The 56,533-nt window shown below is 70.6% G+C and carries 51 protein-coding genes (2 of these 51 running past the window's edge); 21 read left to right on the forward strand and 30 right to left on the reverse strand.

The window, feature by feature from the left end; all coding sequences use genetic code 11:
- The 7 genes from KLK06_RS07500 to KLK06_RS07530 all read right to left on the reverse strand — a co-directional run.
- Positions 1–925: the 5' portion of a mandelate racemase/muconate lactonizing enzyme family protein gene (locus KLK06_RS07500; protein ID WP_214634548.1), read on the reverse strand. Its footprint begins 203 nt before the window's first position; 925 of the gene's 1,128 nt are visible here — the first part of the coding sequence; it begins with the start codon at positions 923–925; the stop codon falls past the left edge of the window.
- Positions 926–929: 4 nt separating this feature from the next.
- Positions 930–1,898: a D-2-hydroxyacid dehydrogenase gene (locus tag KLK06_RS07505; RefSeq protein ID WP_214634549.1), complete on the reverse strand. Its 969-nt coding sequence runs from the start codon at positions 1,896–1,898 to the stop codon at positions 930–932.
- Entirely contained in the window at positions 1,895–2,881 is a 987-nt protein-coding gene (locus KLK06_RS07510) for a hydroxyacid dehydrogenase (protein ID WP_214634550.1), read from the reverse strand. Before KLK06_RS07510 ends, KLK06_RS07505 begins: the two co-directional genes overlap by 4 nt.
- Positions 2,875–4,035: a hypothetical protein gene (locus KLK06_RS07515; protein WP_214634551.1), complete on the reverse strand. Its 1,161-nt coding sequence runs from the start codon at positions 4,033–4,035 to the stop codon at positions 2,875–2,877. The genes KLK06_RS07510 and KLK06_RS07515 overlap by 7 nt, the downstream gene beginning before the upstream one ends.
- An 8-nt stretch (positions 4,036–4,043) precedes the next feature.
- Complete coding sequence (locus tag KLK06_RS07520; protein ID WP_214634552.1) at positions 4,044–4,898, reverse strand: carbohydrate ABC transporter permease; 855 nt, start codon at positions 4,896–4,898, stop codon at positions 4,044–4,046.
- Entirely contained in the window at positions 4,898–5,902 is a 1,005-nt protein-coding gene (locus KLK06_RS07525) for a carbohydrate ABC transporter permease (protein WP_214634553.1), read from the reverse strand. The genes KLK06_RS07520 and KLK06_RS07525 overlap by 1 nt, the downstream gene beginning before the upstream one ends.
- A 61-nt stretch (positions 5,903–5,963) precedes the next feature.
- Positions 5,964–7,418, reverse strand: a complete 1,455-nt coding sequence (locus tag KLK06_RS07530; protein ID WP_214634554.1) for an ABC transporter substrate-binding protein — start codon at positions 7,416–7,418, stop codon at positions 5,964–5,966.
- Between the two features lie 303 nt (positions 7,419–7,721).
- On the opposite strand from KLK06_RS07530, the gene KLK06_RS07535 reads away from it, so the two are divergent.
- The 4 genes from KLK06_RS07535 to tuf all read left to right on the forward strand — a co-directional run bounded on the left by KLK06_RS07535 (position 7,722) and on the right by tuf (position 13,011).
- Positions 7,722–8,498, forward strand: a complete 777-nt coding sequence (locus KLK06_RS07535) for a sugar phosphate isomerase/epimerase (protein WP_214634555.1) — start codon at positions 7,722–7,724, stop codon at positions 8,496–8,498.
- 29 nt (positions 8,499–8,527) lie between these two features.
- Positions 8,528–9,556 carry a LacI family DNA-binding transcriptional regulator gene (locus tag KLK06_RS07540; RefSeq protein WP_214634556.1) on the forward strand — a complete coding sequence of 343 codons (1,029 nt, stop codon included), beginning with the start codon at positions 8,528–8,530 and terminating at the stop codon, positions 9,554–9,556.
- Between the two features lie 106 nt (positions 9,557–9,662).
- Complete coding sequence (locus KLK06_RS07545; RefSeq protein ID WP_214634557.1) at positions 9,663–11,501, forward strand: DUF2264 domain-containing protein; 1,839 nt, start codon at positions 9,663–9,665, stop codon at positions 11,499–11,501.
- A 325-nt stretch (positions 11,502–11,826) separates the two neighbouring features.
- Entirely contained in the window at positions 11,827–13,011 is a 1,185-nt protein-coding gene (gene tuf, locus KLK06_RS07550) for an elongation factor Tu (protein ID WP_214634558.1), read from the forward strand.
- Between the two features lie 131 nt (positions 13,012–13,142).
- On the opposite strand, the gene KLK06_RS07555 is transcribed toward tuf, so the two are convergent.
- Positions 13,143–13,526, reverse strand: coding sequence for a hypothetical protein (locus KLK06_RS07555; protein WP_214634559.1), 384 nt, complete (start codon positions 13,524–13,526; stop codon positions 13,143–13,145).
- A gap of 100 nt (positions 13,527–13,626) precedes the next feature.
- Between KLK06_RS07555 and KLK06_RS07560 the strand changes: the two genes are divergently transcribed.
- The 3 genes from KLK06_RS07560 to KLK06_RS62240 all read left to right on the forward strand — a co-directional run bounded on the left by KLK06_RS07560 (position 13,627) and on the right by KLK06_RS62240 (position 16,330).
- On the forward strand, positions 13,627–14,472 hold the full coding sequence (locus tag KLK06_RS07560) for a helix-turn-helix transcriptional regulator (protein WP_214634560.1): 846 nt from the start codon (positions 13,627–13,629) through the stop codon (positions 14,470–14,472).
- Positions 14,463–14,681: a DUF397 domain-containing protein gene (locus KLK06_RS07565; protein WP_308168141.1), complete on the forward strand. Its 219-nt coding sequence runs from the start codon at positions 14,463–14,465 to the stop codon at positions 14,679–14,681. The genes KLK06_RS07560 and KLK06_RS07565 overlap by 10 nt, the downstream gene beginning before the upstream one ends.
- Positions 14,682–14,944: 263 nt before the next feature.
- Positions 14,945–16,330 (forward strand): cytochrome P450, encoded by a 1,386-nt coding sequence (locus KLK06_RS62240; protein WP_214634561.1) that lies wholly within the window; start codon positions 14,945–14,947, stop codon positions 16,328–16,330.
- Between the two features lie 45 nt (positions 16,331–16,375).
- Here the strand turns inward: KLK06_RS62240 and KLK06_RS07575 are convergent, their stop codons facing one another.
- The 4 genes from KLK06_RS07575 to KLK06_RS07590 form a co-directional block, all read right to left on the reverse strand.
- Positions 16,376–17,185: a class I SAM-dependent methyltransferase gene (locus KLK06_RS07575; RefSeq protein WP_214634562.1), complete on the reverse strand. Its 810-nt coding sequence runs from the start codon at positions 17,183–17,185 to the stop codon at positions 16,376–16,378.
- An 87-nt stretch (positions 17,186–17,272) separates the two neighbouring features.
- Entirely contained in the window at positions 17,273–20,059 is a 2,787-nt protein-coding gene (locus KLK06_RS07580; RefSeq protein WP_214634563.1) for a glycoside hydrolase family 2 TIM barrel-domain containing protein, read from the reverse strand.
- A 33-nt stretch (positions 20,060–20,092) separates the two neighbouring features.
- Positions 20,093–21,439, reverse strand: coding sequence for an NAD(P)/FAD-dependent oxidoreductase (locus tag KLK06_RS07585; protein ID WP_214634564.1), 1,347 nt, complete (start codon positions 21,437–21,439; stop codon positions 20,093–20,095).
- The gene (locus KLK06_RS07590; protein ID WP_214634565.1) at positions 21,436–23,130 is read right to left on the reverse strand and encodes an FAD-dependent oxidoreductase; all 1,695 of its coding nucleotides are present in this window, start codon (positions 23,128–23,130) and stop codon (positions 21,436–21,438) included. Before KLK06_RS07590 ends, KLK06_RS07585 begins: the two co-directional genes overlap by 4 nt.
- Positions 23,131–23,240: 110 nt before the next feature.
- On the opposite strand from KLK06_RS07590, the gene KLK06_RS07595 reads away from it, so the two are divergent.
- Positions 23,241–23,831 (forward strand): TetR/AcrR family transcriptional regulator, encoded by a 591-nt coding sequence (locus KLK06_RS07595; protein ID WP_214634747.1) that lies wholly within the window; start codon positions 23,241–23,243, stop codon positions 23,829–23,831.
- On the opposite strand, the gene KLK06_RS07600 is transcribed toward KLK06_RS07595, so the two are convergent.
- From KLK06_RS07600 to KLK06_RS07610, 3 genes are read right to left on the reverse strand one after another with little or no spacing between them, the layout of a single operon-like run.
- Entirely contained in the window at positions 23,797–25,011 is a 1,215-nt protein-coding gene (locus KLK06_RS07600) for a M20 family metallopeptidase (RefSeq protein WP_214634566.1), read from the reverse strand. The two genes, KLK06_RS07595 and KLK06_RS07600, sit on opposite strands and share 35 nt — an antisense overlap.
- Before the next feature lie 55 nt (positions 25,012–25,066).
- Positions 25,067–26,188, reverse strand: coding sequence for an amidohydrolase family protein (locus KLK06_RS07605; protein ID WP_214634567.1), 1,122 nt, complete (start codon positions 26,186–26,188; stop codon positions 25,067–25,069).
- Between the two features lie 49 nt (positions 26,189–26,237).
- A complete protein-coding gene (locus KLK06_RS07610; protein WP_250904971.1) occupies positions 26,238–29,636 on the reverse strand; it encodes a phosphodiester glycosidase family protein in 3,399 nt (1,132 codons plus the stop codon).
- A gap of 239 nt (positions 29,637–29,875) precedes the next feature.
- Between KLK06_RS07610 and KLK06_RS07615 the strand changes: the two genes are divergently transcribed.
- Positions 29,876–30,550, forward strand: a complete 675-nt coding sequence (locus KLK06_RS07615; RefSeq protein ID WP_250904972.1) for a hypothetical protein — start codon at positions 29,876–29,878, stop codon at positions 30,548–30,550.
- A gap of 36 nt (positions 30,551–30,586) precedes the next feature.
- On the opposite strand, the gene KLK06_RS07620 is transcribed toward KLK06_RS07615, so the two are convergent.
- From KLK06_RS07620 to KLK06_RS07635, 4 genes are all read right to left on the reverse strand, one after another.
- On the reverse strand, positions 30,587–31,216 hold the full coding sequence (locus KLK06_RS07620; RefSeq protein ID WP_214634568.1) for a Uma2 family endonuclease: 630 nt from the start codon (positions 31,214–31,216) through the stop codon (positions 30,587–30,589).
- A 110-nt stretch (positions 31,217–31,326) separates the two neighbouring features.
- Positions 31,327–32,478 (reverse strand): FAD-dependent monooxygenase, encoded by a 1,152-nt coding sequence (locus tag KLK06_RS07625; protein WP_214634569.1) that lies wholly within the window; start codon positions 32,476–32,478, stop codon positions 31,327–31,329.
- On the reverse strand, positions 32,475–33,419 hold the full coding sequence (locus KLK06_RS07630; protein ID WP_308168142.1) for an MBL fold metallo-hydrolase: 945 nt from the start codon (positions 33,417–33,419) through the stop codon (positions 32,475–32,477). Before KLK06_RS07630 ends, KLK06_RS07625 begins: the two co-directional genes overlap by 4 nt.
- A gap of 35 nt (positions 33,420–33,454) precedes the next feature.
- Complete coding sequence (locus tag KLK06_RS07635) at positions 33,455–34,492, reverse strand: VOC family protein (RefSeq protein ID WP_214634571.1); 1,038 nt, start codon at positions 34,490–34,492, stop codon at positions 33,455–33,457.
- A gap of 202 nt (positions 34,493–34,694) precedes the next feature.
- Here KLK06_RS07635 and KLK06_RS07640 point away from each other — a divergent pair, with 202 nt between their 5' ends.
- The 5 genes from KLK06_RS07640 (at position 34,695) to KLK06_RS07660 (ending at position 39,682) form a co-directional block, all read left to right on the forward strand.
- The gene (locus KLK06_RS07640; RefSeq protein WP_214634572.1) at positions 34,695–35,147 is read left to right on the forward strand and encodes a MarR family winged helix-turn-helix transcriptional regulator; all 453 of its coding nucleotides are present in this window, start codon (positions 34,695–34,697) and stop codon (positions 35,145–35,147) included.
- A gap of 146 nt (positions 35,148–35,293) precedes the next feature.
- Complete coding sequence (locus KLK06_RS07645; protein ID WP_250904973.1) at positions 35,294–36,319, forward strand: fumarylacetoacetate hydrolase family protein; 1,026 nt, start codon at positions 35,294–35,296, stop codon at positions 36,317–36,319.
- The gene (locus KLK06_RS07650; protein WP_214634574.1) at positions 36,316–37,347 is read left to right on the forward strand and encodes an amidohydrolase family protein; all 1,032 of its coding nucleotides are present in this window, start codon (positions 36,316–36,318) and stop codon (positions 37,345–37,347) included. The genes KLK06_RS07645 and KLK06_RS07650 overlap by 4 nt, the downstream gene beginning before the upstream one ends.
- 10 nt (positions 37,348–37,357) lie before the next feature.
- On the forward strand, positions 37,358–38,317 hold the full coding sequence (locus KLK06_RS07655) for a fumarylacetoacetate hydrolase family protein (RefSeq protein WP_214634575.1): 960 nt from the start codon (positions 37,358–37,360) through the stop codon (positions 38,315–38,317).
- 6 nt (positions 38,318–38,323) lie between these two features.
- Positions 38,324–39,682, forward strand: a complete 1,359-nt coding sequence (locus KLK06_RS07660; RefSeq protein ID WP_214634576.1) for a hypothetical protein — start codon at positions 38,324–38,326, stop codon at positions 39,680–39,682.
- Here KLK06_RS07660 and KLK06_RS07665 read toward each other — a convergent pair.
- A complete protein-coding gene (locus KLK06_RS07665) occupies positions 39,660–41,105 on the reverse strand; it encodes an FAD-binding oxidoreductase (protein WP_214634577.1) in 1,446 nt (481 codons plus the stop codon). The genes KLK06_RS07660 and KLK06_RS07665 overlap by 23 nt on opposite strands.
- 234 nt (positions 41,106–41,339) lie before the next feature.
- On the opposite strand from KLK06_RS07665, the gene KLK06_RS07670 reads away from it, so the two are divergent.
- The gene (locus tag KLK06_RS07670) at positions 41,340–42,143 is read left to right on the forward strand and encodes a GntR family transcriptional regulator (protein WP_214634578.1); all 804 of its coding nucleotides are present in this window, start codon (positions 41,340–41,342) and stop codon (positions 42,141–42,143) included.
- A gap of 60 nt (positions 42,144–42,203) precedes the next feature.
- Here the strand turns inward: KLK06_RS07670 and KLK06_RS07675 are convergent, their stop codons facing one another.
- Genes KLK06_RS07675 through KLK06_RS07685 form a run of 3 tightly spaced genes read right to left on the reverse strand, consistent with a single transcriptional unit; the run spans position 42,204 to position 44,522 of the window.
- Positions 42,204–43,148 carry an amidohydrolase gene (locus KLK06_RS07675; protein WP_214634579.1) on the reverse strand — a complete coding sequence of 315 codons (945 nt, stop codon included), beginning with the start codon at positions 43,146–43,148 and terminating at the stop codon, positions 42,204–42,206.
- Positions 43,141–43,941, reverse strand: coding sequence for an SDR family NAD(P)-dependent oxidoreductase (locus KLK06_RS07680; RefSeq protein WP_214634580.1), 801 nt, complete (start codon positions 43,939–43,941; stop codon positions 43,141–43,143). The genes KLK06_RS07675 and KLK06_RS07680 overlap by 8 nt, the downstream gene beginning before the upstream one ends.
- On the reverse strand, positions 43,938–44,522 hold the full coding sequence (locus KLK06_RS07685) for a carboxymuconolactone decarboxylase family protein (RefSeq protein WP_214634581.1): 585 nt from the start codon (positions 44,520–44,522) through the stop codon (positions 43,938–43,940). Before KLK06_RS07685 ends, KLK06_RS07680 begins: the two co-directional genes overlap by 4 nt.
- Positions 44,523–44,680: 158 nt before the next feature.
- Here KLK06_RS07685 and KLK06_RS07690 point away from each other — a divergent pair, with 158 nt between their 5' ends.
- On the forward strand, positions 44,681–45,451 hold the full coding sequence (locus KLK06_RS07690) for an SDR family NAD(P)-dependent oxidoreductase (protein WP_214634582.1): 771 nt from the start codon (positions 44,681–44,683) through the stop codon (positions 45,449–45,451).
- Between the two features lie 25 nt (positions 45,452–45,476).
- The gene (locus KLK06_RS07695; protein WP_214634583.1) at positions 45,477–46,802 is read left to right on the forward strand and encodes a hypothetical protein; all 1,326 of its coding nucleotides are present in this window, start codon (positions 45,477–45,479) and stop codon (positions 46,800–46,802) included.
- A gap of 16 nt (positions 46,803–46,818) precedes the next feature.
- Here the strand turns inward: KLK06_RS07695 and KLK06_RS07700 are convergent, their stop codons facing one another.
- The 4 genes from KLK06_RS07700 to KLK06_RS07715 are packed head-to-tail and all read right to left on the reverse strand — an operon-like array spanning position 46,819 to position 51,356.
- The gene (locus tag KLK06_RS07700; protein ID WP_214634584.1) at positions 46,819–48,330 is read right to left on the reverse strand and encodes a carboxylesterase/lipase family protein; all 1,512 of its coding nucleotides are present in this window, start codon (positions 48,328–48,330) and stop codon (positions 46,819–46,821) included.
- Complete coding sequence (locus KLK06_RS07705) at positions 48,327–49,616, reverse strand: amidohydrolase family protein (protein WP_214634585.1); 1,290 nt, start codon at positions 49,614–49,616, stop codon at positions 48,327–48,329. Before KLK06_RS07705 ends, KLK06_RS07700 begins: the two co-directional genes overlap by 4 nt.
- Positions 49,613–50,476, reverse strand: a complete 864-nt coding sequence (locus KLK06_RS07710; protein WP_214634586.1) for a fumarylacetoacetate hydrolase family protein — start codon at positions 50,474–50,476, stop codon at positions 49,613–49,615. Before KLK06_RS07710 ends, KLK06_RS07705 begins: the two co-directional genes overlap by 4 nt.
- 7 nt (positions 50,477–50,483) lie before the next feature.
- On the reverse strand, positions 50,484–51,356 hold the full coding sequence (locus tag KLK06_RS07715) for a fumarylacetoacetate hydrolase family protein (RefSeq protein ID WP_214634587.1): 873 nt from the start codon (positions 51,354–51,356) through the stop codon (positions 50,484–50,486).
- 194 nt (positions 51,357–51,550) lie between these two features.
- On the opposite strand from KLK06_RS07715, the gene KLK06_RS07720 reads away from it, so the two are divergent.
- From KLK06_RS07720 to KLK06_RS07730, 3 genes are read left to right on the forward strand one after another with little or no spacing between them, the layout of a single operon-like run.
- The gene (locus KLK06_RS07720) at positions 51,551–52,309 is read left to right on the forward strand and encodes an SDR family NAD(P)-dependent oxidoreductase (RefSeq protein ID WP_214634588.1); all 759 of its coding nucleotides are present in this window, start codon (positions 51,551–51,553) and stop codon (positions 52,307–52,309) included.
- Positions 52,310–52,336: 27 nt separating this feature from the next.
- The gene (locus KLK06_RS07725) at positions 52,337–53,119 is read left to right on the forward strand and encodes an SDR family NAD(P)-dependent oxidoreductase (RefSeq protein WP_214634589.1); all 783 of its coding nucleotides are present in this window, start codon (positions 52,337–52,339) and stop codon (positions 53,117–53,119) included.
- 22 nt (positions 53,120–53,141) lie between these two features.
- Positions 53,142–53,570, forward strand: a complete 429-nt coding sequence (locus KLK06_RS07730) for a nuclear transport factor 2 family protein (RefSeq protein ID WP_214634590.1) — start codon at positions 53,142–53,144, stop codon at positions 53,568–53,570.
- 39 nt (positions 53,571–53,609) lie between these two features.
- On the opposite strand, the gene KLK06_RS07735 is transcribed toward KLK06_RS07730, so the two are convergent.
- Complete coding sequence (locus KLK06_RS07735) at positions 53,610–54,026, reverse strand: VOC family protein (RefSeq protein ID WP_214634591.1); 417 nt, start codon at positions 54,024–54,026, stop codon at positions 53,610–53,612.
- A gap of 39 nt (positions 54,027–54,065) precedes the next feature.
- Between KLK06_RS07735 and KLK06_RS07740 the strand changes: the two genes are divergently transcribed.
- The gene (locus KLK06_RS07740; RefSeq protein WP_214634592.1) at positions 54,066–54,839 is read left to right on the forward strand and encodes an alpha/beta fold hydrolase; all 774 of its coding nucleotides are present in this window, start codon (positions 54,066–54,068) and stop codon (positions 54,837–54,839) included.
- Between the two features lie 122 nt (positions 54,840–54,961).
- Here the strand turns inward: KLK06_RS07740 and KLK06_RS07745 are convergent, their stop codons facing one another.
- Both KLK06_RS07745 and KLK06_RS07750 read right to left on the reverse strand, forming a co-directional pair.
- Positions 54,962–55,810, reverse strand: coding sequence for an ABC transporter ATP-binding protein (locus tag KLK06_RS07745; protein WP_214634593.1), 849 nt, complete (start codon positions 55,808–55,810; stop codon positions 54,962–54,964).
- Positions 55,807–56,533 carry the 3' portion of an ABC transporter permease gene (locus KLK06_RS07750; protein WP_214634594.1) on the reverse strand. 149 nt of this gene lie beyond the right edge of the window, so only the last 727 of its 876 coding nucleotides appear in the window; the start codon falls outside the window, past its right edge — the gene reads right to left on this strand; the stop codon is at positions 55,807–55,809. The genes KLK06_RS07745 and KLK06_RS07750 overlap by 4 nt, the downstream gene beginning before the upstream one ends.

A 56,533-nucleotide genomic window follows, 5' to 3' on the forward strand; every position in this document is an offset into this window, starting at 1 on the left:
CGGACTCGGTGAGGCCGGAGCCCATGATCGCCAGGCCGCAGTCCTCGGCGAGCTGACACTGGCGCAGGGCCAGGGTCAGCCCGCCGCAGCGCTGCACCTTGGCGACGGCGACGTCGATGGCGTCGAGCCGGACGAACGTCGCCAGGTCGCTCGGGTGGCGCAGGCTCTCGTCCACGGCCACCGGGATGGGGCTGGCGTCACGCAGGCGGCGCAGGCCGGCGATGTCGTTGGAGGGCAGCGGCTGCTCGAAGACGGCGACGTCCAGGTCGGCCAGGCGCCTGGCCACCCGGAGCGCGGCGGCGGCCGTGTAACCCTGGTTGGCGTCCACCCAGAGCACGGCATCGGGGGCGGCGGCGCGCACGGCGGCCACGATGGCCACGTCCTCGTCCTCGGTGTGCAGGCCGAGCTTGACCTTGAGGTGGCGGTAGCCGTGCGCGCGGCCCTCGACCACCGAGTCGGCGGCCGTGGCCACGGACTCCGTGGCCACGATCCAGGCCAGTTCGATGGTGTCGCGCCGGCGCCGGCCCCATAGTTCGCCGAGGGACAGGCCCAGGCCGCGGGCGAAGGCGTCGTGGCAGGCCACGTCGACGGCCGCGCGCGCCAGCGGCATGCCGATCGAGAAGCCCTTGCTGATGGTGCGGTCGAAGGTGCGGCAGAGCCCGTCCAGGTCCCACAGCGGGCGGCCGACGGCCGCCGGGGCCAGGTAGCCCTCGATGGTGGAGACGATGGACTCGGTGGTCTCGTACGTCCAGGAGGGGATCGGGGTGGCCTCGCCCCACCCGGTGGCGCCGTCGTCGGCCGTGACCTTCACCAGGACTCTGATGGCAGAGCGGCCGCTCTGGACGACGGACCCGCCCGCGACGGCGAAGTCGCGCAGCGAGGGCAGGGCCACGGTGAAGGTCTCGACGCGTGCTATCCGGTTCACGTGATCAGTACCATTCAGACTTGTCGACCAGATTGATCAGTTCGCGCCCGCGCACGAAGCGCCGGGCGTTCTCCAGCAGTACGGCGAAGCGTCGCTCCTCCGCGTGCGGCCCCACACCGGCCACGTGCGGGGTGATGAGCACGTCGGGACGTCCCCAGAGCGGGTGATCGGCGGGAAGCGGTTCGGTCTCGAAGACGTCCAGGGCCGCGCCGGCCAGGCGCCCCGCGGACAGGGCGGCGGCGAGGTCGTCGAGCCGGACGGTGGGCCCGCGGCCGATGTTGACGACGTACGCGCCGGGCTTGGCCAACGCCAGCCGCCGCGTGTCCAGCAGGCCCTCGGTGGCGGGGGTGTGCGGGACCGTCAGGATGACCAGGTCCGCCTCGGGAAGCTGCCGGTCGAGGGCGTCGGCCGGCAGCACCTCGGCGAAGCCCGGCACCGGGCCGCCGCGCCGGGCGTCCACGCCCACGACCCTGGTGCCGAACGCCGCCAGCAGCCTGCCGACCTCGGCCCCGACCGCGCCCACCCCCACCACCAGGGCGGTCGCCTCGCCCAGGGGGAGCACGGCGCCGGGGTCCCAGTCGGGCGCCCAGCGCGCGCGAGCCTGTTCGCGGACGTACCTGGGCAGGCCCCTGGCCAGCGCGAGCACCAGAGCCAATGCGTGCGCGGCCACGTGGTCGGTGTAGGTGTCACGCATGTTGGTGACCAGCACAGGGTGCGCGATCAAGGCCGGGTGGTAGAACCCCGGCGGCGGCGCGGCTTGCGGGGCCTGCAGCCAGCGCAGCCGTCCGGCGTGCGCCAGCAGGTCCGCGGGCAGGGTGCCGTAGGCGGCGTCGGCCTCCGCCAGCGCGTGCGCCGCCTCCTCGCGGGTCCGCGGCTGGAGCACGACGAGCTCCGGCACCGCCTGCTCCAGCCGGGCCTGCCATCCCGCGGTGGCCGGATCGTGCGGCGGGAGCAGCACCAGGGTGGTGTTCATGCCCTCTTCGCCAGGCCGGACTCGGTGATCTCGTACAGCAGCGGCTCCCCCGCGACGTAGCGGGCGAGCTCCTCGGCCATGGTCTGCCCGTGACGGCGCCGCTCGCGACCCAGGCTGCCCGCCACGTGCGGGGTGACGACGATGTTGGGCATCGTGAACAGCGGCGACCCGGCGACGGGCGGTTCGGGGTCGGTGACGTCGAGGACGGCGAACAGGTCGGTCCGCCGGCTCAGCACGTCCACGAGCGCGGCCTCGTCGACGAGGCCGCCGCGCGCCGAGTTGATCAGGGTGGCGTCGGGCTTCATCGACTCCAGCAGCCCGGTGCCGACGATGCGCTCCGTCTCAGGGGTGAGCGGCGAGTGCAGGCTGACCACGTCGGACGTGGCGAACAGCTCCGCCAGGCCGACGAGACGCACCCCGAGCTCCTCGGCCTGCGCCGGGTCGGCGTACGGGTCGTAGGCCTGTACGTCGAGCTCGTGATGGGCGAGCAGCCGCGCCGTGGCCCGGCCCGTGGCGCCGAGCGAGACCAGGCCGACCGTCGCGCCGTAGGCCCCGAGCTCGGGTCCGCGCGGGGCGGAGGCGGCGGCGGCGCGCGCGGCCAGTACGTAGCGCCAGCCGTGCTTGAGCGCGTACAGGATCTGTGAGAGCGCGAACTCGGCGACAGGCTCGGCGTTGGCGGTGGCCGCCGAGGTGACGCGCACTCCCCTGGCCCACATCTCCGGGGTGACCATCGGGCGGATGGAGCCCGCGCCGTACAGCACCAGCGCGAGTTTGGGCGCGGCGGCGAGCAGTTCGGCGTCCAGCTTGGGCGCCCCCCACCCGGTCACCAGCACCTCCAGGCCGGCCAGCACGTCAGGGGTGATCCGGTCGCGGGTGAGCAGAGGCGAGTCGATGGCCAGGTGCCGCTCGATCGCGGCCCGGGCTTCCGGGCCGTAGACGTCGTCAAAACGGTTCGGGTCCATCACGTACAGGCCGTTCAGCATTGCTTCTCCTTCAAGCGAGCCGCCGCTCGCACGCTGGCCAGGCGGGCGGGCGAGCCGAGCCCGGCGTGGTAGTAACGTAGCTGCCGCGCGCCCGCGGCGACGAGGTCGGCGGCCAGGGCCGGGATGCGGGCGTGGCCGTCTTCCAGCACGGTGAGGTTGGCGACGAGGGGGATGTCGGTACGGCTCGCCGCGGCCTTCATCTGGGCCAGGGCCGCCTGCTCCTGGCCCCAGCACTTGAGCACGTACGCGTCGACCGGCGCGTCGAAGCCGGCCAGGTCGATCCCCACGTCGGGGCCGGTGACCTGCGGGTCGTCGGTGGCCATGAGCAGCAGCTCGCGGCCGCCGGCCAGCGCCGCCACGGCGCGGACCAGGTCGGCGATGATCTGGCCGCGGTGATCGTACAGGGTCTGGGCGCGCTCGCGGCCGAGTGCTTCGTCCAGGCTCGTCCCGGCCGGGACGCCCTGCTGGAGCTCTCCGTCCACGGCGGCGCGCACGTCGCGCGCCAGCTCCTCGACGTCCAGGCCACGCCCGGCCAGCCCGGTCCGGCAGGCCGGGCAGAGGCAGAGGGACAGCAGCGCCCTGCCGCAGGCGGACAGGTAGGCGCCGGAGGTCTTCTCGTGGTGGCCGCCGTGCTCCATGCCCAGCCAGCCGCACGCCTCCAGCATCAGCGCGGGCACGTCGTACTGCTCGCAGACCTCGCGCACGAGGGTGAGCGCGTAGTCGTGAACGGCGGGCTGGGCGGGGCAGAGCGCGTAGGGGAAGGCTTCGCCGTAGGCGTTCATGACGGTCAGGTCGGGCGCTTCGCGGCCCAGCACCGAGGAGTGCGTGAGCACCAGCCAGGCCTCGGCCCGCAGCCCGGCCCCGGCCAGCGCGGCCAGCGCCGTGCCGAACCTGTCCTCGTCGGGCACCCCCCAGCTCGGCGGGTACGGCCGAAGCCGCCCTTGCCAGCGCTCGGGGCGCAGCCGGAAGTAGGCCGCCGCGTGGTCGGCCTGCACGATGCGGTGGCGCGGATGCCACGGGGTGGTGGCCCGGACCGAGTGGTAGGCGGCCTGCAGGGTCACCGTGCTCACGCCGAGGCCGGCGATGCGCTCGGCCGCCGCGGGGTCGCCCACCAGGTCCCAGGTGTAAGCGAACGCGCCGTGCCTCATTTCCAAGCGGACTGTCACCCTTTCGTGGCGCCGGCCAGGCCGCGCGTGAAGTAGCTCTGGAAGAAAAGGAAGATCATCAGCATCGGCAGGAACGAGATCGTCATCCCGGCGGCGAACCCGGTCCAGTCGGTGGCGTGCTCGCCCTGGAAGGACAGCATCCCGACGGCGAGGTTCTGCAGGTCGGGCTGGCCGAGCGTGAACACCAGCGGGATGTTGAACTCGTTCCAGCTACTGATGAACTGGAAGATGACCACCACCGCGATGACCGGTTTGGCCAGCGGGAGGATGAGGCGGAACGTCTTGAGGAAGCCGGCCCCGTCGAGCTTGGCCGCCTCGAACAGATCGGTCGGGACGCTGGAGAAGAACCCGACGAACAGCAGCACGTAGAGGGCGCCGGCGCCGCCGGACATGGCCAGGATGACCCCGGCCCGGGTGTTCAGCAGGCCGAGCTGCTCGATGAGCACGAACTGCGGGACGATGATCGAGGCGACCGGGATGAACAGCGTCCCCACGATCATCCGGTAGAGCAGGGTGCGGCCGGGGAACTCATACCTGGCCAGCACATAACCGCACAGGGCGGCCTTGACCAGCTCGACGAGGGTCGAGGCGACCGAGTAGAGGACCGTGTTGACGAAGTATCCGGAGAACCCGGCGTTGACCCAGGCCCGGACGAAGTTGTCGAAGTTCAGCTGGTCGGGCACGAGGCTCGCGCCGCTGGTGAACATCCCGGCCTGGGTCTTGAACGCGGCCGAGATCGTCCACAGGAAGGGATAGATCCACACGAGCCCGACGACCAGCAGGATCGGCAGGGCGATGAGGTTGGCCCGTACGGCCTGGCTGCGCCCGGTGGGCTTGGTGATTGTCGCCATCAGACGCCGTACTCCTTCCTGAGCCGCTGGGCCCGGCGGACCGCGACACCCTGGGCGGAGACCAGGACGAAGGCGATGACGGAGAACAGCAGCGCTGCCGCCGAGGCGTAGCCGTAGGCGAACGGCACCGAGCCGAAGGCGTTCTGGTAGATGAAGTAGGACACCACGTAGGTGCTGGTGCCGGGCCCGCCCGCGGTGAGCGTGACGACCAGCCCGAAGACGTGCATGGCGTTCACGATGCCGAGCAGGGTGATGATCACGGCGACCGGCCTGATCATCGGCAGTGTGATGCGGGTGAGCTTCTTCCACTCGCCCGCGCCGTCGATGGCGGCCGCCTCGTAGACCTCTTCCGGCACGTTCTGCAGGGCCGCGATCCAGTAGATCATGTACTGGCCGAAGATCTGCCAGATGGAGACGAGCACGAGCACGAGCAGCGCGCTCCACCGGTTGGCGAACACGTCGAACCCCCGGTCGACCAGGCCGAGGTCACGCAGGATCGCGTTCAGCGCGCCGTTGGACGGGTTGAGCAGATACGTGAAGACCAGACCCGCCATGGCGACGGGGATGATGAGCGGCGCGAAGAACATGGTCCGTAAGAACCGCTTGCCGCGCAGCCACTTACGGGTGAGCAGGATCGCCGCCAGCAGCGAGATCGGGAGCTTGATGGCGGTCGTCAGCAGGGCGAAGATCAGTGTGTTGACCACCGAGACCCAGAACAGCGGGTCGACCAGGATCGAGCCGTAGTTGCCTGCCCCGACGAAGTGGTCGATCGGGCCGATGCCCGACCAGTCGAAGAAGGAGTAGTAGATCGTGGCGACCAGCGGCCAGATGGTGAAGCCGAGGTAGAGCAGGAGGAAGGGGGCCAGGAAGACGAGCAGCCAGACCCTGTCGAGGCCGCGGACGCGCTCGCGGGAGTGATCGACGCGTTCGGGCTCGCGTTTGGCGGGCGACCGGTCCCGGCCCGTCACCTTCTCCCTGCCCGGGGCGGGAGCGGTGGTTGTCATGGATGTCCTCACGAGGGAGAAGGGGACGCCGCCGACGCGCCTGGCCGGCGGCGCCGTCCGGTCAGCGGGGGTACATGTCCGAGGTGTAGTTCTTGGTGTAGTCCCAGTCGGGGAAGGTGTAGCAGTCCATCGACACCTTCAGGCCGCCGGCCGCCTCCTGTTTGAGCCCTTCCTCAAGGGCGGCCTGCCGCTGCTTGACGATGGCGGCGCCCGTGGACTCCAGAGGCTGGCCGCTGACCAGCGCCTCGCTCATGGCCGCCCACTCCCCGTCGGGGTTCTTCGCCAGCGCGTTGACGTACGCCTTGGACTTGGCGATGTCGGGGCACTTGAGCAGGGGCACGGGAAGCTGGACCCGGTAGCCCGGCTGCGCGCCGATCTGCATGATCTGCTTGAGCGCCGGGTCGGTGACCATCTTCTCGTTGTCGACGTAGGCCAGCGTGCCGAAGGCGCTCTTGTAGTACTGCTTGACGAAGTAGCCGTTGGGGTCGGTCATCCACTGGATGAACGTCCACATGGCGTCGGGATGCTTGGTCTGCGAGCTGACCCAGTACTTGTTGCCGTCGTACTTGCGGCCGGCCGCGCCGGTCTGCCCGCTGTCCGGGGTGACGCGTGGCGCCACCACGTACTTGTCGCTGCTGAAGCCCTGACTGGCCCACACGCTCGGCACCCAGGTGCCGTCGAAGAAGATGCCGGCCTGCCCGGCGGCGAACTGCTGGCGGGAGAAGTTCTTGTCGTTGGTGCCCGGCGCCAGGTACCCGGCCTTGTTGAGCTCCTGGATGAAGGCGAAGGTCTTGACCTGCCCGGGCTCGGTCAGATCGAACTTGCCCGTCTTGTAGTCGAAGAACTCGTCCGTCGAGACGCTGCTGATCAGCGCGTACCAGGGCCGCTGCATGTCCACGCCCTTGGTGGGGGCGGCGATGCACTCCGCCTTGGTCTTGGCCTTGATCTGCGCGCAGGTGTTCTTGAGGTCGGTCCAGGTCTTGGGCGGGTTGTTGATGTCCAGCCCGGCCTGCTGGAAGACCTGCTTGTTGAGGAACATGTAGCCGGAGCCCCAGTACAGGTTCTCCGAGAACGGGAAGCCGTACGTCTTCCCGTCCTGCACGTTGATGCCTTCCAGGAAGGACCCGTCCGGCCAGCGCTTGGTGAAGTCGGCGGGGACGGTCCCGCTCGGGCTGAGGGGGCGGATCCACTTCTGGTCCAGCAGTTGGGACAGCCCGGTGGCGTTCCAGTAGAACATGTCCGGCGCCTGGTTGCTCTGGAAGGCCAGAGGCAGGGTCTGCATGTAGTCGGCCTGGGTGATCGAGCGCCACTCGATCGTGATGTCGGGATGTTCCTTGGTGAACTGCTTGGCGATGTCCTTGTGGAAGTTCACCTGTTCGGCGGAGAAGTCCCAGATCTGCAGCTTGGTCTGTGAGCCACCTCCGCTCCCGGTGCTCGAGGTACCGCACGCCGCCACGAGCAGTGACGCCATGGCGGCGGTGATCATCGCGGCGGTCCAACGTCGATGGGGATTCATGGGCCCTCCAAAAGAGGCGGAGGTCAGGGGTGCTCGGGCGGTTGGTAAGCGCTTGCCCGAGGGTGGGTCTGAGGGTAACCCCGCCTCATTACCGGATTCAAGGCTTGTGAGAAAGCGGTTTCAGGTCGATGCTCGACTGTGAAGGTCTGCCGATCGAGAGCCTCCATGATCCATCGACGCCCGACGCATGCGGGTTATCCAGGCATTTCTCAGCCGCATCGCATCGGGAAGGCCGTGGAAGGGTTGCCGCGATCGGCGCCTTGGAAGAAGTTCAACAAGCGCTTTCTCACTTCGGGAGTACGTGTGCGTCTGCTCGCCTTCACCAAGCCCTTCGGCTCCATCGACGCGGCCCCGCTGGCCGACGCCCTGGTCTCAGTGGGCGCCGAGGGGGCGGACCTCCTCGTGCGCGAGGGGCAGACGGTCAGCCCCACCGACCCCGGCGGCATCGCCGTCGTCGCCAAGGAGCTCATGCGCCGCGGGCTCACCCTCGACATCGTCACCACCGACTTGCTCGACGCCGACGCGGACGCCGAACGGATCATCGCGGCCTGCGGCGAGAGCGGCGTCCCCCTCATGCGGACGGGTTTCTACCGCTACGACCCCGCCGTCGGATACCGCCGCGGGCTGGAGGAGTCCAAGGCCGCGCTGGCCCGCCTGGCCGACCTCGCCGCCCGGCACGGCGTGCGGCTGGCCCTCCAACTGCATCAGGGTACGATCCATCCGTCCGGCTCGCTCGCCCTCGCCCTGGCAGGCGACCTGAACGACGTGCGCTTCTACGCCGACCCCGGCAACCAGGCCAAGGAGGGCAGCGAGGCATGGGCGCTCAACGTCGATCTGCTGGGCGATCGGATGGCCTGCATGGGAGTGAAGAACGCCGTCTGGCGATCCGCCGCGGACGGCTGGGTGTGCGAGTGGCAACCGTTCGCGGACGGGGGCGTGGTCCGCTGGCCGGAGATCATCTCCGGGTTGCGCGCACGCGACTACACCGGAGCGCTGTCGCTGCACGTCCACTACCCGACGGCCGACCCGGCGGCGGCCGTACGGAGAGATCTGGATCATCTGCGCGGGCTGCTCGGCTGACGGGCGCTGCACGGGGCTAGGAGGAGCAGGTGCGCAATCCGCGGCAGGGCCGCCCGAATCGGGTAACGATCAGCGACGTCGGGGCGGCCGCGGGGGTGTCGGCCTCGACGGTCTCCCGCGTGCTCAACGGCACGACCAAGGTCGACCCCTCGCTGGCGGCGCGCGTCCACGACGCGGTCAGGCAGCTCGGCTACCGGCCGAACGCCGCGGCGCAGGGGCTGGCCCGCGGGGAGTGGGGCACCATCGGCGTACTGGTCCCCGACCTGGCCAACCCCTACTTTCCCGAGGTGCTCAAGGCCGTCTCGGCCGTCGCCCGCTCCCACGGGCGCCGCGTCATGGTCATGGAGTCGGACGAGGACCCCTCGATCGAGCACGACCTGGTCGAGGACCTGATGCGCAGTTGCGACGGGGTGCTGCTCTGCTCCCCCCGCATGGGGCGCGCCGACCTGGTCGTCCTGACCGCCCGGGACCACCCGCTCGTCCTGCTCGACCGGATAGTCCCCGGCCTGGCCGCGCCCGCGATCTCCGCCGACTTCTTCGGCGGGATGATGCTGATCTGCGGCCACCTCGCGCAACTGGGCCACCGCCAGGTCGCCTACCTGAGCGGGCCCGAGGTGTCCTGGGCCAACGCCGAGCGGATCAGGGCGCTGGAGGCGGCCAAGGCGTTCGGCCTCTCCGTCACGATCCTGCCGTGCGGGTCCACCAGCAGTTGCGGGTACGCGGCCGCCGCCGAGGTGGCCGGCACCGGCGCCACCGCGCTCACCACCTACAACGACCTGGTGGCTCTGGGGGCGGTGACCCGGATGCGCGAGCTCGGGGTGCGGGTTCCGGAGGAGCTGTCGGTGGTCGGGTTCGACGACATCGCGCTGGATCACGTGGCGCACACGGGCCTGACCACGGTGTCGACACCCCGGGGACAGCTCGGCAGACAGGCGGCCGAGATGCTGGAAACCCTCATGACCGAGCGGCACGACGGGGAGCCGGTGTACCTGCCGATGGAACTGCACGTCCGCGACAGCACCGCGCCGCCCCGCGTGACACGGGAACCGGCCGAGTGACCGTACGGTCGCATCTTTCTGCGTCCGGGCGGCCGGCTGTTGACAATTGAGGGCGGCGGCGGGAACCCTGTCTGTGAAAGCGCTTTCCCACCGGAGGAGTGAGCCTGTGGACACCGACGACCGCGCAGGGCGGCCTGGCAGCGACCGAGACGACCTACGGCTTCAGGTCCTTGACCTGGTCGCGCCGCTGATCTCCCGGTTCAGCCCGGGCAGGGGGCGGCTGCGGCTGGGGTTCAACACGGCGCACTACGACCAGGCGGCCGCCGAGCTGGAAGCGTTTGCCCGCCCGCTGTGGGGGCTGGCGCCGCTGGCGGCCGGCGGCGGGACCTTCGATCACTGGGAGCTCTGGCGCGCCGGCCTCGCCACCGGGACCGACCCTGAGCACCCCGACTACTGGGGCGCGGTCTTCGACCGGAACCAGCGGCTGGTCGAGACCGCCGCCATCGGCCTGGCGCTCGCCCTGGCCCCCGAGCAGATGTGGGACCCGCTGACCGGCCGGCAGCGCGACACGGTGGCCGCCTGGCTGCGGCACGCGGTCACCGTGGAGCCGAACAACAACAACTGGCTGTTCTTCCCGGTCATGGTGGGGCTCGGGCTCGACCGCGTCGGGGTCTCCCACGACCACGACGCCAACAGGGCCAGGCTCGACCGGCTGGAGGAGTTCGACCTCGGACGCGGGTGGTACTCCGACGGGCCCACCTGGCAGCGCGACTACTACATCCCGTTCGCCATGCACTACTACGGCCTCATCTACGCGGCGCTCGGCGACGACCCGGCCAGAGCCGAGCGCTTCCGCGAGCGGGCCGCGACGTTCGCCCAGGACTTCCAGCACTGGTTCACCAGCGAGGGGGTCGCCGTCCCGTTCGGCAGGAGCCTGACCTACCGCTTCGCGCAGTCGGCGTTCTGGGGGGCGCTGGCCTTCGCCGGGGTCGAGGCGCTGCCCTGGGAGGTGACCAAGGGACACCTGCTGCGGAACCTGCGCTGGTGGACCCACCAGCCCATCCGCGACACCGCCGGGCTGCTCACCATCGGCTACGGCTACCCCCAGCCGCACATGGCCGAGCAGTACAACGCGCCCGGCTCGCCGTACTGGGCCATGAAGGCCTTCCTGCCGCTCGCCCTGCCCGCGGAGCATCCGTTCTGGGCCGCCAAGGAGGCCGACGCTCCCCCGCTGCCCGAGGTCAGCACCCAGCCGGAGGCGGGCGTGGCGCTGATGCGCTGCGAGGAGGGACGGCACGTGGTGCTGCTCAGCGCGGGACAGCGCAACCCGTGGGCACGGCACGGCGCGGCCAAGTACGCCAAGTTCGCCTACTCCACGCGTTTCGGCTTCAGCGTGCCCGCCGGGACGCTGAAGCTGGAGCAGGGCGCCTTCGACAGCACGCTGGCGCTCAGCGAGGACGGCGAACACTGGAGGCCGTGCGAGCTGCCGGACGACGCCTCCGCCTCCGACGGTGTGCTGCACGCGCGCTGGACTCCCTGGGACGACGTGGAGATCGAGACCTGGCTGGTCGCCCTGCCCCCGTGGCACGTGCGGGTGCACCGGATCAGAACCGGGCGGGCGCTGCTTACGGCCGAGGGCGCCTTCGCGGTCGACCGGGACCGGCCGCCCACCCGGGTCGACACCGGTCCCGGCCGGGCCAGGCTCGACTCGCCGCACGGCCTGTGCGTGATCGAGGACCTGCACGGCCGGCGGGAGGGTGAGCTGGTCGTGGCCCTGCCCGGCACCAACGTGTTCGCCGCGCGTACCACGATCCCCACGCTGAAGGGCGACCTGCCGCCCGGCGAGCACCTGCTGGCCTGCGCAGTCATCGGCCTGGAGGGCACGGACTCGGCTTCGACTTCGACTTCGGCGTCGGGACCGGACACCTCGGGCGAAGACGGGTGGCCGGAGCCTCCCGCGTGGGATTCCATCGAGCCTCTGCTCAGCCCGCCGCCCACGCCATGAGGCCGGATTCCGGCCGCACGCCGCGCCTCCGCAGCGACCATCCGGTGCGCGCGGCCGCCACGACCGCCTGCTCCGGGAACACGGAATCCTGGGTCAACCGACCGGTGGGAATATTGCGTTGCGTGGCGGCGCTGAGCGTCCCACTATGGTCCTCATGTTCAGGCACGATCACCTCGCGACGCCCGCCAGCGCGGGCGCGTTCGAGCGTGCCTGCGACGGCCTGGAGCGCTGACCTCTTCCCGTAAGTCCTGTGGTGACCCGGCGGGGGGAGGTAGTCGGCCCGTGCGGGTCACAGCACATCCAGGACTCCAAGAGGAAGAACATCATGGCCAAGCAGGCCTATGTCCGTAACAAGCCGCATCTCAACATCGGCACGATGGGCCACGTCGACCACGGCAAGACGACGCTGACCGCCGCGATCACCAAGGTGCTCGCGCAGCGGGGTCAGGCGACGTACACGCCGTTCGAGCGGATCGACCGCACGCCCGAGGAGGCCGTGCGCGGCATCACGATCAACATCTCGCACGTCGAGTACGAGACCGACACCAGGCACTACGCCCACGTGGACATGCCGGGCCACGCCGACTACGTGAAGAACATGATCACGGGGGCGGCGCAGCTCGACGGCGCGATCCTCGTCGTGTCCGCCCAGGACGGCATCATGCCGCAGACCAGGGAGCATGTGCTGCTCGCCCGGCGCGTCGGCGTCAAGCACCTGGTCGTCGCGGTCAACAAGGCCGACGGCGCCGACCCGGAGCTCACCGACCTGGTGGAACTGGAGCTGCACGACCTGCTCGCCGAGCACGGCTACCGGGACGTCCCGATGGTCCGGGTCTCCGGGCTGCGGGCGCTGGAAGGCGACCCCGAGTGGACGGCGTCGATCGGCACGCTGCTTCAGGCGGTCGACGACCACATCCCGGTGCCGGTGCGGTACGTGGACGCGCCGTTCCTGATGCCGGTGGAGAACGTGCTCACGGTCACCGGCCGGGGCACGGTCGTCACGGGCGCCATCGAGCGCGGCACGGTCCGCGTGGGCGACTCGGTGGGCGTCGTCGGGTTCGACGACGGCCTCGGGTCCGACGGTGGTTTCACCGCCGTAGTGACCGGGGTGGAGACGTTCGGCAAGACGATGGAGCGGGGTGAGGCGGGCGACAACGCCGCCGTACTGCTGCGCGGTGTCCGCCGCGACCAGGTGCGGCGGGGCATGGTGCTGGCCGCGCCCGGCAGCCAGCGGGCTCGCCGGTCGTTCACCGCCCGCATCTACCTCCTCACGCCCGAGGAGGGCGGCCGGCGCCGGCCGGTCGCGTCCGGCTACCGGCCGCAGTTCTACCTGCGCACGACCGACGTACCCGGCGAGCTCGTCCTGGACGACCCCGCCCAGCCGGGCGACACGGTCGAGGTGCAGGTAGAGCTGGGCAAGGCGGTCGCTCTGGAGCCGGGCCTCGGCTTCGCGATCCGCGAGGGCGGCCTGACGGTCGGCGCGGGCACAGTACTCGACGTACCTGCTTGACGACGGTCGCGAAGTAGCCACCCTTTGTGGCCTGCCCACAGTCGGCCCCTCGCTGCGCTGTGGGCAGGCCATCTTGGCTTGGTCGTTCGTCGCAAGTCGAGCAGGACTTGGTACAGCCGAAAATAGATATCTCAGCCTGTCAGCGAAGCGTCATCTTCGATACGTTCAAAAATATCCGCGTCGGTCTCACGCTGCCACTCGGGAAGATCCTCCCAATCGGCCACATAAGACGGCTTTGGAGTTTCAATGTGCTTATGGATTTGAGCGATCCAGCACAGGGCCACGAAGCGGCCTCTCTGTTCGCGGGTCAGCTTTGCGGTGCTGCCGGCGCTGATCTCGACGAAGGTCCGCACTTGGTGGTAGACGGCGGCAGCAGCTTCGCGTTCCCATTCGGGGGTCTCCTCCCAGGGGGTGACGTAGGAAGGCTTGGGTTCGCCCGGGTAGTGCTTGTTCACCCCGGCGATCCAGGCTTCGCGGAAAGTGCGGCCCGGCTCGTCTGTCCCAGACTGCATCATGGTCCTCTCGGTGGTGGGTGGGAGCCGACAGGCGGGTGAACTGCGGGAAAAGTCCCAGAGCGGTCCCAGACTTTCGCTGGTACTAAGCCAGAAAGCTGGAATGGACCTGGCGCAGGGAGCAGTGATGCCACCACTTAAAGAGCTGGACCCAACTGCCAGCCCAACAGCGCGTTTCGGTGCGGAGCTACGCAAATACCGACTCGCTGCAAATTTGACTCAGAGCCAGCTCGCCGATCGCATCGGCTACAGCAAAAGCCGCATCGGCAATGTGGAGCGCGGCGATGAGAATCCCACACGCGAATTGATCGAGCTCTGCGAAAAGGCGCTCGGCCTGGAGGGAGCGTTGCTCACCTACTGGCCGGCCATCAGCGGCAAAGGCATGCCTGACTGGTATCGGCAGTGGCCGCCGATCGAGCGGAAGGCAGATCAGATCATCAGCGTCGCACCGCTGATCGTGCCAGGGCTGGCGCAGACCGAGGAGTACGCTCGCGCGATCTTCTCCGGGGAGCCGGACTCGACGCCTCAACAAGTGGAGGAGGCAGTACAGGCCCGCCTGGAACGGCAGGCCATCTTCGTCCGGCCCGAGCCGCCCAAGTACCTCGCCGTCGTGGATGAAGGCATCCTGTATCGTCCGATTGGAGACGGTTCTGTGACCCGTCGCCAGCTGGAACATCTGATCGTCATGGCCGAGAACAACTGGTTCAGCGTCCAGCTCGTCCCATACGAGGCCTTGTGTACGGCAGTGCTGGTGGGCCCGGTTGTCTTGGCGCAGGAGAACGGAGTGCCGACCGCCGCGTACGTCGAATCAGCCCTTCACGGTCGCGTCATCGACAAACCCGAAGAGATCAAGCGGCTCGTGGGCAGGCTCGAATGCGTGCGCAAGGCGGCACTCCCCGAGTACCTCTCAATGCAGCGCATCAAGGGGAGAGTTGCAGCGTGGAGCTGAGCGAAAGAATCACCAGGGAGATCGCAGACCCGGCGGGGTGGATCACCGCGTCAAGTGGCCAGGGCGGCGAGTGCCTGGAGGCCAAGCACCTGTCCGACGGCCGCGTCGCCCTGCGCGACACAGAGCAGCCCGACATCCAGCCGTGGGTTCTCCGCCGGGCCGTCTGGGACAAGTTCATAACCGGCGCGAAGAACGGCCTGTTCGACTGACCACGCGGCCCCTGGCGATCTGCCCGGGGCCGTCGCGTGTCTTGCCGCGTTCGATCCCTCGGGTTGGGCACCCCGCTGAAGGTGGCCAAGAGCACCTGACATTCGCGATTCACAGTCTGAGTACTTGCCGTCACCGCCGGTATACGTGATGCTTACTGACCTCTTGAGCTAATCGGCGCAAAGCTCCCAGAACGCGTCACTCGTGCGGTCGAATCACACCGACGTGGCGAAGGGAGCGGCAACCAGAGAGGTAGTACGTCCCCGTGAGTCATGGCACGTGGCCCCAGCAGCCCACCGAAACACTAGCGTCGACCTCCATAGAACCGCTGCTGACCAGGGACTACGACGCCGATCCCGCACTCGTGCACGAACGCCTGCGCGGCAAGTACGGACCGGTCGCCCCGGTCGATCTCCTCGGGGTGCCGGTCTGGTTCGTCCTCGGCTATGAGGACGTGCTGCGCGTCCTGCAGAACGCGGGCGGCATCTGGAGCAAGCACGTGGACCGGTGGCACGCCTACGTGGAGGGCCGGGTGCCGGCGGACTGGCCCCTGCTCCCCGTCTTCCAGGTCAACAGCTCGGCATTCCAGGAGGGCACCGCACAGCGCGAGTTGCGGGCCGCGTGGACCAGTGCGCTCGTACCGTTCCAGGACCAGTCCCAAGCGCAGGCGAAGAAGTTGGAACACGCCATCGTGCGCTACGCCGACGACCTCCTCGACGTGCTGACGGAAGGCGGCTCCACGGGATGGGCGGACCTGGCCGCGCAGTACGCGCGGCCGCTCCCGCTGATGGTCGCCAACCGCCTGCTCGGCTTCACCGCGGCGCGCGGCGAGGACGTGGTGATGGACATCTGGCGGATGATCGACGCCGGGCCCGACGCGCCCGCGGCGTTCGAGCGTCTGTACGCCGCCATGAGGGAGCTCGCGGCCACCAAGCGGGACCATCCCGGAGACGACCTGCCCTCCTACATGATCCAGGCCAAGCCGGACTTCACGCTGGACGAGCTGGCCCGCGAGCTCCTCATGCTGCCCGGCCTGCTGGACTTCACCGCCAGCCTCGTCTGCAACGTGGTCGTCGAGGTCATCTCGAACCCGGACGTGCGGGAGAGCCTGTCGGTGGGTTCGATCGACGAGACGGTGAATCGGGTCGCCCTGCTCAATCCGCCGATGGCCAACCTGACCTTCCGGTTCCCGATGACGGACGTGAAGCTGGGCAACTACACGATCGCCGCCGGCGATCCGGTGATGCTCTCCGTCGCGGCCGCCCACGCCGACCCGCGGTTCGCCGGGGCGATCGATCGGCAGGCCATCCGCAGCACCCGCGCGCACATGGCTTGGGGAGCGGGACCGCACGCCTGCCTGGGTCAGCGGCTGGCGACCCAGATCACCATCATCGCCGTGCGCCGGCTCTTCGACCGGTTCTCCAAGATCAAGCTCGCGCTTCCGGCCGATCAGCTGCCCTGGCGCCCGTCCCCCTTCATGCGAGCGCTGCGGTCCCTGCCCGTCCAGTACCAACTCGCCGGCGACCACGTCCACGCGCGTACCGCCGGTCCTGCCGAGGCGCAGCCGTCCCGATCGGATGAGGCCGCCGGACGACCGGCACCTCGTTCCCCACTGTGGAATTTCCTGCGCGGGCTGCGTCGCCCACGATAAGGAACCGTCATTGGTACCGGCCCCGGCTCTCGCGGCCGGGTCCCGTCAGGCGCGGGTCCCGGTGGCGAATCGGACCGTGCGGGGTAGCACGAACGTCTCGTACGCCAGGGCGTCTTCCAGGGCCGCCCGGGCCTCCGGGTGCAGGTATTCGGGGATGGTCTCCAGGGAGGCACGGCGGGCGGCCGACCACAGCCAGTCCCATACCTGGCCGGCCTCGACGATCACCTCGAACACCACGTCCTCACAGCGGACCCCGTCCAGGCCGCCCTCCTCGAGCAGTTCGGTCAGTTCTTCGGCCGTGCTGAGGGTGCGGTGGAAGGGGGCGGTGCCTGCGGCTGTGGTGTACGGGGCCAGGGCTCGCGCCACCCGGCCGAGCAGCTCGATCTCGGCCGGGCTCGCCTGGGCCAGCAGGCTGGCGGCCAGCCGTCCGCCGGGCCGGAGCAGGCCGGTCATGGAGCATACGGCGGTCAGCGGGTCGGGCAGGAAGTACAGCATCATCCCGGCCAGGACGACGTCGAACCGCTCTCCGGGCAGGAGCTCCTCGGCCCGTTCGGCGTCACCCTGGAGGACGGTGGCGTGTGTCAGGCCGTGTCGCTCGATCTCGGCCGCTGTGGCCGCGACCATCCCCGGGGCAAGGTCCAGCCCGACCACGCGGCCCGTCGGCCCGACCGCCCCGGCCGCCGGGATGAGTGAGGCGCCGGTGCCGCATCCGGCGTCCAGGACCCGGTCGCCCGGCTCTGGGGCGGCCTGGCGTACCAGCTCGGCGGCCACCGGGCCGAAGAACGGCACACCGACCTGTTCGTAGGTGCCGGACGCGCGGTCGAACACACCGGCCATGTACTGCTTGGCATCCATGACGTCTCCTTGCGACAGAGGGGGGTTACGGGGGGCAGGCCATCAGGCCCCGGACCATCGGGTCCGAGGCCGTCAGACTCGACGCCGTCAGACGCCAGGCGATCCCGTCGGGGTGAAACGGAGGCGGAAGGTAGCGGGTCGGGCATGGAGCTCGTACTGCGGCAGTGCGGCCGGGCCGCATGCTGCGGTGCCGACGCCGTGCTGGGCGAGGTCCAGGTTGACGTGCACCCGGTCGCCCGGCTTCAGGTCGGGACGGTGGCGGGCCGCCTCCAGTTCCGCGGTGGTCCAGCGGCGGGCGGTGAGGCCGAAGAGCGGGTCGCCTGTCACCCTGAGGCCCCCGGACGGGCTGGTCAGCTCCGCCCAGCGGACATCCGCCCGGTGTCCGTTCTCCTGCGGGTAGACGTACGGTGTCTGCAGGTCCTCCACGGTGGCGGACCAGCGGCCGACTTGGGCGGCCATGCCCGTGTCGGGGTACGCCTCGCCGGGGCCCCTACCGAACCAGGTGACCTCGCCGAACGCCGCGGGCAGCGCCATGACGACGCCGAGCCTCGGGAGGGGTTCGGTCCAGTCTCCGTCCGGCTCGACGTCCACCGTCAGCTCCAGCCCGCCGCCTGTCGCGACCCATCGGTAGACGACGTGCAGGCCCAGGTCGGTGGCCGCCGGTGCGACCCTGGCGCGTACGGTCAGCCCGTCGCCGGTCTCTATGGCGTCCACCCGGTGGGTGAGCCGGTGCAGGCCGAGGCGTCGCCACCGGTCCGCCAGCCCGCCGTAGGTGTCGTTGTCGATCGGCGCCCGCCAGAGATCCAGCCGCGGCCCCTCGACCTCGATCCCGAACAGGCGGGTGAGCCGCCCGGTAGCGGGGTCGAAGTCCAGATCCGCCGCAGAGTGAGCCTGAGCCTGGACGCCGGATGGCAGGCTCTCCCTGGATTCAGGTGACAGACGGGTCTGGCCCCAAGCCACCTCGTGGCCCGCGTCGGCCCACGGCTGGTCGGTGGCGAGCACGGCCCGTACCGTCAGCCAGCGCTCCCCCTCCCCGGCAGGCAGATCGGGCAGCTTGACCTCGCCCCCCGCCGCGGGCACGTCGAGCGGGAACTCGGCGACCGGCACGCCCTCCTCCTCGACCACCGCGACGAACCCCAGGTGCGACAGGTCGCGGTATCCGTGGTGGTTCGCCACCCGCACGACGCGGTCCGCGAACTCGAACCGGACCGGCTCGAACACCTTCTTCAGGTCCAGCAGTCCCGGCGAGGGCGTCCGGTCGGGGAACACCAGCCCGTCGATCACGAAGTTCCCGTCGTGGACCGGCTCGCCGTAGTCGCCGCCGTACGCGTACTCGAACGACGGATGCGCCAGCCCGTGATCGATCCACTCCCAGATGAACCCGCCGGCCAGCCGCGGATACCGCTCGAACAGCTCCTGGTAGTCGGCCAGGCCGCCGGGCCCGTTGCCCATCGCGTGGGCGTACTCGCACTGCAGGAACGGCATGGCCCGCCGTCGCGCGTCCAGTTCGGGGTCGGACAGCGGCTCTTCCACCCCCTGCCCGATGGCCTCCACCTCCGCGTGCGAGGCGTACATCCGCGAGTACACGTCGGTGTCGGCGCACGACCAGTCGCCCTCGTAGTGGATCGGCCGCGACGGGTCGCGCTGCCGGGTCCAGTCGGCCATGACGGCCAGGTTCCGGCCGACTCCGGCCTCGTTGCCGAGGGACCACATGATCACGCTCGGGTGGTTCTTGTCGCGTTCGACCGTGCGGCACATCCGGTCCAGCAACGCCTCGGACCAGCGCGGGTCGTCCGTGGGGTTGCCGCGCCAGCCGACCTCGCCGAAGCCGTGCGTCTCCAGGTCGCACTCGTCGATCACCCAAAGACCCAGCTCGTCGCAGAGGTCGAGGAAGTCGGGGTGCGGCGGGTAGTGGCTGGTCCTGACCGCGTTGACGTTGTGGCGCTTCATCAGCAGGACGTCGGCGCGCATGGTCTCGTACGGTACGGCGCGGCCGTGCTCGGGGTGGAACTCGTGCCGGTTCACGCCCTTGAACAGCAGGGGACGGCCGTTGGCCAGCAGCACCCCGTCCTCGATGGAGATCGTGCGGAAGCCGACGCGCACCCGTACGGACTCCCCGGGCAGTGTGACCACGGCCTCGTACAGGCGGGGCGTCTCAGCCGTCCACGGGTCGGCGTCGACGGTGATCTCGGTGCCGGGCGCCAGGTCGGCGACGCCGAGCTCCGCGATGGCGAGCCGTCCGGGGCCGTCGAAGCTCAGCGTGCCGCGACCGTCGGCGTAGGAGGCGTGGACGAAGACGTCGGCAGCCGAGCGGGTCAGCGACACGTCCCGGAAGATGCCGGGCAGCCACCACATGTCCTGGTCTTCCAGGTAGGAGGCGGCCGACCACTGGTGAACGCGGACGGCGAGCACGTTGCGGCCCGGCACCAGCCACGGTCCGGCGTCGAACTCGACCGGCAGGCGGCTGCCGGTCGAGAAGCCCAGCTCGTGGCCGTTCAGCCAGACCCTGGCGAAGGACTCCACGCCCTCGAACCGCAGCCGCCCGCCGGTCCAGCCCTCGGGCAGGTCGAAGGCGCGGCGGTGGTCGCCGGTCGGGTTCTCGTTCGGCACGTGCGGCGGGTCGACGGGGAAGGGGTAGACGACGTTGGTGTACGCGGGCGAACCGTGCCCGTGCAGTTGCCAGTGCGACGGCACCGGCAGGGAGTCCCAGGCCGAGTCGTCGTAGTCGGGGTCGGCGAAGTCGTCGGGCAGGTTCGCGCCCGGCGAGAGGCGGAAGCGCCAGTCGCCGTTCAGGTCGAGGGAAGGGGCGTCGGAACGGAGTGCGGCCCTGGGGTCGAGGCGACCCGAACCAGGGGCGAAGTTTTCGAGATCCATCGTCGCTGAGCCTAAAGGTTCTGGGCGGTTTCGTCAGCGATGAGTTTCGTGTCCGTACCGGAGCAGTCGTCGGTTCACCTGCTTGCGCTCCTGCTGGAGCTCGCGGACCGTCCTGGCCACGAACCGCAGCAGGGCCGGGCGATCGGTGCCAGAGCGCAGCAGCGCTCGGGCCGTCCAACCGGCCAGGCGCGGCGTGGTGAGCGCCTCGGCCGGGCGGATGATCCGGGAGTAGATGTCAAGGAATCGGGTCATCAGGGCGGGGTCGGCGCGCAGGGCGCGGTGCATCTCGACGTCGAGCGGGCCGACCGGGTCGGCGCGGCCGGTGCGGTCGGTCCAGTAGAACGCCTCCAGGCACTCCCGGTCCCGCCGCCGCTCCCACTGCGCGAGCACCGCGTCCACCCCGCCCGCGGAAAGATCGGGAAGGCCGGCGAGCGACTCCCCCAAGAGGCGGCCGAAGCGGAGGGCGTCGCGGATGCCCTGCGCGGTGACCGGGTCCTTGAAGTGCCCGGCGTCTCCCACCAGCGCCCATCCCGGCCCCGCCGACACCCGGAAGTACGACTCCAGCCCCGCCGCGCCGAACACGCGAGACCGCCGCGCACACCCCCGCAACCGCTCCCCCAAACCCGGCAACAACTCATCGATCGTCCTGTCGTACTCTTTCTCGGGATATTTCCGGAAATCGGTGGTGCGTGCGTCCGGCGGCATCAGCAGCACCAACGTCAGCCCGCCGTCACACGGAAAGGCGGTCCCCAGCTCCGCCCCCTGCCGCCACTGCGACGCGACCGCCCGCAGCGGCTCGTGCGGATCAGCGAAGTAGGCGTAGTAGCAGGCCCGCCCGTCCCTCCGGCTCAGGTACGGGTCAGCCGCCCCGACGAGACGGGCCACCGTGGACCGCCGTCCGTCGGCCCCGACGACGACCGGCGCGCGCAGCGCGTAGGAGCGCCCGCCTCGCTCGTTCACCTCGACCCCGGCGACCCGTCCCTCGGCGGAGAGCAGCCCGGTCACCCGGGTCCCCTCACGCACCTCCGCCCCCGCGGCCCGGGCGGTCTCCACGAGCGCCAGGTCCAGCCCGGCCCGCCGGACGCACAGCGCGTACGAGATCCCGTCGACCGCGCTGTACCCGCCGACGGCCCGCACGCCCGGGATCTCGACGGAGGCCAGCGGCAGCCGGGGCGCGCCCAGCGCCGCCACCCGGTCCAGCGCGCCGAGCCGGGCGAGCTCGGCCAGGCCGCCCGGCCACATGAGGTGAGTGGAGATCGTCGGCGAGGGGAAGCGCGCGGAGTCGACCGCGATGACCTTGCGGCCCGCCCGGGCCAGGGCGATGGCGGCGGCCGACCCCGCGCACCGGGCGCCGACGATCACCACGTCGGCGTCCGTCATGGCCATCGCGTGTCGCGGATGTCCCACTTGTTGGGCAGGCCGAGCCGGTAGCGCAGCTTGTCCTCGGCCTTGTCCAGCTCGAACAGCGGCGAGCGGTAAAGCTGGTGCACCGAACACCGCGCCGCGCTGGACCCGGCGGCGTCCAGCAGGGCGTTGACCGCCTGGCGAGCCCCCTGGTTCGCGCCTTCCATGGTGGTGACGTTGATCGGCGTGCGGACCCAGTCCCCGGCCAGGAACAGGTTCGGGATGGCGGTCTTGGAGTCGGGCCGGTCGCTCCAGGAGCCGGGGTGCTGGATGAACAGCGGCTCGTCGTTCGTGCCGCTCTGGATCGCCGGGTCGAGGAACCAGGAGTAGAGCAGGTCGTCGGTGACCTCGGGGATGTGGGCCTTGATCTCGCTCCAGGTCTCGGTGGCGATCTCCTGCGGCGTGCAGTCCTTGGCCTGCTTGCCGTTGAACGTGCCCGGCGTGAACCAGTCGGAGATGATCGTCGACAGGCAGTCCTTGACGGTGCCGTCGCCGTACGTCGAGAAGTCGCGGTTCCAGAACTGGGCCTGGCTGATCGAGGTGACGGCCCAGGCGGAGTCGACGTAGTTGACGTGGCCAGGGGTCAGCGGCAGCTCCTTCTTGAGGTAGAACATCAGGCCGTTCATCCAGTCCTGCCGCAACCGGGCGATCCCGGCCAGCCGGGGGTCGGCGGCGACCAGCGCGGGCGTGATGAGCCGGGTGGCACGCTCCGACGGCATGGCGACGATGAACCAGTCGGCGCTGATCGTCCCCGAGGCCCCGGCCGTCGCCCCGGTGATCCGCCCGCCGGACAGGGTGAGGCCGTCCACGGTCCAGCCGACGTTGAACTGGACGCCCTTCGAGCGGAGGTAGGCCACCCACGGGTCGATCCACATCTCGCTGGTGGCGCCGTCGAGCACCCGGTCGATCGAGCCGCCGGGCTCGTTGCCGAGGCCGAGGGCGCTCCACAGCGTGGCCTCGCCGACCAGGCCGATCGAGTGCGTGCTGGCGTCCTTGGACTTGGTGGCCGCGAGGTTGCGTACGGTGCCGTCGGCGACGATCTTGTTGTACTCGTCGGAGAACCAGTCGGCCCGGATGAAGTCGGCCCAGGTGATGCGGTCCCACTGGCCGAGGCGCCGCTCGTCGCTGCTGGTGGCGTACACGGCGATCTTCTGCGCGAAGAACGACGCCTCGGTCAGCGAGATCTTGTAGATGGTCTGCAGACCGGAGATCAGCGTCGCGATGAGGCTGTCGAGCGAGTAGATGCTGGGGTTGGTCGGCAGGGGGAACGGGAAGGGCGCGGTCAGGTCGGGGCGGTCCTGGCGGGCCAGCAGGTAGGAGGTGGCGCGGGTCAGGTTGCCCCAGCAGCCCTGCGCGTTGCCGGGGAACGGCGTGCGCCGCATCGTGTCGGTGAGGTCGAAGTAGAAGCCGGGGAAGAAGCGGAAGCCGTGCTCGCCGGGTAACCCGCCGGGCGCCTGGATGCTGCGGGCCTTGCCGCCCAGGGCCTTGCGCTCGTACACGGTGACCTCGAAGCCGCGTTCGATCAGCTCGTGGGCGGCCGACAGCCCGGCCACACCGCCGCCCAGGACGGCCACCCGCTTTCCCGGCGCCTGCGCGGCGCCCAGGACGCCGACGGTCGCTGCCGCTGCGGTGATCTTGAAGAAGTCTCTGCGCGTCCCCTCACTCATGTCGCCTCCAAGGCGTGAGGTGGCTTTGCAGAGATTCGTAACACGTTGTTGGCGCTCCGCCAATAGGGATTGGCGGCGCGCCAACCGGGAAAAAATCCGGCGTGGAACGGATGGACCCCGACGACCGCCGGCAACAGATCCTGGACCGTGCGCGGACGATGTTCCGCGAGCGTCCCTACGGGGAGGTGTCCAACACCGAGATCGCGGCCGCGGCCGGGGTCAGCCGGGGGCTGCTCAACCACTACTTCGGCACCAAGCGCGAGCTCTATCTGGCGGCGGTGGCCGAGCTGCTGAGCGTGCCGCCGGTGCCGGTGCCCGAGTACGTCGAGGGCGCGAGCGTGCGCGACCGGGTCTGCGAGAGCGTCCACGGCTGGCTGGAGCTGCTCGAACGCAACCAGGAGACCTGGCTGGCCGCCCTGGGCACGGGCGGCGACCCCGAGCTGGAACGGATCGTCGACGCGGCCAGGGAGCGGGTGGTGGACCACATCATCGAGGTGGTCGGCCTCGGGCCGGTGGCCCGGTCACGACCGGAGGTGCGCGGGATGCTGCGCGGGTTCAGCGGCATGGCGGAGGCCACCTCGTCGGAGTGGCTCAGGCGCGGGCGGCTGACCCGGCATCAGGTGCACGTGTTTCTGGAGGAGGCGCTGGTCGGGCTGCTCGTCGACATCATCCCGCGCGTGCTGGACGACCCCCAGCCGTGAGATATCCGGCCAGCAGCGCCTCGGCCGTGGCCGCCACGGCGTCCTCGCGCGGCAGGAAGTCCGGGCTGTGCAGCCCGGCACCGGTGTCGACGCCGACGAACATCATCAGCGACGGCATCACCGACGCGTAGGCCGCGAAGTCGTCCGCGCCGCATGAGCGCAGCTCCTCGGTGACCGTCCATCCCTGGTGCCGCAGCAGTTCCCCGCTCTGTACGGCCAGCGCCTCGTCATTGGCGAGCACCGGCTCGCCCAGCAGCACGCGTACCTCGCCGTGGCAGCCGTGCGCCCTGGCCACGTCCTCGACCACCTGGGTGAACCGGTCGTGCAGGCCGCGGCGCCACGGCTCGGACATGGTCCGCAGCGTCCCCCTGGCCACGGCCTCGCCGGGGATGGCGTTCGGCGCCGTACCGGCGTTGACCATGCCGAACGTGACCACGGTGGGCACCATCGGGTCGGCGGCCCGGCTGACCAGTTGCTGGGCGGCCACGATGATCTGGGACAGGGCGACGACCGGGTCGCGGGCCAGGTGGGGATAGGCGGCGTGGCCCTCGGAACCCCTGACGGTCAGCTCGAACTCGTCGGCCGAGGCGTTGACCGCGCCCGGCGTGCAGGACATCACGCCGGAGGCGAGCACGGGCTGGACGTGCGCGCCGATCATGGCCCGTACCTGATGGCGGTCGAGCACGCCGGACTCGACCACGTCGAAGGCGCCGGAGGGGTAGCTCTCCTCGCGCGGCTGCAGCACCACGACCAGCGGCGCGACCGCGTCCCAGCTCCAGTAGGGCGTCCTCTCGGGGGAATCCACGCCCTCGTCCACGGTGGCGCGGACCTTCGACACCGCGCGGGCCAGAGCGACGACGGCGGCCAGGTGCACGTCGTGGCCGCAGGCGTGCATGGCGCCGTTCGTGGCGGCCCAGCGGACGCTGGTGCGCTCGGCGATCGGCAGCGCGTCCAGCTCCCCGCGCACGCCGACCGCGGGGCCGGGGCCGCCGATCCTGATCACGGCGCCGGTGCCGGCCACATACTCCACGAGGCCGCCCGGCAGCGCGTCGAGCACCCGTTTGAGCGTCGGCCCCTCCTTCCCCGACACGCACGGCCGCGCGTGCAGCTCCCGCCTGAGCTCCGCGGCCGCGGGCAGTTCGGCTCGCAGCGCCTCGCGCAACAGTTCCCCCGGACTCACTCACGTACTCCCCTCGTCACTTCTGTCTCCCCCGCTGCCCATTCCTCCGCGTTCCTCACGTTCCCGGGCCCAGGTCGTACACGCGGCGGGCGTTCTCGGCCCCCACCATGGTCGCCACCCGCACCGCCTGAGCGGCCGACCACTCGCCGTCGGCCACGAGGCCGCCGAGCACCCGGCCCATCGCCCGCCGCCACAGCTCGGCCCCGAGATGGTGCAGCTCGGCGGGCCCCCAGGCGTCGGAGGAGAAGAGAATCTTGGCGAACGGCGCCAGCTCCAGGCTCTCCGCCACCACTTCCGCGCTGCGCGCGCCGGTGTAGGTGACGCCCAGGCCCACGTCGAAGTACACGTTCGGATAGGCCTGGGCGAGGAACCCGGCATGCCGCTGGTACGGGTAGCAGTGCAGCAACAGCAGCGGCACCCCCGTCGGCTCGGCCAACTCGATCAACCCGCGCAGCAGCAGCGGGTCGGACCGGCGCAGGTCCACGTCGGGATCGCCGAAGCCGGTGTGGAACTGCAGGGGCAGCCCGAGCTCGAGACCGGCCCAGATGATGTGGCGCAGCAGCACCGGATCCCGGAGCCGGCCGCCCTCCGCCAGCCACCGGCCCGCCGCCTCGGCCACCTCGTCCGGGCCCGGCGGCGCGGGGTCGAAGTCGAGGCCGTGGCGGTAGGCGGCGATGGTCTTGAGCCCGCGGGCCGTGCGGGTGCGTTCGTGGAGCGCCTCGGCGAACCGTCCGGCGAACCCGGCCGCGTCACCGCCGGCGACCTGCTCGGCCACCGACTCCAGGCGGACGATCTCGTCGGCGGGCTTGCCGCTGACCTCCGCCATGCCCGCCGGGCTGAGGATCTCCTCGCCCCGGTAGCCGGTCTCCACGAGGAAGTGGCCCACCCCGCCGGCCGCCAGCAGCCGCCTGTTGACCTCGGCCGCGCCCAGCCTGACCCGCCTGGCCAGGTATTCCTCGGGCGTGGCGTACGGGTCGAGGCCGAGCACGGGCGCGCAGTGGCGCAGGATCGCGTGGCCGACCTGGGAGTCGAACTGGGTCATCCAGTGCGGCACCGGCCGGTCCGACTCGGTGATCAGCTCCTCGAACGCGGTGCGCGTCAGGTCGCGGACGGTGGCTCCATGCACGTGGTGGTCGACCAGGGCGAGCCGTTCGATGGTCTCCACGAGGTCGGTCATAGCCTCATTGTGGGGGTCACCCACACGTGGTGACCCCCACCGCCTGAGGTCAGCCGGCCGCGTTGGCGGTCAGCGCGACCGTCGCCTGGCGGGTGACGCCGCTGACCGTCAGCGCGACCGTCACCTGCCCCTTGCGCAGCGCCGTGAGCGTCCCCGTCGCGGGGTCGAGCACGGCGATGTCCCAGGGCTTGGCGCTCTGCCGCGACCCGATGTGCAGGTTCGGCGAGCCCGACCACGCCACGGACACCGGGTAGGCGGCGGGCACCACCCGGGTGCCCTGCGTGAGCGTGGCCGTCACGGCCGCCGCCTTGCCGACCTGCACGCTCGCGGGGGCCGTGAGCGCGAGGTCGTCCACGTGCGGCCGGACCTGTGCGCCGAGCCAGTCGGGCGCGTCGGCGAACCAGTTGCGCTTGACGTGCTCGGCCTCCTTGGCCGTCACCGGGTCGACGCCCCACAGCGACCAGCCGGTGAAGCCGCCGTCGTCGGCCGCGGTGGCCGGGTTCTTGCCGGAGTTGCCGTTGATGAAGTACGGCACCGCGTCGACGTGCGCGGCGTTGAACGTGCCGACGTGAGCCCCGATGTAGGCGGCGCCCTTGCCGGTACTCCGCTGGAAGTCGGCCAGCCAGCCCTCGACCAGCGCGGCCTCCTTGCGGTCTCCGAGCTGACTGCCCTTGCCGGGCGTGGGGTCGCGCGGCGGCACGTGGAACAGCACCGCCACCGAGCCGACGGACGCGTCACGGGCCGCCGCGTCGAGCTGGGCGCGGAGCATGGCGACCTGGTCGAAGCCGCCGCCCCGGAGGTTCAGCCGCGAGGTGTCGAGCGTGACGAAGCGCGTGCCCTTGTGGTCGAACGTCTGGTACGTGTCGCCGAAGACGGCCTTGAAGTTGTCGATCTTGCCGCCCATCACCTCGTGGTTGCCCGGGATGTAGTGGTACGGCAGCGTCCCGCCGAGCTCCTCGTCGAGGATCTTCTTGGCCAGCGCGAAGTCCTCGGGTGACGCCTCGTCCACCAGGTCACCGTTGATCAGCAGGAAGTCCGGCTGGGCGGCCTTGATCTCCCGCAGCGTACGGCGGGCGTTCTTGACGATGTCGCTGTCCGGGTCGCGGGCGACGAACTGGGCGTCCGACATGACGGCGAACCGCCACGGCATCGTGGCCACGTCGGGCTTGACGACCGGGTCGGCGACCTTCTGGGCGGGCGGCGCCGTCACCGACGGCGGCACCTTGGCCACCAGGCCGTCGATGAGGATCTCGTTGGTGTACTTCTGGTCGGCCTTGGTCTCGGCCACGTAGAAGCGCCGCAGCTTGAGCGGGTAGTTGATGCCGGGCGGCACGGCGAACTCGACGTACTTCCAGCCGGTCCAGGTCATGTACGGGCCGCGCAGGATCTGCGACTGCCCCTGGCCGTCGTAGAACTCCAGGCTGGGCCACTCGCCCTTGCCGGTGGAGTTGATCCACAGGCCGAACGCCTGCGGCTGCCCCGCCACCTCGATCTGCTGCGGCGGGCTGGCGTAGGCGGCGCGGGTCGCGGTGGACTGGGTGAAGTCGTACGACAGCTTGAGCCCGCCCCCGCTCTGGCCGGGCGCGGCCGACAGCGAGCCGGTGGCCCGGGCGGCGGCGAAGTTCCACTGGGCCGCGTTCTCGAAGTCGGCGACCGGCTTGTCCTCGAAGCCCACGGTGACGGGCACGGCGGTGCTGATCTTGCCGACCTTGGCGGTGATCAGCCCGGCCGTGGTCGCCTTCTTGGACTTGACGGTGAAGTAGCCCTGGTCGGCGGGCGTCACCTCGAAGGCGTCGTGGTCGTAGTCGAGGGTGAGGTCGGCCGGTTCGATGGGCGCGGTGTTGCCGTTGTGGTCGTAGCCGACGACGCCGAACGTGGCCGTGCCGTCCGTGCCGGCCAGGCCGACCCGGTCCACGGTGGTGCCGAGCCGCTGCAGTGGCTGCAGCACGGTGAGCCCCAGGGTGCCCTTGGCGCCGCCGCGCGAGGCGGTGACCGTCGTCTGGCCGGGGAGCAGGGCATGGAATCTGCCGTCGCGGATGACTCCGTGGACCGCCGGCTCGGCGCGCCAGGACGGGGTCCCGGCCGCCGGGCCGTACGTCTCGTCGTAGCCGGCGGCGGTCAGCCGCCGCGTGAGGCCGGGGAAGACGCGGTCGGGGCGGCCACCGGCGATGGGGGCGGCGCCGGGCGCCTTGTCGGGGTCGCCGGCCGTCTCCAGCCAGAAGCCCTTGAGCTTGCCGCTGCCCTCGGGGGCGAACAGGGCCAGGCCGTTCGGCACGTGGCGCTCGCCGCCGTCGGACGGGCTGTTCTCGACCTGGACGTCGGCGGAGCCGGGCTCGCGGGCGAGCATGGTGGAGGAGCCGCCGCCGTCGAGGTTGAGCGCGTTCGCGGCGCCAAGCTCGACCATCATGGCGGCCAGCTCGTTGAGCGTGACGCCGCGGCTGTCGGCCTGACGGCCGTCCACGGTCAGCAGGTACATCTTCCTGCCGTCGGCGGAGAAGCCGACCGCGGTGCGCGGGTGCGCGGCCGGATCGGTGGAGTTCTGTACGGCGCCGTCCTTGACCAGGACGTAGTTGCCGCCGACCGCGGCCTTGACCGCCTTGCCGTCCGACGACTTCGGCTGGTACTTCACGTCGACCTTGTCGCCGGACTTCAACCCGGCCAGGGCCGCGGCGCCGGCGTCGCGGCCGAGCAGGATCGTGGTGCCCGCCGGGATCGGGCCGGTGCCGGGCGCCTGCCGTACCGCCGAGACGACCCCGTCGACCAGCTCGACCTCGGTCACGGCGGTGGCGCCCTCGACGGCGCGGGCCCGGTTGTAGGAGCCCCACAGCGGCGTGAACAGGCCGACGCCGCCCGCCTGGATGATCTGGTTGAACTGGGTGAGCGTGATCGGCGCGCCGCCCGCGGGGGTGGCGGTGCCCTCGAAGTACATGTTCAGCACCCGCCCGAGGCCGTCGCCGGTGATCGCGACGGCCTTGTCATGGCCGGAGGCGGGCGACTGGACGAGCGTGCCGTTCTGGATGCCGATGCCCAGGGCGGCGCCGGAGCTGTTGATGTCGAAGAAGTCGCCGTTGACGGCGGCGACGGCGTGAGCCCGTTTGGCCGGCCCGGACAGCGGCTCGGTCTTGGACACCTCGCCGGAGTAGACGTAGTCGGCCTTCGCGGCGCCCAGGTCGGCGGTGACGGCGTCGGCCCGCAGCCAGCCGAGCTCGTCGTAGCGGTCGAACGAGGTCAGCGAGATGCCGGGGGCCACCGGCCGGGTCTTCTTGGCCGTCTCCAACTGCTTGCCGGTGACGGCCTGGGTCAGCAGCGTGGAGGGGGGCGGGTAGGACGACGCCTTGAGCGCGTCCTCGACGGGGGGTTGGGGATCTGCCTGCGCGGGCGCGGCGATCCCTAAGACGAGCGCGGCCGCGGCGGCCGCGTAGCGGAGGGTGTGCACGACCGAACTCAATCGTTCGTGGTTATAACTTTCAAGACTTGACGGTGAACTAAAGAAAAATTTCAGCCCGTACGCGTTGTGGGATCTCTGGTACCCGAGGTGCGTCTGCGACGGAAGGGCAGTTACATAGCAATCCAAAATCACCCATCACTGGCGTTGTTTCCCTCATCGGCGCAGACTGGAAAGACGGCGATCCCGTAGAGCAGCATCCGTGGAGCAGTGGAGCACCCGTGGACAATCAGCTAGATCACATGCCGGTTCTGTCACGCGGCAGGCATCGCAACCCGAAGCGCGGCGCCTGTTTCATGGAGCTGGCGTCCTACCTAGCCGGAGAGCGGTGGAGTGACCACCCGGCCTGCACGCACCCGCTGCTGGCCGCACTCGCCCGCTTGGTCAACGACAACACCAGCGACGCGAACCGGGGCCGGCTCGTGCGTCTCGTCCCTTCGATCATCGACCTGGCCTCCGACGACCTCCGGGTGGACGCCCGGATCGCGCTGCGATGCGCGACGACCGCGCTGCCGGTCTCCGCGGCCGAACGTCAGCTCGCGCTCGCGGTGTCGGTCCTGGCGGCCGAGGAGATGCTGGCCCGGCTCGACGGCAGCGCGTCGGATCAGCCGAACTCGGGCCGGTTCAGCCCGATTCCGTTGAGCGAGGAGAGCCAGCTCGCGATGGCGCAGGTCCCGCACGCGGCGGAGCAGGCCAGGCGCTTCAGCCGCGCCGCCCGGATCACGGAGAAGGGCTTCCGCCGGTACGCCGCGCCGAACGCGGTGCAGCTCTCGGTGGTGGGCATCGTCCAGGCGTGCATCACCGACCCGGACACCCTGCTGCGCAACCTGCTGACCGGGGTCATCGAGGACTGCACGGCCCTGATCCGCGACACGACCACCGAAACCCCGCGACTCCCCACCCCCACCCGCGTCTGACCGCCTTTTGGGGAGGCGCCACGCCTCCCCACCGGCTCAGGCATTGAGCAGGTCCGCCGGATCGAAGTCCGCGGCGAACGGGTCCGAGATCGTCAACCTCTCCCCCGCCCCGGCCCGAGCGCTCACCTCGTAACCGTCCGCCCTCAGCTCCAGCACCTCGACGCGCGGAATGCCCGCGCCTTCGAGCTCGACCCGCATGAAGACGGGAATGCCCGCCGCCGCGTACTTGAGCGGCTTGACCTCGTAGTCGCGCCGGTGATTGCCCGGTCCGGGACTCACGATCTCGGCCACGGCGGCGACCTCCGAGGCGGGAAAAATCACCATCCGGGACATGACCAGGTCTCGGGGCAGCACCACGATGTCGGGAATGAGCCCGTCTTCCCCGACGGCCACGTTGGCCGCCTCGACCACCACGAGATCCGCTCCGGCCGCCTTCGCCGCCGAGGCGAGCACGGTCCGCAGACCGCCCGCGCACAATGCGTGCAGCCCCATGGCCGCAGGACTCACGACGAAGCTCCCGTCGATCAACTCGATGCGCTCCCCGGAGTCGGGCAGCTTGAGCCAGTCATCGACGGTGTAACCGGCAGCGTGGGCCAGCGGGAAGAGTCTCGTGCGCCGGGGCGGGCGATGTGCGGACAGCCAGCCTTCATCGGGCAGAGCGCTCATCTCATCGCCGCCTTCCATATGACCGAGTCTCGCACGCCGACCCGGCCTCATCCATGCGATTCGCCTCTCCGGATCCGTACGGCGGGAAGCCCTGGTCCCCACGCCCGTGGTCAGGCCGGGGCGGCGAGCACGCGGGTGATCTCCGCCTGGCGGGCGCCCAGGCCGGCCGCGAAGGCGGCCTTCCTGGCCGAGTCGCTTTCCATCTCGTTGAGCAGGATCGCATGGGCGTGGTCCTGCACGAATCGCACCCGTGGCAGGCGCCGGGCCATGAACGCCGCGAGCGCGTCGGGGACCGACCGCGTGGCGTCGAGCTCGGCGGCCAGCACCAACGCGTCCTCCATGGCCATGCCCGCCCCCTGGGCCAGGTGCGGGGTGACGGCGTGGGCCGCGTCGCCGATCAGCACGACTCTCCCCCGGTACCACGGCGCGGGCAGGACCACCTCCTGCAACGGCGCCCAATGGATGTGGCCGTGGAGGCCGTCGCCGGAGGAGTCGATGGAATCGCGAATGCGGCCGATGATCCCGCCGAACCCGGCCAGCCGTCCGCGCAACCGGTCGGCCATGTGACCGCGGTCGAGCCTGAAGCCGGGCTCGGTCTGCTCCACGACGAGCAGATACATCAGGTCCCGGTTGAGATGAATCACGGTCGCCTTCGCCGCCGCCCCGTTCCAGTACTCGCTGTAGGTCAGCTCGGGTGGCCGGGGCACCGCCATCCGCCAGCAGGCGTATCCGGTTTCGATGGGATCGTAGCGTCCGCCGAACAGGTGCGCGCGCATGGCCGAACGGATGCCGTCGGCCGCCACGACCAGGTCGTAGGTGCCGACTGCGCCATCGGTGAAGACGACCCGTACCCCGTCGGCCAGCTCGGTGAACGAGCGCCAGCTGCCACCGAGCCGGATCCGGACGCCGGCCTTCTCCGCCGCCGCCGTCATGATGTCGTGCAGGTCGGCCCGGGTCATGGAGATCTGGAAGGGCACGTCCGGCGGGTTCTCGGGTTCGAAGACGGCGATCAGCGAGCCGGATTGGTCGTAGCGCCGGATGCCCCGATATTGGTAGCCCTTCGCCACCACCTCCTCCAGCACGCCGAGCGCCCGCAGAGCTCGCAGAGCGTTGGCCGGATGGTTCAAGCCGACCCCGACCGTGGTGTTGATCTGCTTGATCTCGACCAGGTCTACCGACCAGCCTCGGCCGCCCAGGGCGGTGGCCGCGGCGAGACCGCCGATCCCGGCGCCGACGACCAGCGCCCGGCGTTCGCGGCTCACGCGTGGCACCGCAGGGGACGACCGCCGTTGAGGGCGATCATGTCGCGTCGCGTCGCGACCAGGTCGATTTCCGCGCCACGGGGGGCGCCGTCGATCTCGGCGTAGGCGCGATGGAGGTTGGCGACCAGCCGTTCCCCGTCGAGCAGGTGTCCGAAGGGATGCGGGCCGGCGTCGCGGGCGGCTCGCAGCGGCGTCCTGCCCCCGCGGTGCCCGCTGACGGCGAGATCCTGTACGAACGTCAGGTAGTCGATCATGAGGTCGAAGATCTCCGGGCCGCATACGTCGCCGTGGCCGGGAACGACGGTGCGCGGACGCAGTTCCCGCAGGTCCCGGAGCACGTCAAGCGATCCGGCCACTGAACCGGCCGAGACCAGTGGCGCGCCGCCGTTGAAGGCGAGATCCCCGGTGTAGAGCACCGAGTGCTCCGGGATCCAGACGATCGAGTCGTCGGTCGTGTGCGCGGGGGTGCCCACCCACCGCACCTCGCACCGGACGTCGTCCGCCCAGACGGTGACGCCCTGGTCGTAGGTGAGGAAGGGAGGAGCGGGCTCCAGCGCACCCCAGTTCACGTCCGGGAACGGGCCGGCGGGGTCGGGCGTCGTGGGGGCGTACCGCAGCATCATCTCCCGGGTGCGTTCGTGCGCGACGATGGTGGCGCCGCGAAACTGGTAGTTGCCGTTGGTGTGGTCGGTGTGCCAGTGCGTGTTGATCAGTGTCGAGACGGGGCGATCCGACACCTCGGAGATGGCGGCGCGCAGCCCGCGCGTGCGCGCCTCCGTCGCGGCCGAGTCGATGACGATCACCGTGTCACGGGTGACCAGGAAACCGCTGTTGTTGACGAACCAGCCGCCGTCCGGCTGGATGAAGGCGTGGACACCGGGAGCTATCTCCTCGGTCCGCGGCGGTCCGGCTGATGTGATCGTGTTGATGCTGGTGGCCACTGTTTCCTGCCCTCGATGAGTCGGTGCCCGGCCGCTCATAGCGGTGGCGGCGTCCAGAGGCCGCCGTCGGCGTCGGTCGCCGAATCGAGGGCGTACAGGTCCTCCAGTCCGCCGGCCGTCCCCCACTGGTCGTAGTAGTCCGGGCTGCCCGGCCAGACCCGGGGCGTCCAGGCGTCCTCGTCGAGGATCTGCTCCAGTTCCGTGGTGTACTCCACCACGTTGCCGTGCGGATCGGCGAAGTAGGAGAAGGTGTTGTCGCCGGCACTGTGCCTGCCCGGTCCCCACAGCGGCCGGTGCCCTTGCCTGACCAACCGGCCCGTGCCGCGCAGGTATTCGTCCAGGCCGCGCATCTCGAACGAGATGTGGTTGAGCGACACCTTGGTGCGCTGTGCGATCGCGAGGCTGTGGTGGTCGGTGGAGCAGCGCAGGAACGCCATTCTGCCGGTGAGCCAGTCGGAGAGGCGAAAGCCGAGGTGGGTCTCGTAGAACGCCTTCGTCGCGTTGACGTCGGTGCTGTTCACCACCACATGACTGAGCCTGCGCGGCACCGCCTCGCCCGGTTCGAGCTCTCGGAACGGCTTCGGCGCGACGTCACTGGAGACCTCGATGACCCGGCCGTCCAGATCGAAGAACCGCAGGCCGTATCCGCCGCCCGGGGTGTCCAGGGTGCCGGGCTCCCGCACGATCCGCACCCCGGCGACGCCCAGCCGTTCACCGAGCGCGTCGACCGCGGCGGCGTCTCGCGCGCCGAAGGAGATGACGTCGACCCGCTTCGCACCGGCCTGCCGCAACCGGATGACGTACGGCTCGGGCGCGCCCACCGACCCGAGGAAAACGACGCCGTCACCGTCGGCGATCGGGTAAAGGCCCCACATGCCCGCGTAGAAGGCCACCGCCTCACGCAGGTCGGGCACGGCCACGCCGACGTACCTCAGGTGGGTGACCGGTGATCGCGCCGCGGCCAGCGACGGCGCCTCCAACGCTCGCGGCGCGAGGGGCGGAAGGGGGCGCTGCGCGAACGTCGGCGGTTGCGCGATCACGGGGCCGGATACGGCGGTGGAGCTGTCGGACATTGTCGCCTCTCAGCAGATTCCTGGGTGGGGCACGTTGGGTACGATCGTCTTCACATGTACAACTGTCAAGTAGTTGACGTAAACTACTTTCGCTAAATGTCGACACTACTTAAAGGTCCACAGGGCCCACCAGAAGGGACGCGCCTTGTCCGGGACATCGCCGACCGGCCCGATCGCCGTACGTGAGACCACGGAAAGGATCATGTATCTGATCCACCGCACCAGAGTCGCGACCGCGGAGGCGGTCAACGCGGAGCTGGCCGACCTCGGACTCAACGGCACGCTGTCGCTGATCTTGGAGACCATCTTCGAACTCGGCGAGACCAATGCCGCCGAGCTGGCGCGCCGCTGCCTGGTCACCCGGCAGGCGCTCACCGGACCGCTCAATGACCTGCAGTCACGCGGGCTCGTACAGCGGCCGGAACCGTCCACCCGCGTGCGGGTGCGCCCGATCACGCTGACCGCCGAGGGGCGCGAGGCCGCCGGGATCGCGCGGCTGCGGGTGGGCGAGGCGGAACGCCGGTCGATCGCATCGTTCGAACAGGGCGAACTCGATCAGTTGCGCCGCCTGCTGACCCGGCACGCCGCCGCATGGGAGGAGCTCGCGCGGGACGGCGCCGCGCCCCGGGGGCGAGCGCCACGGTCCGCCTGGTGACGGCACGCACTAGCCATGAGAGCAAAGTGATATTAGTGTCGACACTCGCCCGTTGCGTCAGGGCGCGGACGGAGGGCACGACCCGGCGTTCCACGGCCTGGTCCACGCTCGTTCTGCCTTCGATCTCATCCGGGGGGATTACCCGATTGTGCGCTTTCAGCTTTGAGAACACCCCTGCCGACGGCTTCGCGCTGGCCAGGTTCGCGGTCGCGGGCCGCCCAGTCGTCGGTGTTGTCGTGGATGGCACGGCCTATCCGCTGGGAGCCGCACCGGCTCCCGAGTACGCCTCGGTCACCTCGATCGAGGAACTGCTGCCGGAATGGGACACACACGTGGACCGCCTTCACGCGTGGGCCGGGAGGCTTCGGGCGGGGTCCGTCGCCACCCTGCCCATCACCACCGGCACCGCCGACGTGCTGGCGCCCACGCGGCCGGCCGGCATCTTCCAGGCGGCGGCCAACTATCGCAAGCACGTCGTCGATCTGATGGTCGCCTCACCACGCCCCGAACACCGCGATCTGACCGAACCGGAGCGGCGGGCCTTCGCGACGCGCATGATGGACGAACGCGCCGCCTCCGGCACCCCCACCGTCTTCTGCGGCCTTCCGTCGAGCCTGTCCGGCCCGTACGACGACGTGGTGATCCCCCACATCACCGAGCAGTGCGACTGGGAGTTGGAGCTGGCGGCGGTGATCGGCCGTCCCGCCCGATACGTCTCGCGCGACTCGGCACTGGAGTTCGTCGCCGGATACACGATCGTCAACGACATCACGATGCGCGATCGGCTTTATCCGAGCGGGGACAGCGCGCGGGGCCCGGACTGGCTGGCGTGCAAGGGCGCGCCCACCTTCCTCCCGGTCGGCCCACTGGTCGTCCCCGCGAGGTACGTCCCCGATCCGATGGCCCTGACCATCACGCTGAGGCTCAACGACGTGGTGATGCAGCACGAGGCGACCGCGGACATGATCTTCGATCTGCCCAGGCTGATCGAGCACGCCTCACGGTACGCACGGCTACTCCCCGGAGACCTGCTGCTCACCGGATCCCCGGCCGGCAACGGCGTGCACCACGGCCGTTTCCTCCAGGACGGCGACGTGATGGAGGGACGGATCACCGGGCTCGGCGTCCAGCGGACCCCGGCGGTCGCCGAGCGCCGGGCATCCGCGACATGATCGACGTCCACGCGCATCTGGGCGTGCCGGAGGCCGAGCGGCTGGCCGCCGCCGACGCCGGTTTCACCGCACACCAGTCGGCCGTCCGCGCGCGTTACCGGGATCCGAGCACCGCCGCCCACATGCGCTCGGTCGCGCCGGAGTGGGAGCGGCTGCTCACCGACCTCGGCGAGCGCGTCACGTGGATGGACCGGGCCGGGGTGGACGTCCAGCTGGTGTCGGTCAACCCCGGGCAGTACCACTATTGGGCCGCACCCGCGACGGCGGCCGCGCTGGTGCGAGTGATCAACGGGCGGCTGGCGGCGGCCGCCGACGCCCACCCCGACCGGCTGCTGGCGCTCGGCACGGTCGCCCTGCAACACCCCGAACTCGCCGCCGCCCAGCTTCACCATGCGGTCCACGAACTCGGCATGGTCGGTGTGCAGATCTCCACCAACGCCGCCGGCCGTGACCTGTCGGCACCCGACCTGGAGCCACTCTGGCACGCCGCCGAGGAGTGCGACGCGGTGATCTTCCTTCATCCGCTGGGCTGCCCGCAGCTCACCGACCGGCTCGCCCCGGCCTATCTGAACAACATCGTCGGCCAGCCGATGGAGACCACGATCGCCATCTCCCACCTGATCTTCACCGGAGTACTGGATCGCCATCCGGGGCTTCGCCTGTGCGCCGCGCACGGCGGCGGCTACCTGCCGCACTACCTGGGGCGCGCTGAGCACGCCTATGCCGTCCGGCCCGACAGCCGCACGATGGCGCACCCGCCGGGGCACTACCTGCGACGGATGTGGTTCGACTCGGTGGTGCACTCGCCGGCGGTGGCCCGTTCCCTCATCGACGTCGTGGGGGCCGACAGGCTCGTCGTCGGCACCGACTACCCCTTCGACATGGGCGACGCAGACCCAGGCGTGCTGATCGAGGCGATCCCGGGACTCGACGGCGCCGAACGCGCGGCGATCCGTACCGGCAACGTGCGGGCACTCCTCGGCCGCCACGCCGACCGGTTGCCCGCCCCCTCTGCCCGACCGATCTAAGGAGACGCCCATGCGCTGGTCCACCTACCGGTCCCCGCTCGACGGACGCGAGCACATCGCCGTGCTGCGCGACGGCCTGCTGCACGGTTGCCGCTCGCACACCCGGCTCCTGGATCTGCTGCGCGACGACAGCGTCACCCTGTGCGAGGCGGGGCAGAACACCCTCGCCGACCCGCTGGAACGGCTCAGCGTCGCCGACGCCGATCTGCTCGCCCCCATCCCGGTGCCGCCCTCGATCCGGGACTTCATGGCCTTCGAGGACCACCTGAAGCCGATTCTGCGCGCCCGCGGCGCCGCCATCGATCCGGCCTGGTACGAGATCCCCGCCTTCTACTTCACCAACCCCGCCGCCACCCTGGGGCCCACCGACGACGTTCCCGTCGCCCCGGGAGCCGTGGAGCTGGACTACGAACTGGAGGTGGCCGCCGTGATCGGGCGGCCTGGCCGCGACCTCACACCAAGGTCCGCCGAGGCGCACATCGCCGGATATGTGCTGATGTGCGATTGGAGCGCGCGAGACCTGCAGCGCCGCGAACGCGGCGTCGGCCTCGGCCCGGTGAAAGGTAAGGACTGGGCCACCAGCTTCGGCCCGTACCTCGTGACCGCCGACGAACTGCCGACCCGCCACGCCGAACCGGGCCCGGAGCTGACGATGCGCGCCGAGGTCAACGGCCGCGCCTACTCCCAAGGCAGGCTCGGCGACCTGTACTGGTCGTTCGGCGAAATGATCAGCTACGCCTCGCGCGGAACCGAGGTCCGGCCAGGCGACATCATCGGCAGCGGAACGGTCGGCACCGGCTGCATCGCCGACCTGGCCGCACGCCACAGCCCCGAGGAGTACCCCTGGCTGTCGGCGGGCGACCGCGTACGGCTGGCGGCCGACGAGCTGGGCGCGATCGACTGCGTCCTGGTGCCCGGCCCACCGGTGATCCCGCTACGCCTGGCCGGGGACCTGCGGAAAGGGGAGTGAGGAAAGGTGGACGACCGGCTGAGCAAACCCGAGATCTTCACCGCCGACGAGATCCGCCGGTACAGGGCCGACATCGCCGGCGTGCGCGAGCCGGGGGCGTACGAGCCGGGCCGGTGGTCGGTGAGCCCGCTGAACCGCGCCCCCGAGATCGTCGGCCCGATGCCCTCCCGGGTCAGGCTCCGGGACGTCACCTTGCGAGCGATCGACGCGCTCCCCGGCGTTGGGGTGGATCCACAGGCCAAGCGCGCGTTCCTGAGGCGGCTCGTACACGCGGGAGTGCCCGAGGTCGTCACCGCCGGGGCACGGGGCAGGTCCGCCGAGGACTTGCGCGCCGACATCGAGACGATCAAAAGCGAGGACCCCCGCTGCCGTACGACCTGCCCGATGGTCCTGGACCGGGACGATCTGGCGGCGCCCGCGGCGGCCGGCTACGACGCGGTGCAGATCTGGGTGCCGCCATGGGGCGAGGCGTCGCGGATCTACGAGGGATCGGTGCACACCTCCGCGTGGAACGGCGCGGACTGGCGGAAGCCGGGACTGCCCCGCGATCGCGACGGTTTCGTCCGCCGCGCCGCCGAACTGATCGAACGGGCCCGGGAGTGTGGCCTGGAGGTCACCGCGCCGCTGCTGATGGTCTCCTACCTGACCGCCGAACGGCTCGGCGAGACCTGCGCGACACTCGCCGACGCGGGAGCCGACGAGATCGCGCTGTTCGACGGTCCAGGCGGGATGGGACCGGAGGCGATCGCCCAGCTGGTCGGCCTGGTCAAACTCGCGGCCCCGCAGGTTCGCGTCGGCGTCCACCCGCACAACTCCTTCGGCCTGGCCGTCGCGAACGCGATCGCCGCCGCGCGGGCGGGAGCGGAGGTGATCGAGGTGTCGGTCAACGGATACTGCGGCGGACCGGGCAATGCCGACCTCGCGTCCACGGTCGCGGCCTGCGAAGCGCTGTACGGCGTGCGCACCGGCGTACGCGCCGGCCAGCTCAAGGCGCTCTCCCGCGCGGGCGTCGACCTGACCGGCTACGACATCGCCCACAACCATCCGATCACCGGTGACAAGGTCTACAACTGGGGTGGCCTGGATTTCATGACGCAGGAGACCATCGTCGACGAATTGCTGCACAACGCCATCGCCCCGTCCTGGTCGGGCGGCCACCTAAGGGTCTCCCTGACACAGGCGAGCGGGCCGTTCACGATGTGGGACAAGCTCGCCGAGCTTGGCCTACGGCTACCCGTCGCCCAGGTCGCCGCCGTGCTGGAGCGATGCAAGGCGGAGATGGCACGTCTGGGCCGGCTGCTGAACGACGACGAGATCATCGCCGTCGCCCGGCGCGCCACCCTCACCGAGGTGGATCCGCGCTGAGCTCAGCTCCTTGTGCCGTCGTGGCGCCGTCTCCCGGAGCGGGGTGGAGCGACGGGGCGGCGCGGGCGTAGGCGGTGGTCGACTCGGCCGGGGTCATGTAGGAACGGAACAGGCCGTCGGGGTCGTAGACGGCGCGGATCTTCTCCAGACGGACGGCGTTCTCCGGGCTGAGACCGTGGTCGAAGCGGTCGGCCACGTTGTTGTCAGAGAACTGCAGGCCCTGGGACAGGTGCTGGATCTCGCTGAGTGTGCCGTGGACCCACCGCTCGCGGTCGAGGTCGTCGGCCGGGTCGCTCCAGCCGGAGTTCGGGGAGAGATACACCTTGGCCTGGGAGGACCAGCACGCGCGAGGGGTGGTGGGGTGGTGTCCCCAGAGCATCCACAGGACGAAGTCGTTGTCTCCGGGGATCGTGTCGAGCATCTGGCGGGCGGCGCCGACGATCTCGCTCGCCGGTCCGCCGGCCCAGATGCCGTCGAGCGCCCAGCGCAGCCCGGCGGGGGTGAGGCGGTCGGCGATGTCGTACAGCTCCACGATCGAGGTCTCCCGGTTGACCGTCGCGCGGAGGGCCCGGTCGCGGAAGGGGATCTGTTCGAGAGACTCAAGGAGGTCCTCGCCCGTCTCCTCGGTGCAGAACGCCGTCGCGGTCAGGGACGCGGCGTGCACGCCGAGACCCGGTGTGAAGCCGACCTTCGCCGAGATCTCCACGGCCGGTGACAGCGTCTCCAGATGGTCGTACGACCACCGCAGCAGCTCGTCCCGCAGCTCCAGCGGATAGGTGTGCACGGTCCGGAGGATCTTGCTGGCGCGTGGGTGGACGTCGAGGTGGAACCGGGTGACGACGCCGAAGAAACCGGGGCCGCTGCCGCGCGCCGCCCAGAGCAGGTCGGGGTGGTTCTCGTCGTCGGCGTGCACGAGTTCGCCGTCGGCGAGGACCACGTCGATCGCGCGGATGCTCAGGCAGGCGGGGCCCCAATAGCGGGAGTTCCAGCCGTAGCCGCCGCCGAGGATGAAGCCGCCGATGCCCACGGTCGGCGCGTGCCCGGTGGGGAAGAACAGGCCGTGCTCGTACAGGAGGTCGTTGAGTGCCGGCCCCTTGACCGCTGGACCCACCGCGGCGACTCGACCGGGGACGTCCAGCTCGATGTCCTGGAGGCGCGACAGGTCGATCAGCAGCCCGCCATCACGCACGCCGTTGCCGACCCAGCTGTGGCCGCCCGACCGGATGCTGACCCGCAGCCCTTCGGCCAGGGCCAGCCGGACCGCCCGGACCACGTCGTCCTCGGTTTCGGCCAGGACGATGACGGCAGGGTAACGGTCGGGCTTGCGGGCGTTCCACACCGCGTCGAGCCGCGCCTGCTCGTAACCGCTCTCGCCCCGCCGCAGTACGCTGCCCGGAGCATGGTCGGTCATCGGATCGGACAAGGCGCCTCCTTGGTTGAAGACGGACATAGCGCATGATGAGTACCGGAAACTGGACTGTACTGTCGACACTAAGCTGCGTCAATGTGGATAAGACCGCCTTTCTTCGTGTTTGACCGTAAGATGCTGTCGACAGTAGGTTCAGCTCGTATCGATGGAGAGTCGTAAGCTCACGTACGCGCGCGAGCATGCGTAAGCTCCGATGTGACGGCGCGAGCGCGATGGCGGGAGACGGCGATGGGGCAGGGGCTGGGCCAGATCGACGACGTGCGGCAGCCGGACGCGGAGCAATCGGGACAGCCGGTCTCCGGGCAGCCGGCGGAGCCTGTCCCCAATCGGGCCACCGAGTTGGTCCGCCTGCTGAAACTGACCGAGCGGCGCGAGCCCGCGGTGATCGAGGTGGCCACCTGGGTGGGGCTGGGCATCATCGAGGGCCGCCTGCGGCCCGGCGAGGATCTCAACAGCGTCGAGTTGTCGCATCGCTTCAACAGCAGCCGGACGCCGGTCCGCGAGGCGCTCATGCTGCTGGAGCAGGAGGGCCTTGTCGAGATACGGGCCCGCCGCAGGCCGCGCGTCGCCGCCTTCACGCCGCAGCGGGTGCGGGAGATCTATTATGTGCGCGGGCATCTGCTGGGGCTGGTCGGCCAGTTGGTGGCCGAGCATGCCTCCGACGACGACCTTGCCGACCTGCGCGAGCGCCTCGGCGAGATGCAGGAGCGTGCGGATGCCGGCGACATCGACGGCTACTTCTGGCGACATGTCGCGCTACAAGAGCGGATGACGGATATCGGCGGCAACGAGACCTTGAAGGGCATTCTCGACTCGCTGGCCCTACGCACCCTCATCCTGCGCCACGCCAGCCTCGCCCAGCCGGGCCGCCTGCGGGCCAGCGTCGCCGACCAGGTGCGCATCATCGAGGCGATCGAGCAGCGCGACGGCGAACTGGCCGCCATGCTGCTCCTGCGGGCGACGCACGCGGCGCTCGCCGCCATCGAGGCCGGCGGCTGGTCGGAGCGGAGCGCGAGCGACGAGAACGGCTGACCCGCCAAGCGATCGGCGAACGCCGGGCAATCGTGATCCGCAGTGGTACGGGGACCGCGGTCAGAAGCCGAAGAACTCGGCAGGGTTGTCCACGAGCAGCCGGGTGAGCAGGTCACGCCCGGGAGCGATCTCGGCGAGCAGGTCGACGAGCAGTCCGTCGTCGGGGGCGTCGCCGGCGATGTTGGGATGGGGGAAGTCCGTGCCCCACAGCACGCGTTCGGGGCAGTGCCGCACCAGCAGGGCGGCGAGGGCGACCGCGTCGGCGTACGGGGGGCCCTGCATGGAGACCCGGTCGATACCGCTGACCTTGACCCATACGTTGCCCGAGTCGAGGAGCGCGCGCAGCGTGCGGACCGCATGGCCGTCGAGGCCCTCAGAGATGTCGACACGACCCATGTGGTCGATGACGACCGGGGCGGAGAACGACTCGATCAGCGCGCGATGCTCGACGACGCCGCTGCCTTGGACGTGGATCTCGGCGTGCCAGCCGAAGTCCGCGACCCTGCCCGTCACCCGGGCGATCTCGTCCGCGGTGGGCGGCCGGCGCAGGTGGGGCAGGAAGTTCAGCCGGAAGCCGCGGACCCCGGCCTGATGCAGCCGCTCGATCTCCGCGGGGGCCGTCGCCTCTCCGATCAGGGCGACTCCCCGCAACCGGCCGCCGCCCGCGGCGAGCGTGTCGAGCAACACGGTATGGTCCGAGCCGTTGCACGCCGACTGCACGACCACCGCCCGGGTCAGGCCGAGATGCTCGTGGAGCGCCGCGACCTTCTCCTTGGGGACGTCCACGGGGGTGAACGCGCGATCAGGGGCGTAGGGGAAGACGTCGCCGGGGCCGAAGACATGGCAGTGCGCGTCGCAACTGTCCGGTGGGAGCACGATGGACGGCTTCCGCGGCGCGGGATGTGGCGGCGGGTTGCCGGGCGAAGGCGTGAAGAGCGGCGCGGACAGCTCGGTAGGCACCAAAGCCCGCTGCGTGGCCGCGGTCGCGAGCGGGCGCTCAGTCACAGCGGGCCGTCATTCCGCCGTCGACCACGATCTCCGTGCCCGTGACGAAGCGGGCCTCGTCGGAGGCCAGGAAGAGCGCGGCGTACGCGGTGTCGCGGCCGTCGCCCATGAAGCCGAGCGGGATGCGTGCCTGCCGTTGCGCCAGCAGTTTCCCGACGTCGCCCCCGGCCCGCTGGCCCGCCAGCCGTGCTTCGACCATGGGCGTGTGCAACTGGCCGGGCACCACCGTGTTGACCCGGACGCCGGCCGGGGCGTACTGCACGGCCGTCACTCGCGAGAACTGGATGATCCCCGCCTTCGCCGCCGCGTACCCCACCTGCGCCGCGCCGGTCCACCGCAGGCCGGAGGCCGAGGCCGTGTTGACGATCGCCCCGCCTCCGCCTGCCGCCATGACCGGGATGACATGACGGCACGCCAGGAAGACGCTGGTCAGGTTGATGTCGAGCTGCGACTGCCAGTCTTCCGTGCTCAGCTCGGCCGCACCGCCCGGTCTCGACCCGCCGATGTTGTTGACCAGGATGTCGACCCGGCCCGCCTGCTCGACGACGGCGGCGACCAGCGCGGCGATGTCGGCCTCGGCGGTGAGGTCGGCCAGGCGGGTCACGGCGGTGCCGCCCTCGTCACGGATCTGCTGCGCGGTGACGTCGAGCGACTCCTCGTCGCGGTCGGCGAGGAAGACGGTCGCCCCCTCCCGCGCGAAGATCACGGCGGTGGCCCTGCCGTTGCCCCAGCCGGGCCCGGCGCTGCCCGCGCCACCGATGATCGCGATCTTGCCCGCCAGCCGGCCGCTCATCGCGCCATCCGCGTGGCCGCCGGAGATCCGACCTGCAGGGCGACCAGGAACCTGGACACCATGTTGTACGCCGCGACCGTGGCTGTCAGCTCGACCAACTCCTTCTCGGTGAAGTGGGGACGGAGCGCGTCGAAAACCTCATCGGAGACGTGAACGTCTATCGTCACGGCGTCGGCGTAGGCGATCGCCAAGCGCTGGACCTCGCTGAAGACCGAATCGGAGACCGAATCGGAGACCGAATCGCGGAGCGGACCGGATGCCGAGCCGGAGATGGGGACGGCCATGCGCTTGACGGCATCGAGTTGCGCGTCGTTCAGACCGGCACGGCGCGCGTCGGGCTCGTGCGCCGCCCACTCGTAGTCCGCCCGGTTGAGCACCGCGATCCGCAGGATCACCAGCTCGCGGATCATGTCCGGCAGACTCATACGCCGCCGGACGGCCCCGAGAAAGCTGTTCCAGCCGTCGGCGAGCTGCGGGCTGTGCAGGAGCATCTCGTCCAGTGGGTGAAGGGTGCCGCCGCGTCGCGCCCGTATCCGCGCGGCGATCTCGTCGGTCCCTTCCATGCCGGGAAGGCGTGCCACTCGGATTCCTCTCGTTGGATTCTCGGCTTGCGCCGATAGTTCTAGCCTAGTGTCGACAGAATGTAAATCTCTCTGGCCAATCTGGGGAAGTATTCCCCTCCTGCGCGGCTACAGTTGCTGATAGTGTCGACATACCAACGTGGAGGGCAGAGGCAGCCATGCCAGATCGACTGACCGGCAAGATCGCGCTCGTGACGGGTATCGGGGCCGGGATCGGGCGTGGGATAGCGCTCCGGTTCGCGGCGGAGGGCGCCACCGTCATCGGCTGCGACATCAACCCCGAATCGGCCGAGGCGACAGTCGAGAAGGCGCGCGCGGACGGCTTGGAGCTCACCTCGATCCACCCGATCGACCTGACCAGGCCCGCCGACGCCACCCGGTTCGCCGACGCCGCCGCCGCGTACGGCCGGGCCGACGTCCTCGTCAACGCCGGGGCGATCGCCCCCCACATGGCGCCGATCGACGAGATGGACTTCGAGACCCAGTGGCGGCCGACCATCGCCGGTGAGGTCGATCTGGTCTTCCTCGCCTGCCAGGCCGCGTGGCCACACCTCGTCGCCGGCGGACGGGCGTCGATCATCAACTTCGCCTCGGTCAACTCCTTCCGTGGCAGCCGCCAGATGGCGATGGTCGCGCACTGCGCGGGCAAGGGCGCCGTGCTGGCCATGACCCGGCAACTCGCCGTCGAAGGCGGGCCGTACGGGATCAGGGCCAACACGATCGCGCCCGGCCTGGTGCAAACCTCCGCCACCGCGGCGGCCGGGGCCACCACGGGCGGACTGTCGGAGACGATCGTCTCCCGGACCCTGCTCGGCCGGCTCGGCACGCCCGACGACATCGCCTGGCTCGCCGTGTACCTGGCATCCGACGAGTCGAGCTGGGTGACCGGGTCCAACTTCACCGTCGACGGCGGCGTCACCGCCGCCTGACACGCCCCGTCTTTGGAGGACGTCTGTGGATAAACCACCCGTTTTCACCGCCGACGAGATCGCCCGCTTCCGGGCCGAGCTTGCCGAGAAGCGCGTGCCCGGGGCGTACGAACCAGGCCGCTGGTCGGTGAGCCCGCTCAATCGCGACCCATCCGTCGCCGGGCCGCTCCCTGGCGAGATCCGGCTGCGGGACGCGACGCTGCGCTCGGTCGAGACCCTGCCCGGGGTGGTGGCCACCGAGGAGGCCAAGGCGGACTACCTGCGCCGACTCGTCCGGGCCGGCGTGGGCGAGGTGGTCACCGCCGGGGTCGCCGGGCGGGACGACGACGCGCTGAAGGCCGAGGTCGGCGTGCTGAAGGAGGAGAACCCGGACTGCCGGGCGGTCTGCCCGCTGCTGTTCACCCCGGCCGACATCGACCGCGCCTGGCGGGCCGGATACGACGCCGCGCAGATCTGGGTGCAGGGATTCGGCGAGACGTCGCTCATCTACCAGCGCGTCTACGGCCAGGCGTGGAACGGCGAGGAATGGCGCACCGAGAAGACCCCGCGCGACCGGGCCGCCGTGCTGCGCCGCGCCGTCCCGCTGATCGAGCACGCGCGGTCACGAGGTCTGGAGGTCGCCACGCCCATGCTGATGGTGTCCTACCTGACCGACGAGATGCTTCAGGAGTCCGCCGCGGTCCTCACCGGCGCGGGCGCGACCGAGCTGACGCTCTTCGACGGGCCGGGCGCGATGAGCCCTGAGGCGTTCGGACATCTCGTCCGCCGCACGAAGGAGCTCGCCCCCGGAACGCGGGTGGGCCTGCACCCGCACAACACCTTCGGCCTCGCCGTCGCCTGCGCCGTGTCGGCGGCCCGCGCCGGTGCCGACGTCATCGAGCTGTCGGTGAACGGCTACTGCGGCGGCCCCGGCAACGCCGACCTCGCCGCCACCGCCGTCGCCTTCGAGGTCCTGTACGGCGTGCGTACCGGGATCCGTACCGAGCACCTCACCGCCCTGGCCCGGGCGGGCGAGGCCCTGACCGGCTACCAGGTCGCCTGGAACCATCCCGTGACCGGCACCGACGCGTTCAGCTGGGGCGGCATGGACCTCATCACGCAGGAGACGACCGTCGACCCGCTGCTGCACAACTGCCTGGAGCCGGCCCTGGTCGGCAACGAGCGCAAGGTCCCCTTCACCTTGGACAGCGGCGGCTACACCCTCGCCGACAAGCTCGAACGCCTCGGCGTCGAGATCACCCACGAGCAGGCCGACCGGGTCCTGGCGGCCGCCCGGCACACCATGATCGCGGAGGGCCGCCTCCTGACCGACGCCGAGCTCGCCGCCATCGCCAAGACGATCATCTCCTGACCGGCCCCGTATCGAGTCAGATGGGGCGGGGCAGGCCGTCGAGAAGGCGCATCGCGTCGAGACGGTCGGTCGTGCCACGGGAGATCCCGGTGTCGCCGAAGACGAGCACCGGCGAGGTGTCGCCTCCGGTGAAGGTGTCCCAGACGGGCAGCGTGCCGCCGTTCGGGTCGGCGTGCGTCACGAAGCGCGCCCAGGCGTCGCCCATCGCCGCGGCAAGCTCACGGTCGGCGTCCTCCCAGGGCCATGCCAGCCGGTGCAGGTTGTCCCCGGTGTACGGCAGCTCGGCCGTGTGGAAGACGCCGTAGCCCGGCCTGCCGTCGGGGGGCGGGGCCAGGTCCAGACCGGCGGGCAGCGGAGGCGTATGGGCGAAGCGGTACATCCAGGTAGGCGCGCCCGTGGTCGCGGTGTGCGTCGTGGCCCAGCGCCAGACGGGGTACACGAACCGGGTCTCCCCCGTGAACAGCCGCGCCGACCGGGCGGCCTCGACCGGGTCGCCGGTGGGGTAGACCCCGGCGAAGTCCGCGGCGTGGCGGGCGGCCACGTCGGCGGCGGCGCCGGGACGGGTGTAGACGCTGCCCTCGTCGGTGTTGGAGCCGACCAGCAGGGGCACCGGGTGCTGGCCGCCCGCCTCGAACACGTGCTGGGTGTCGCGGACCAGCACCCGCCCGTCGACGACCGGGCCGAAGTGGCCCTTGAGGATCAGCTCCACACCGGAAACCCGGCGCAGCCCGGCCAGGTCGCGTCCGCCGAGCTCGGCGGCGTACCGCATCCCTTGCTCCTGCGCCGCAGCCTGGTCCGGCATCGGGCCTTCGGCCCGGTAGATCCCGGCGGCGCTCTGCCCGATCGCGGCGCGGAACAGCGAGCGGGTCCCCGGCGCGGCCATCAGGTGGCAGACGTGGGCCGCTCCGGCGGAGTTGCCGGCGACCGTGACTTTCGCCGGGTCGCCGCCGAAGGCCGCGATGTTGTCGCGCACCCAGGTCAGGGCGGCGACGATGTCGAGCAGGCCGTAGTTTCCCGAGGCGCCGTGCTCGTCCTCCGCGGCGAGTTCCGGATGGGCCAGGAAGCCCAGGGCGCCCAGCCGATAGTTGAGCGTCACGACGACGACGCCGCGACCGGCGATCGCCCGTCCGTCGTGGATGTCCTGCGACCCGTGGCCGTACCGGTTGCCGCCGCCGTGGAGCCATACCATCACCGGCAGCGCGGCGGATCGGGACGGCTCCGGTGTCCACACGTTGGCGTACAGGCAGTCCTCGCTGATCATCAGGGGCCGGCGGTCGTTGAAGTTGACCTGGTAGATGATCGAGTCGCGGGGCGGCTGGGACTGGAGGGGGGCCGGGCCGAACTCCAGCGCCGGACGCTCCCCGTCCCAGGAGTCCGGACGCCGCGGTGGCCGCCATCGCCAGGGCCCGACCGGGGGCGCGCCGAACGGGACGCCGCGGAACACCGCGACCCCGTCCTCCCATCGTCCGAGCAGCCGCCCGGTCTCGATCGAGACACCGGGCCCCGTCCTGGCACCGCCGCCGGTCATGCGCCCTCGAAGGCGTGGGTGGTGCGCCCGGTCGGGGCCTTGTGGAAGCGGCCGTCCTTCATGATGGCGAGGAGGCGGTCGCGGTCCTGGAGGATGCCGATGTCGTCGAGGGGGTCGCCATCGACGAGCACGAGGTCGGCCAGGTAGCCCTCACGGATCAGGCCCAGTTCGTCGGCCATGCCCATGATCTGCCCGCCGTACAGAGTGGCCGCCCGCAACGCCTCGGCGGGGGTGAATCCGAACCACTCGACGAACAGCCGCAGGTCACGGGTGTTGCGTCCGACCGGGTTCCAAGGGAAGCCGTAGTCACCGCCGGGCAGCACCCGGACGCCCCTGCGGACCAGTTCGGGGACGACCTCCTTGATCGCGCTCGCGGTCGGCTCGACTTCCATGCCCTCCTCGGGCTCGGCACCGCTCTCGTACAGGTTGGCGTAGACGATCCCCGGAGTTGGAGCGACGAAGACCCGGTCGCGGGCTGCCTCCAGGAGGTCGAGCGCCTCCTCGTCGGCGAACGTGCAGTGGTAGACCGCCCGGATTCCGTGCCGGACCGCCATCTTGATCGACTCGGCGGCGTGGGCATGGGCGGTGAGCCAGATCCCGCGGTCGCGGGCGACCTCGGCGGCGACGGCCACCTCCTCCTCGGTGAACTGCACGATCCGGGAGGTGCCCGCGACCACCGCGCTCTCGCCCGAGAGCGACAGCTTGACGATGTCGACCCCGAGGTCGGCCATCTGGCCGACGAACCGGCGGATCGACTCAGGGTCGGACGCGCGGTGTTCGACGCCGGGGAAGTCGTACACCCCGGGAGCGACCATGCCGGCGCTGCCCTCCCACGAGGCCGCCCTGAGGCGCGGTCCGGGCATCCAGCCTTCGCCGAAGGCCTTGCGCGCGGCGATCTCGGTGCGCGGCAGCCGGTTGCCGCCGGAGTAGGCACTGGTGATCCCCGAGTCCAGCAGCACCCGCCCGGCGTGCGCCACCAGCAGTGCCTTCTCCTCGTCGGGCTCGTCGCGCCTGGGCGAACGGTGCTCGATCGTCGACCCGAACCCGAGGTGCGCGTGGGCGTCGACGAGCCCGGGGATCAGTGTGGCACCGGCCCCGTCGACCACCCGGGCACCGGCCCGCCGACCGGCCGGTACGTGGCCGGCGACCACGCTGACGCGGTTGCCGGTGACGAGCACCTCACCGGGGAAGGGATCCCGCCCCGTGCCGTCGAAGATCTGCACGTCGGTGAAGAGGGTGTCATCGGGCACCGGCATCGCTGTCTGCTCCTGGTCTATGTGCGTCATCGATGTGCGGAGGCTCCGGACGCGGCCCGGAAGGTGTGCCGCATCTCCCCGAGGCCCTCGATCCTGCTGACCAGTACGTCGCCGGGCGCGAGGAAGCGCTGCGGGGTGCGCCGGTTGCCGACGCCGGCGGGGGTGCCGGTGAAGATCAGGTCACCGGGGAACAGCGGGCAGATCGCGCTGAGGAAGGCCACCAGCCTGGGCACCGGGAAGATCATGTTCGAGGTGCGGTCGTGCTGGACGACCATGTCCGACAGCTCGCAGGTGAGCTCCAGGTCGTCGCGGTCGGCCACCTCGTCGAGGCTGACGAGGGCCGGGCCGACCGGGCCGAACCCGGGAAAGGACTTGCCGAGGGAGAACTGCGGGGGCCGGCCGGCGAGCTGGACGATCCGCTCGGACAGGTCCTGCCCGACGCTCAGCGCCACGACGGGATCCCATCCGTTCTCCACGGGCACGCGGTAGGCGGGCCGGCCGACGACGGCGACCATCTCCAGCTCCCAGTCGACGTTGCCCGCCGGCAACCCGATCGTGGTGGCCGGCCCGGTGAGGCAGCTCGGGAACTTGGTGAACACCAGCGGCTCGGTGGGCTCGGCGTACCCCGCCTCGGCGGTGTGCGGGCGGTAGTTCAGGGCGATCGCGAAGACCTGCCTGGGGTTCGGCACCGGGGTGAGCAGGTCGGCTTCGTCGTACGGCCGCGCGGCTGCCGGATCCAGGCCCGCCGACCAGTCGAGCAGGTCGTCCCACTGGTCGAACAACCTGTCCGGGTCGGCGGCGAAACGGCCACCACTGACGGCCGCCACGTCCGCGGCCCGGCCGTCCGCGGTCAGCAGCACCAGGCGGCCGGCCAGGTTCGCGATCCTCACCTGCGGATCACACCCACTGCTCGGCGGGCGGGGCGTCGGTGCCGTGAGCCTCTCGCCACGACACCACCCGGTTGCGCAACACGCCCAGGCCTTCGATCTCGGCCTCCACCACGTCGCCGGGCTTGAGGTAGTTGGCGAAGGGATCGTCCGTACTGGCCGCCACACCGGCGATGGTACCGGTGGTGATGAGGTCACCGGCACTGTAGACCTGCGGCGAGTGGTAGGCCACCAACTGCGGGAGCGACACCGACATCCGCGAGGTGTTCGACTTCTGCCGCACGTCGCCGTTGACCCGCAGCTCCATGTCCAGATCGTGCGGGTCGCCGATTTCGTCGGCGGTGACGATGTACGGCCCGATGGGACAGAAGGTGTCGATGGCCTTGGAGAAGGAGAACACCCCCGACTGCATCTCCCTGCGCTGGATGTCCCGCGCGGTGATGTCGTTGAAGATCAGGTAGCCGGCGATGTGCTCGACGGCCTGCTCGGCGGTGAAGAATTTGCCCGGACGGCCGATCACCACGGCCAGCTCCAGCTCGTAGTCCAGCTCACGGGTCAGATTGTCCGGGTAGACGATCGCGTCCTCCGGCCCGATGATCGCATCGACGTTCTGGAAGAACACGATGCCCTTGTTGACCGGATGCGACCAGTCGACCCGGACCAGGTCCTCATGATGTTCACGGAAGTTGCCCGCGGTGTGGAAGAACTTCTTGGGCACGATCGGCGCGCGCAACCGCACCTCCGACAGCCGGAACCGGCGCCCGGTCTCCTCGACCGCACCACCACGTTCGAAGTACTCGCGCATCGACGTGACATCGAACTCGACGACGTCCTCTTCGGCGATCCGGCCGACAAGACCATCGTCGAACGTCACCAGCTTCATCTGTCCTCCGTTGATAAATGTCGACACTTATCCTCTCTAGGGCTCTCCTGCTATGTCAAGCGAGGACGTGTACGCGAGCGTACGATGGGACGAAAGACCGCTATGGACATCGCCAATCGGGTGGACTAGCGTCCCTTTCGCGCTCATGACAGCAAATTTTCACATCCCGCAGGCGAAGCGGCGAGGAGGTCTTAGTGTCGACATGGCTAGGGCTCGGCGGACGGCGCGCGGTCGTCGCCGGGGCCGGCGGGATCGGTGGCGCCGTCGCCGTCGCGCTGGCGGACGCCGGGGCTGAGGTGGTCGTCCTCGACATCGACGAGGCAGGGCTCGCGAAGATCGAGCGCCCGTCGGCGGAAGGGTCGGGGGGAATCTCCGGGCTGGCCGCCGACCTCACCTCTCCCGCCGCCTGCCGTGCCGCGCTCGGCGAGGCGGCCGGGCGTCTGGGTGGCCTCGAGGTGTTCGTCCACGCCGTCGGGGCGAACGATCGCCGGCCGGTCCTCGACGTCACCGACGAGACCTGGGAGAAGATCGTCACGATCAATCTCAGCAGCGGCTTCTGGCTCGGCCAGGCCGCGGGCGCCCTGATGGTGCCACGCGGCTACGGCCGGATCGTCTTCCTCTCCTCGGTCTCCGGACTGCTGGCGCACAAGGATCACTCCCCCTACGCCGCCACGAAGGGCGGGATCAATCAGCTCATGCGCGTCATGGCACGCGAGTGGGCCGCCTCCGGCGTCACCGTCAACGCCGTCGCCCCCGGCTATGTCGAGACCGACCTGACCCGCGCGTACCTCGCCAAGCCCGGAGTGCGCGAGTCCATGGAGTCCCTCGTGCCCGCCGGGCACCTCGGCACCCCTGAGGACCTCACCGGGCCCGTGCTGTTCCTCGCGTCCCAGCGGGCCTCCTTCGTCACCGGCCACGTCCTGTACGTCGACGGCGGCCGCACCCTCGTCTGACCAGACCACCCACTGCCAGGAGACAGCATGACCACCCCCGTATCGCGGCGTTTCGCCGGCAAGACCGTGCTCGTCACCGGCGCCGGCACCGGCTTCGGCGCGGAGATCGCCGTACGCGCCGCCCAAGAGGGCGCCGACGTCGCCATCCACTACCGCAGCTCGCGCGCGGGCGCGGAGGCCACCGCCGAACGCGTGACCGCGCTCGGACGCAAGGCGATCCTCGTCCAGGCCGACATCGCCGAGCGCGAGCAGATCAGCAGGATGGCCGACGAGGTGTGGTCGCACTTCGGCCGCGTCGACGCCGCCTTCAACAACGTCGGAGACGTCGCCCGCGACCAGATGTCCTGGCGCGACATCACCGAGGAGTCGATCGACCATGTCCTGGCCGTGGACGTCAAGGGCACCCTGCTCTGCACCCACGAGTTCGGCTCCCGCATGCTGGACCAGGGCGGCGGCTCGATCGTCAACATCGGCTCGACCGTGGTGGCACGCGGCAGCGCCCGCGCCCCGCAGTACGCCGCCGCCAAGTACGGCATCATCGGCCTGACCAAGTCCTACGCGCACGCCTTCGCGCCGCTGGTCCGGGTCAACGTCTTCGCCCCCGGCTTCATCGAGACCGAGGCGACCCTCGGCCGTGAGGACTGGAAGAACGGGCGCGGCGACCAACTCCGCAAGGCCACCCCGATGGGACGCATCCCCGGTCCCGCCGAGCTCGCCGGCACCGCCCTGTTCCTGGCCACCGAGGATGCCGGACACATCACCGGCGGCTTCCTCGTCGCCGACGGCGGCTACAACATGATCGGCGCCTGACCCGCTCAGCCTGGAGGACCCGGTGACCCAACTGACCGTCGAAGACCGCATCGAGATCGAAGAGCTGATCTCGCGGCTCTGTCACGCCCTCGACTTCAGCAGGCCAGAGGACTTCGTGGCCGTCTTCGTGCCGCACGGCGCGTTCCAGGCGACGACCTCGGCCAGATCGGGCGGCGCGGTCCGGTTCCGCCACGAGGGTCACGACGGGCTCCGAGCCTTCGCTGATGCCGCCGCCGCCAAGCGCGGCGGCCTCGGCCGGCACTGGACCGGCAACCTCGTCGTGCGGGGCGTTCCCGGCGGCGCCGAGGCCACGTCGTACGTCATGTTCCTGGAGATCGACCCCGGGACCGGAGAGCGGACGATCCCGCTCTCCGGCGTCCACCACGACGTCTTCACCCGTACGGAAGCGGGCTGGCGCTTCGTCGAACGCACCATCGTCGCCGACTTCTGACCGCCGCCGTGCGGGGCGGCGGCGTGCGGGGCGGCGGCGTCACTTGCGGTCGATCAGCTCGATGAGGTTGCCGTAGGGGTCGGCGACGAAGCAGACACGAGCGCCCGGGCGGGGAGAGGGGCCGGGTTCCATGCGGACGGTGGCACCGGCGCCGACGAGGCGGGCGAACTCCGCGTCGACGTCTTCGACGCACAGGCAGATGTGCCCATAGCCGAGCGTGCCCGCGGCCGCGAGGGCGCTGTCCGGGGCGAGACCCGGCACGGCGCCGGGGCGATGCAGCAGCTCGATGCGGTAGCCGCTTTCGTGCAGGAGCATCACGCCGCGCAGGTCGGTGCCCGCGACCGCGAAGGCGGGGGCCGGGGTGAGGTCGAGGGTGTCGCAATACCACTCGGTCGCGGCCTCGAGGTCGGGTACGGAGATCCCGACATGGTCGAAACGGATCTTCTGCCTGCTCATGGTGAACCACCTGTCGTCTGATCGGAAGGAGTACATGTCATGGCCGCAGAACGTGCCCATACCGTCGTCAGGTACGACGACGTCGTCATCGACGTGATCTCGCAGGGACGGGGACCGGTCGTGCTGCTGGCGCCGTCACTCGGGCGGGGGGCGGAGGACTTCGACGCCGTGGCGGCGGACCTGGCGGCGGAGGGATTCCGGGTCCTCCGACCGCAGCCGCGCGGCGCCGGGGCGTCGGCCGGGCCCATGACGGGGCTGAGCTACCGCGACTGGGCGGCCGACCTCGCCGCCGTGATCGCGGCCGAGCGGGCCGGTCCGGCCGTCCTGGTCGGGCACGCGGCGGGCAGCCGGTACGCCCGGGCGGCGGCGGCCTACCACCCGGAACTCGTCCGCGGCGTGGTGGTTGCCGCGGCGTCGGCCGATCGGCCTCCCCCCGCGGACCTCGCGGCGGCACTCACCGGCAGCGCGGACGCCTCCCTGGTGGACGACCGGCGGCTGGCGGCGCTCCGCGTCGCCTTCTTCGCGCCGGGAAACGACCCATCGCCATGGCTGCGGGGCTGGTTTCCCGCGACCCATCGGGCGCAGCGTGCGAGCGTCGAAAGCGACGGCTGGCGCTCCGGCGGCCGGGTGCCCCTGCTGGACCTCATCGCCGAGCGCGACCCCTGGCGACCGCCCGCCACCTGGTCCGAGCTCCAGGAAACGCTGGGCGACCGGGTCTCCACGGCCGTGATTCCCCAGGCCGCCCACGCGCTCTTCCCCGAGAGACCCCGGCAGGTCGTCCAGGCCGTGGCCGCCTGGATCCGCACACTCTGACCGGCCCGGTAGCGGCCGCCCATACGGCGCCCTCACCGGTGCTGGCCGCCCGCACGACGCCCCCACCGGTGCCGGACGCCCGCACGACGCCCCCACCGGTACTAGCCACCCGCACGGCAGCCTCATGGGTGGACCGGCGACGCCGCTCCCGGCCGTACGGACGAATCGTTCCCGCCGCGGATGCGGGTCAGGACGCGCGTGCGCAGCTCGGCGAATCGGGGGTCGGCGCGGGTTTCGATCTGGTCGCGGCCGGCGCCGAGGTCCACGTCGAGGTCGTCGACGACGGTCGCGGGTTTGCCGCCGAGGACGATCACGCGGTCACCGAGGTAGACGGCCTCGTCGATGTCGTGGGTGACGACGACGATCGAGATCCCCAGTTGCCTGCGCAGGGCGAGCGCGAGGTCCTCCAGGTCGAACCTCGCCTGGGCGTCGACCGAGCCGAAGGGCTCGTCCATGAGCAGTACCGGCGACTCGTAGGCGATGGCCCGGGCGATGGCCACCCGCTGCTGCATGCCGCCCGACAACTGCCAGGGGTACTTGTCGCCCACATCCGCCAGCCCCACCGCGTCGAGGCTCTCGTCGGCGCGGCGACGCCGGACGTCCCGCTTGACGCCAAGGCCCTGGAGAGGGAAGGCGACGTTGTCCCGGACCTTCATCCACGGCATCAACGAGCCCCGGTAGTCCTGGAACACGACGGCGATCTCGGCGAGGGGTTCGGTGACGGCCCGGTCGCCGTATCTGACGGTGCCCGATGTCGGCCGCATCAGGCCCGACAGGCAGCGCAACAGCGTCGTCTTGCCCGCGCCGGAGGGGCCCACGATGCACACGAACTCGCCCGGTTCGACACGGAGGGACAGCCCGGCCAGCACATGATGCGCGGCGCCGGCGTGGCCGTAGGACTTGGAGACGTCCTCGACGATCAGTGCGGCGCGCTCGTGGCCGACGGCGGAGCTGTTGGGACGCAGGTTCATGAGACCTCGTTCTGGTCGGCGTTCTGGTCGGCGTTCTGCACGGCGTCGTGGCTGGGGTCTGAGCTGTGGCCGGCGTGCGTGCGGGCGGCCCGCCGGGCCCGTGGTGGGCGCTGGAAGTACCGGCCGAGCAGTGCGTGCTCGCAGACGAGGAGGAGCAGGCTCAGGCCGTAGCCGAGGATGCCGATCAGGATCGTGCCGGCCCAGGTGTCGGTCACCTGGAAGCTCGACCCGCTGCGCAGGATGAAGTTGCCGAGCCCGACCGGCGAACCGTAGATCTCGCTGACCACCATCAGGACGACCGCCACCGACAGCGCGATCCGCACGCCGGCGAAGATCTGCGGCAGCGCTCCGGGCAGCACGACCTTCAGCAGGCGCAGCCGCCAGGGGATGCGGTAGCTCCGCGCGCTCTCCCGTACGGCGGGGTTGATGCCGTGCACGCCGCTGATGGTGTTGAGCAGGATCGGCCACAGCGCGCCGATGAAGATCAGTAGTACCTTCGGCGCGGCGCCGATGCCGAGCGTCAGGATGATGACGGGCACGAAGGCGACGGTGGGGGTGGCCCGGGCGAAGTCGAGCAACGGAGCGGTCGCCCGCCGCAGACGGTCGTACTCACCGATCACCGCCCCCAGGCCGACGCCGACCACGGTCGCGATGACGGTCCCGAGGGCGATGTTACGCAGGCTGAAGACGAGGTCGCCCTTGAGGTCCCCCTCCGTGAGGCCC

It is taken from the genome of Nonomuraea sp. NEAU-A123 (assembly GCF_018603905.1).
Taxonomy (GTDB): Bacteria; Actinomycetota; Actinomycetes; order Streptosporangiales; family Streptosporangiaceae; genus Nonomuraea.

Excerpts from the sequence above, each read along its gene's own strand:
- KLK06_RS07505 (WP_214634549.1), bottom strand. The coding sequence starts at position 1,898 with ATGAACACCACCCTGGTGCTGCTCCCGCCGCACGATCCGGCCACCGCG.
- KLK06_RS07510 (WP_214634550.1), bottom strand. The coding sequence starts at position 2,881 with ATGCTGAACGGCCTGTACGTGATGGACCCGAACCGTTTTGACGACGTC.
- KLK06_RS07520 (WP_214634552.1), bottom strand. The coding sequence starts at position 4,898 with ATGGCGACAATCACCAAGCCCACCGGGCGCAGCCAGGCCGTACGGGCC.
- KLK06_RS07525 (WP_214634553.1), bottom strand. The coding sequence starts at position 5,902 with ATGACAACCACCGCTCCCGCCCCGGGCAGGGAGAAGGTGACGGGCCGG.
- KLK06_RS07530 (WP_214634554.1), bottom strand. The coding sequence starts at position 7,418 with ATGAATCCCCATCGACGTTGGACCGCCGCGATGATCACCGCCGCCATG.
- tuf (WP_214634558.1), top strand. The coding sequence starts at position 11,827 with ATGGCCAAGCAGGCCTATGTCCGTAACAAGCCGCATCTCAACATCGGC.
- KLK06_RS07555 (WP_214634559.1), bottom strand. The coding sequence starts at position 13,526 with ATGATGCAGTCTGGGACAGACGAGCCGGGCCGCACTTTCCGCGAAGCC.
- KLK06_RS07560 (WP_214634560.1), top strand. The coding sequence starts at position 13,627 with ATGGACCTGGCGCAGGGAGCAGTGATGCCACCACTTAAAGAGCTGGAC.
- KLK06_RS07575 (WP_214634562.1), bottom strand. The coding sequence starts at position 17,185 with ATGGATGCCAAGCAGTACATGGCCGGTGTGTTCGACCGCGCGTCCGGC.
- KLK06_RS07580 (WP_214634563.1), bottom strand. The coding sequence starts at position 20,059 with ATGGATCTCGAAAACTTCGCCCCTGGTTCGGGTCGCCTCGACCCCAGG.
- KLK06_RS07585 (WP_214634564.1), bottom strand. The coding sequence starts at position 21,439 with ATGACGGACGCCGACGTGGTGATCGTCGGCGCCCGGTGCGCGGGGTCG.
- KLK06_RS07590 (WP_214634565.1), bottom strand. The coding sequence starts at position 23,130 with ATGAGTGAGGGGACGCGCAGAGACTTCTTCAAGATCACCGCAGCGGCA.
- KLK06_RS07595 (WP_214634747.1), top strand. The coding sequence starts at position 23,241 with ATGGACCCCGACGACCGCCGGCAACAGATCCTGGACCGTGCGCGGACG.
- KLK06_RS07605 (WP_214634567.1), bottom strand. The coding sequence starts at position 26,188 with ATGACCGACCTCGTGGAGACCATCGAACGGCTCGCCCTGGTCGACCAC.
- KLK06_RS07615 (WP_250904972.1), top strand. The coding sequence starts at position 29,876 with ATGCCGGTTCTGTCACGCGGCAGGCATCGCAACCCGAAGCGCGGCGCC.
- KLK06_RS07620 (WP_214634568.1), bottom strand. The coding sequence starts at position 31,216 with ATGAGCGCTCTGCCCGATGAAGGCTGGCTGTCCGCACATCGCCCGCCC.
- KLK06_RS07635 (WP_214634571.1), bottom strand. The coding sequence starts at position 34,492 with ATGTCCGACAGCTCCACCGCCGTATCCGGCCCCGTGATCGCGCAACCG.
- KLK06_RS07640 (WP_214634572.1), top strand. The coding sequence starts at position 34,695 with ATGTATCTGATCCACCGCACCAGAGTCGCGACCGCGGAGGCGGTCAAC.
- KLK06_RS07650 (WP_214634574.1), top strand. The coding sequence starts at position 36,316 with ATGATCGACGTCCACGCGCATCTGGGCGTGCCGGAGGCCGAGCGGCTG.
- KLK06_RS07655 (WP_214634575.1), top strand. The coding sequence starts at position 37,358 with ATGCGCTGGTCCACCTACCGGTCCCCGCTCGACGGACGCGAGCACATC.
- KLK06_RS07670 (WP_214634578.1), top strand. The coding sequence starts at position 41,340 with ATGGGGCAGGGGCTGGGCCAGATCGACGACGTGCGGCAGCCGGACGCG.
- KLK06_RS07680 (WP_214634580.1), bottom strand. The coding sequence starts at position 43,941 with ATGAGCGGCCGGCTGGCGGGCAAGATCGCGATCATCGGTGGCGCGGGC.
- KLK06_RS07690 (WP_214634582.1), top strand. The coding sequence starts at position 44,681 with ATGCCAGATCGACTGACCGGCAAGATCGCGCTCGTGACGGGTATCGGG.
- KLK06_RS07700 (WP_214634584.1), bottom strand. The coding sequence starts at position 48,330 with ATGACCGGCGGCGGTGCCAGGACGGGGCCCGGTGTCTCGATCGAGACC.
- KLK06_RS07705 (WP_214634585.1), bottom strand. The coding sequence starts at position 49,616 with ATGACGCACATAGACCAGGAGCAGACAGCGATGCCGGTGCCCGATGAC.
- KLK06_RS07715 (WP_214634587.1), bottom strand. The coding sequence starts at position 51,356 with ATGAAGCTGGTGACGTTCGACGATGGTCTTGTCGGCCGGATCGCCGAA.
- KLK06_RS07725 (WP_214634589.1), top strand. The coding sequence starts at position 52,337 with ATGACCACCCCCGTATCGCGGCGTTTCGCCGGCAAGACCGTGCTCGTC.
- KLK06_RS07735 (WP_214634591.1), bottom strand. The coding sequence starts at position 54,026 with ATGAGCAGGCAGAAGATCCGTTTCGACCATGTCGGGATCTCCGTACCC.
- KLK06_RS07740 (WP_214634592.1), top strand. The coding sequence starts at position 54,066 with ATGGCCGCAGAACGTGCCCATACCGTCGTCAGGTACGACGACGTCGTC.
- KLK06_RS07745 (WP_214634593.1), bottom strand. The coding sequence starts at position 55,810 with ATGAACCTGCGTCCCAACAGCTCCGCCGTCGGCCACGAGCGCGCCGCA.